Origin of the sequence: Comamonas kerstersii (genome assembly GCF_008801935.1) — a bacterium.
In the GTDB taxonomy this organism is placed as follows: Bacteria; Pseudomonadota; Gammaproteobacteria; order Burkholderiales; family Burkholderiaceae_C; genus Comamonas; species Comamonas kerstersii.
In genome coordinates this window covers 55470-110971 of record NZ_VZOT01000001.1, presented here as the reverse complement: position 1 = coordinate 110971, position 55502 = coordinate 55470, and the positions used below count along the sequence as shown (strand labels likewise).

The window sequence follows — 55502 nt, the reverse complement described above, 5'->3', positions numbered from 1 at the left end:
CTACTGGTACACCGTAGAGTTTGGCCTGGTGCAGCAGGCAGACGGGCTGCGCATCTATGGCGCAGGCATTGCTTCTTCGCCTGCAGAAACTGTTTTTTCAGTGGAAGACACTTCCCCCAACCGCATTCAGTTTGAACTGGAGCGCGTGATGCGCACCCACTACCGCATCGACGACTTTCAGGAAACCTACTTCGTGCTGCAGCACTTTGACGATTTGCTCAATCTTGCGAACATCGACTTTGCGCCGGTGTATGCGCGCGTAGCCCATGCACCCTGCTACGAGCCGGGCGATGTGCTGCCATCTGACAAGCTGCTGCACCGTGGCACAGGCCGCTATCACCAGCATCCAACGCACAAGGGAAAGCAATGACCACCAAAACCGTTTTGATTACAGGTGCCGCTGGCCAGCTAGGGCAGGCCGTTGCCGCACGTTTTCGGCAGGATGGCCTGCGTCTGATTCTGGCTGACCGCAATGAACAGGCACTCGAACAAGTGTTTGGCGAGCGCGACAATGAAATACTGCTGCCTGTAGACCTGCTCAAGCGCGAACAGGTGGCCAGCGAAATCGCCTGGGCACAGTCACGCTTTGGCAGCATCGATGTGTGCTGCCATATCGCCGGCGGCTTTCGCATGGGCGAGGCGGTGCACACCACGTCTGACGCCACCTGGCATTTTCTGATGGACCTTAACGCCAAAGCCCTGCTGCACGTGGCAGCCGCCGTCATCCCCGGCATGTGCCAGCAACAGCGCGGCAGCTTTGTCACCGTGGGTGCAGGGGCGGCCCTGAAGGGCGGTGCCCACATGGGCGCCTACAGCGCCTCCAAGAGCGCCCTGATCCGGCTGACCGAAGCCATGTCCGCCGAACTCAAGCACCAGGGCATCAACGTGAACTGCGTGCTGCCCTCCATCATCGACACCCCCGACAACCGCGCCGCCATGCCCGATGCCGACCCCGCGCAGTGGGTCAAGCCCCAGGCGCTGGCCGAGGTGATCGCCTTCCTCACTTCGGACGGCGCAAGCGCCGTCCACGGCGCGGCGATTCCGGTGTGTGGGTTGGTGTGAGGGGAGATGCCCACTTTCCTCTGTTGGGTAAGGTGGGGGCACAGGCTTCCTGTGCAGGAGTCATGGTCGCAAAGTCTGCAGACGTTGGACTCGGTGTTTGGCAATCAGGCACTGCAAACTGCCGATGGCTGGAGATTGGATTGGGTAGGGCAGATTACTGTCGCTCGCACATTCCAAGTGCAGCCACAAGCTTGTCTCTGAGTGCAGGCATGTCCTTCTGGATGACGGCCAAGACAATCTCATATTGGATTCCGTCATAGCCATGGCTGATTTTTGAGCGCATACTCCACCAGCCAGAAGCATTCAGCGCATGCTGTTCCACCAACTCTGGGTTGGCTGTCTGTGCATTGTGAAGGCATTGCCCAACGACTTCTATGCAGCGAACCAATGCGTCGCGCAGCATGTTGACTTCGATGGCGTCATCGTCTTCATCGCAAAGCCTGTCTTGCATCTCTGGTGATGCGCTGCTCAGGTATTGGCTGGCCATATCGATGCGCTTGATGGCATCTTGCAGATAGTCAGACAGTCTCTCTGGCTTGACAGGATCCTTGCTCACAGTGCCACTGCCTTTTGCACCACGGAATCGCGCCATTTCTTGGGGAGGCTGCGAGGGGTGTTTACATCGAATTGAACGCCAATTTCCTGGCTGAGCTCTCTCTGCATATTGACCAAATCGAGCAAGCTGCCGCCAGGCATCATGTCGATCAAGAGATCCACATCACTGGCTTCACCTTGCGTGCCTGATGCAACTGATCCGAACACGCGCGGATTGGCACCCTTGTGGCGCGCCACGATTGCGCGTATACGCTCTCTTTGGCTGAGTAGTTGGCGGTAAGTTGTCATGCTCAACCTCCTTGTGGCCATTCTTGCAGTCTATGGATTCTCGGGCAATAGGACGTGGTTCATCAAACCAGCAGTCTTTGTACGGCGGAATTGCCGATGAAACGTTGGCAGAAATAAAAAAAGCCAAGTGAAATCAATCACTTGGCTTTTGTATTTGGCGGAGGCTGTGAGATTCGAACTCACGGAAGGATCACTCCTTCGGCAGTTTTCAAGTTTTGTGGGGGCTGATTTTACCTAGTTTGGCCCATCCCCGTCTAGCTTGCTGCACCTTTGTAATTCAACGACTTATCATCGTTGCATGTTTGGCGTAGCTTGTCCTACCCTTGCCTAGATTGCTAACAATACGCTAAAGAAGCGTCTAGGAGAAGGAAATGGGGAAGCTGACGAAGACGTTCATTGACAAGGTGCAACCGCCCGCCGAGGGCTACGCGATGCACTGGGACGATTCCCTCAAGGGCTACGGGCTGCGCGTCACCGCTGCGGGCAAGCGTGTGTTCGTTGCTCAAGGCCGGGTGCTGGGTAAGGCCGTCTGCTTCACGATTGGCCCCTTCGGTGAATGGACAGAGTTCGAGGCGCGCGAGAAGGCCCGGAAGGTGCTGCAAGGTATGCGCGAGGGGATCGATCCGCGCGACGTGAAGAAGGCCGACGAAGCAACTAAGGTGACGCTGCGGCAGGTCGCGGACGCTTATATGGGGCGACCGGGCAAGCTCAAGGACAGCAGCAAGAGCGAGATTGAACGGCATGTGACCACAACCTTTGAGGCATGGCAGCACAAGCCCATCACCGGCATCACCGAAGACGACTGCCGCAAGCGCTACAACGAGATTCTGACGAAGGGGCTACGCGGCAAAGCACCGGCACCCGGTCAAGCGGTGCAGGCGTTCAGCGTGTTGCGCGCCTTGATAAATTTCGCTGGTCGCAGGTACAAGCGCGCAGACGGCACCCCGCTGATCCTGCACAACCCCGTGGCAGTGCTCAAAGACGATTGGGTGACGCTGCCCGAGCGCAAGACCCGCATCCCTGAATCGAAGATTGGCCCCGTGTGGTCAGCCCTCCAGCAGTGGCGCGACCAAGCCTACAACCGTGACACGCTGGCAAGCATCGACCTTGTGATCTTCCTCGTGCTCACTGGTGCGCGCATTGGCGAAGCAGCGGCGCTGACATGGGACAGGATCAACCTTGATGAAGGCTGGTGGCACCTGCCTGATCCGAAGAACCGCAACCCCGTATGGCTGCCGCTATCCACGCAGGCGGTGCAGTTACTGACTACGCGCCAGCGTGTCGAGGGTAGCCCGTTCGTGTTCTCGTCCTGGGGCAAGGCTGGGCACATCAAAGACCCGCGCGACACCATGAAGAAGGTCAGCGAGGTTGCAGGGACGAAGATCACGCCGCACGACCTGCGCCGCACCTTCACAACGTTCGGTGTAGCGAACTGCGGAGTTGATCTGCACAAGATCGAACTGCTGACGAACCATGTGCCTCGCGGTGTGACCGCCAAGCACTACCTTGAGACTTCGCACCTGCAATATCTCAAGCCCGAAGTGCAGCGCATCGCAGACTGGATTGGGCAGCAGGCAGCGAAAGCGAACGGCGCGAACGTGGTGCCGTTGCGTGCTTGAGAAAATCGGGCAAGCCCAAAAATATCAACAGCAACAACAGCTTGCAAAGACTACGACAAGCGTTTTACAGTTACCACTAACACACCTCGCCTTTCCGTCACTTCGCGCAATGCGTCGGGACGCGATCAACGAAAAGTGCTGCATGGGCAGACGGCGGGCAACTAGCATCGGTAACGCGATGCGGTTCGCTCACCGACTGCCCTTTTTGCATCTGCGCATCGGTGGGCTTGCTGAGAGGCACTGCCCATGCAAACCGACAACATGTCCTTCGAGCAGCTTTGCGAGCTGTTCAACTACTCCCCCAAGAAGCGCCCACTGCGCACTGACGATCTGGTCGATCTGACCGGGCTTGCTCGCAACACTTGGGAGCAGCACCGTCACAAGGGCACCGGCCCCCGTTTCTTCACGCCTCCCGGCACCCGTTGCGTCTTCTACGCCGAGCGCGATGTTCTCGCATGGCTCGCGTCGGGCGCACGCACCAGCACCAGCCAGCAAATCGCGACCGCCTAAGTCCATAACAGGCGGTCGTCCATGCGCAAACAGAACAGCGCTATGGCTATTTCAGGTGGCACTGCACTGTCGCCTAGCCCATGCGCAGCCCATCAACAAAAAAGCGGCAGGGTCTGCACACCGCTGCCGCTTGGAGATGAACACGAATGAACCACATCAACGGCCCAAGTATGGGACTGCCTTCCACGGTCATACAAGATGAAATGCAGGGTGACTACATTTCCCCGGAATGGCTGGATTTCAAGATCACCTTCATCAATCCGCCAGACGTTTCGGCGGTCATGCAGCAGGCTGAGAACAAGTGGCTACGCGCTCAGGCTGCACAGTCGCTACAGCACGGCCAGCATGCGGGCCAAGGGGGTAGCACTGGCGCGGCCCCAGCCGCTGCGCAGTCGCCCACGCTTGCATGGCCGCCCGGTCGCGCTGGCAGGCTTGCCCAGTTTATTCACGACAGCAGCTATTCGCCTGTCCGTGAGGTGGCGATTACTGCCACGCTGGGGCTGCTGGCTGGGGTCTGCGGACGTGCTTACCGTACCCACACCGGCAAGGACTTGGCGCTCTATATGATCCTCGTGGCGCGGAGTGGCATCGGCAAGGACGGCATTCACGAGGGTATTCCGAAGCTGATCGAACTGGCGGCGGTGCCGACAGCGCGGCGCTTCGTGCGGAGCCAGGACTATGTGAGTGGTGAGGCACTGCATAAGGAGCTTCTGCAAGACCCCGGATTCCTCAACCTGCAAGGGGAGTTCGGGCGGAAGCTCAAGCGCATGTCGAACCCGACGGATACACCGATGCAGCAGTTCCGCACGGTGATGACGAACGCCTATGGCAAGCGTCACCTTGAGGGGAAGACCTACAGCAACGCCGACAAGAACATGATCGGCGTGGAGTGGCCCGCGCTGTCCTTCCTTGGAGAGACGACCCCCGGCACCTTCTTTGAATGCTTGACCCCGGACATGATGGAGGACGGCTTTATGTCGCGCTTCCTCGTCGTCTCATACGATGGCGAACGCCCCTTGCCGAACAAGGAGCCGCCGCCCGCGCTATCGCCCGAAGACTTGGCGCAATGGGCAGACCTTGTGAGACAGGCAATCAAGTATCAGACCCCTATCGACACGCCGCCCCCGTGCATCGTAGAGGTGTCAGCGGACGCATACGAGAAACTTGAGCGGTTTGAACTGCATTGCATCGACAGCGTGAATGCGACCGACGACGAGGCGGAGCGGCAGGTCTGGAATCGTGCGCACCTCAAGGCATTGAAAGTGGCGTCCTTACTGGCCGTTGCCGATCACTATCTGTACCCACAAATCCAGATGGAACATGCAGCGTGGGCGCTGACCCTCGTCAGGCAGGACATAGCGGTATTCCAGTCGCGGAAGCGGAACGGCGACATTGGCACCGATGACAGCGCTCGGGAGCGCAAGCTGGTGGCATTCATGCGGGACTATCTGGTGAAGGCTCCCCCGGCAAGCTACAAAATTCCAGATGCGATGCAGCGAGCCAATATCGTGCCGCGTGCCTACTTACAGATTCGAGCCTCCACGTTGCCAGCCTTCACTAACCACAAAGCCGGGAAGAACAGCGCCCTTGACCTGACCCTGCGCAGCCTGCAAGACGACGGTGTAATTGAAGAGATGAAGAAGCTGGTATTGGTCGAGTCCTACGGCTTTCACGGCAAGGCGTACCGCATCCTTCGACTACCGGGCTGAACGGACTGACGACCGCGCTCTTAGCTTAAGGGCGCGGTCTTTATGCGAGTCAGCGGCAAGTGCTTGCTGCGTAAGGGGTAAGGGTAAAAATTAAGAAATTAAGACATTAACTTACCCATCCCCTGTTTGCTGTTTTGCTACATGGGTGGGCGGCACTTTCTTTCTTAATGCCTTAATCGTCAGTTAATTCCGCTGACTTGGTAGCTTCAAGCTCCGCGTCGTGATCTTCAATCCACTTTTCTAAGCGCCGAGTCTCGCTAACAGAAACCTCGTTGTATTCATGCTCGAAGGTCTCCATGCAAAGCTGCATCGCTGAAAGGTGTTTGTCAGCGTACATCTCGACCCACTTATTCCTGAAGACGGTAATGTGGTTATCAAAATCAATTGATGAGTAGCCGAAGCATGTGCCTTCGTAGCTTGGATGAGCAGCCTCACAGAGGTCTGCATATAACGCCATCAGGCCCGGATACCTCTTATCACACTTCTCCAGCACCGTGACGATGTTGATGGATTTGTGCTTCGTCGTGTCGTTTCGGGAGCCCAAGAGCAGCAGCGAAGTCTTGTCGCTGAACGTGCGGAAGTTCAGCGTGCCACCCACGACATTGGCTTTTAGTTGATTCAGATAAATCAACGTGGCCAAGGTCTCAAACCCGCTGCGCAATAAGATGCGAGCGCCCAATGCGTGCCCCTGCTGGTGAAGCAAAAACGACTGCTCAAGCAAGTCATGCAGTCGCCAGAAAACGACTTCCCGAAGAATGCGGGCGCGATATAGAGCCTTCCACTTATAAGCGATTGGACTGATGGAGATCAGTCCTGCCAAGGGCACCTCTTGCGGCAGCGAGTTCTTCCAGTTTGATAGCGCCTGCTCGACAACATTCATAGCGAGTCCTCCAGCCCGTCATTTTCGCGCATAGCGGGGCGACGAGCCAGCGCAACGGGCCGCACCGTACCGCACACACGCAACCCTGCCACCGCGCGGGGTTTTCTTTGCCTGCTGCACCGCGAAATCAGCGAACAACAAACATGAACTTAGTTGTTCCGCGCCTATTTCGGAACTGTAAGGCGTTGTTTTTGTTTTGTTTTTGCTTGCGGACCTTCGCTTGATAGTCCTACCGTTTTGCACATGCGCAGCCGCGCCGCAATTTATCAAGGAGTTTTCACCATGCCCACGCCAGTCGATTCAAGAATTACCCCCAGCTTGCACGCCGAAACCCTCAAGGCTATTGACGGATACGACGAGCAACTGACCGCCCCCATCCTCGCCCCCGCGCTCGAAGCGCTGGACGATGCCTATATCACCCTCGGCAGGCTGCACGACGGGCGCGACGCGGCGAAAAAGAATCAAGCCTGGTCGGAGGGGCAGCAGGTGCTGGCCGTATCCGATGCCGCCTACAAGCAACAGCAACGGCTCGCCAAGAAGTTCGACAACGTGCGCGCCACGCTGGACAAGCAGATTGCGCACTTCGAGCAGGAGCTGTCGCAGCCGCTTGAATCCCGCGCCAGTGTGGGTATCTCCGGCGAGATTCGGAAGTTTGTCAAAGACATGACGACCGAAGAACGCCACAAGTTCATTCAAGAGGCTATCGACGCGGGTGACCACACTACCGTCAGCGCGGTGCTGGGTGCCCCCAGCTACCTGTCGGGTCTCGATGCCAACTTCGCCAAGACCTACACCCGCTTCTGGCACGAGCGCGCTACCCCGGAAGTGGCGACGAAGCTCAAGGCGGTGCGTAACGCAAAGGCGGCTATCGAAGAACGCGGTGCGCTGCTGTTCAAAGAGGTCGAGAAAGCGATGGGCTCCACTTGGGGCAAGGTGCAGGAGCTTCGTCAAGGTAACGACAAAGCGCTGGCCGCCCTCAAGTTCGGCGAGTAACGCTGCTGATACCTGCAATCAACAGGAAACCATCAAATGACAGAGACAGTTCAGCCTGAATGGTTGCAGGGCTTCACTCCGCAACCCAACAAGCCGCCCAAGGGCTGGCAACCCGGCCAGAGCGGCAACCCGAAGGGGCGGCCAGTCGGCTCACGCAACAAGAAGAACGTCATCGCTGAGGAATTCGAGAAGGACGGCAGCGAGGTGGCCCGTGTGGTCATGAACGCTGCGCTCGAAGGTGACATGCAAGCCGCCAACATGGTGCTGCAACGCCTGTCCCCACCCCTCCGCGCCCGCGCTGAAAAGGTGACGTTTGAGCTAACCCCGGACGCTCCGCTGACCACACAGGCGCAGCAGATTATGACCGCCGTTGCAGAGGGGAGCATCGACCCGGAGACGGGCCAGCTTCTTATCAACTGCATCACGGCATTCGCTGGGCTGAAACAGGTTGATGAACTGGAAGCGCGCCTCATCGCGCTGGAGGAGAAACAAGCATGAGCATCTACGACACCGACAGCATTCCCTTTTACGGCTGGGGTCGGCCAAAGATCGAACGCCCGATAGACACGCCTCAGGGGCAAGCCGACCTCAAGCTGATCGTCAATGTCTGCTACGAGGCAATTTTGAAGTGCGACGACCCTGCATGGCGCTATCAGGCCGCGCGCCTGCTTCAAGCAATCGGACCGATGAAAGGAACCCTGCAATGAAGAACGACAACCTCGACCACGAGAACCACCCGGTCAAGTACGGCATCACGCCCGACGACCTGCAACAGATGCAGCAGCGCCGAATCGAGGCGCACGCGGCCCGCGAGACTAGCGACGCGCTGAACCTGCTCCGCGCGGTCAAGCTGGGCGAGGCGCTGCGCGAGTTGCGGGAGTAACCACATGAGCATCAGCAGCGCCAAGGGCATGCTCGCCCGCCTCAAGCACTTGGAGCGCTCGCAAGGTGCCAGCGACGAGATGCGCGGCTGGGTCAGCGACACGCTCAGCGCTGCCATTGCGGACGGTCGCATGTGCCCGGTTGATGGCCCTGTGGTGCTGCACTGCCTGATGAAGTGGATCGACGACGGCACCGCACGCGCCGGGACTGCTGGCTGGGGGTTGCTGCGATGAAGCCGAACTTCCAAGGCTTCGTAGAGCCTCGCATGTGGCCGCAGGACGACGGAGCGCGGCGCGAACCCGTCCTTGATGCTGACCACAAGCCGCCGCGCGTGGTGCGCTATGTCGGCTGGCGGAAGTGCATGCGGTGTGGTCAGCTCTTTTGGTCGGAGGATGTGCAGCGCTTGCGCCTATGCACCCCACAACCGAACCGGCAAGGATGCAGGAGCAGGCAAGACGACGACGGCATCTGAAAAACCCTGCACCGCCCTTATCGTCGTCAGCGGTGCAGTGGCGCGCAGTCCCGGAGAAGCTGCGCTGTCCCATCGGGAACCGTTGGACGTTAATCAAACGGACTCAGTCAGGAACGGGGCCACTCCTACCCGTGCGACCTGACCTTCAACGGGTGCCGCTGGCACCCGTTGTCGTTTGTGCGGCTGCGCGAGCGTAGCGGGCGGCAGGGGCGACGATCACCACACTGCCGCCGCTAGGGTACTGGCGAGCACGGCACGCGGCCTGTAGCGGCGCGCTTGCCCGCGAAGGTCGAACAACAAACACAGAGTTAGGCGGTCGTGGTTTGCGGCAGCCAACAAAAAAGCCCGCTGGGCGGGCTTTTCGGTAAGCGGGCGGCGGTGCGTCTAGCAAGTTCTTAGCTCGTCACGGTTGCACGCCCGCTGATGCCATTGAACTTGCGCCACTGGTAAAGCTCGATCTGGACGTTGTTGATGTTCCACCCCTTCGCCTCCGCGACCGGCTGCAAGTCCTTCGGCTTCATGTTGCCGTGCTGGTCTAGGTACTCCCACACCTCCAAGCACTTGCCCGGGCCGGGGCGCTTGACCCCGTTCTGCTCGACGCGCTCAACCTTCGGGGCTGCTGCTTTCTTCGGCATGCCTGTGGTCACCACAGCGTCGGCGGGTGCAGCCTCGGCAGCGGGTGCGGGTGCCTCCATCGCCTTCCAGCCGAAGCGCACGCCCTCCGCAGACTTATGCACGGTGATTTCCACCAGTTCGGCGGGCACCCCTGCGGCAACACCAGCGCGGCGGGCGTTTTCGCGTTTCGTGTAGGTCTTGGCTTCCATGTCGTTGCTCCTGTGCGGGTTGTAGATGGGGCAACGCTAAGACGCATCTCCGAGACTCGGCAACGACTTTTTGGACTGACGCGGAAGTGCCGTTGATATGCAGCGCGACGACCGTATTGTTAGACCTTGATGGGGCCGAACATCCCCGTGAAGATCAGCGCATTCCAAATCTTCTTGATCGCCTGCCCGGTCTCTTGGCTCACAAACAGCGACGACCGGCTGCCGTGGGGTCGGCCAAGGAAGTAGGGGCGCATCGTCTCCCACGTCTCCGCAACCTCTGCCCAGTGCCAGCACGGAACCTCCTTCTCTAGGATCAGGGGCATGGCAATAGACAGCGGGATCATTCCGTCTGAATCAAGGGACTTGTGCCACTCGCACTTGACCAGTACCGGCGTCGCTTCGGGGTTGTATAGCTGCACATCCAGCTTCTCCGCCGTGATGCTGGCAGCGGGGTGATAAGGCAGTGCATTCACGGATTCGATGACCTTCTCGGCTTTTCCGCTCGCGGTGTAGGGACAGGTGATGAACCCGTTACGGAAGAATCGCGTGTGGTCGAGACCTTTGTACCCACATTGCTCGCTCGGTGTGGTCGTCGGGTGGCGGCTGTCGTGATTGCAGACCAGCGGGTGCCAAGTGGGATAGGCATCGACCACGGGGCCAAGCTCATCAAGGATGTCCAGGAGCGCTTCTTTACTCCGCGCCCGTTCCGCCTCATTAGCGTCTCGCGGCCGTGGCACAAGGTACGCCTCGACCTGCTCATATCCGATCCGTGCTGCTTCGTCTGCCCTGAATGCCATGTTGCGCTCCGCGTGTGATGATGTTTGCGCATGATACATCGCAACGACGCATAAAACAATCAACTCGTGCGCAGCACTGCTATTCTGCGCGTACTGTTGATCTGCTGCGCACGACTTTGCCGAGTCGGGAGGCAAAGAAAAAGCCCCGAAACCTTGCGGCTCGGGGCTCTCGTTTTGGCGGTGGGTCAGGGATTCGAACCCTGGAAGGACTTACATCCTTGCTAGTTTTCAAGACTAGTGCATTCAACCGCTCTGCCAACCCACCTAATTCTGTGACGTGCTAAGAATCTGCTAAACGGCGCTAAAGCTGTCGCCGGGAGTTTCTTTATAACACGTTGTTTTTGCTACACTTTCAGTCGTTCTCGTGTGGCCTGAACGTAAGTTTTCAAGACTGCTGGTTTAAACCACTCACCCAAACCTCCGGAAGCTGCGTATTCTACACAAGGATACGGGCTTTCATGGCAGATTTTGCGCGTTGAAAGCAGCGTGAAAAAACCGCCTTCGGAGGAAGGCGGTGTGCAAGGGGCGCTTAGTCTGCGGTTGCGCCGGAGGCCTTGACGGCTTCGCCCCAGCGGTTGATGTCAGCATCGATCAGGGTGCGGAACTCTTCGGTGCTCAGGCTGTAGGCTTCAGCGCCGAGGTTGGAGATCTTCTGCTTGACTTCATCCTGTGCCAGGATGTCTTGCACATAGCCGTTCATGCGTTCGGCCAGTTCCTTGGGCAGGCCCTTGGAGCCGATCATGCCGTACCAGGGCTCGACCTCGAAGTCGGTGTAGCCCAGCTCATGCAGGCTCTTGACGCCGGGGAACTTGGGCGAAGCGTGCTTGCTGGTAATGGCCAGGGCCTTGATCTTGCCGCCGTCGATCTGGGGCTTCAGGGGCACGGGGTTGTCAATGCCGTACTGCACTTCATTGGCCATCAGCGCAATGATCAGCGGGGCCGAGCCCTTGTAGGGGATGTGGGGGGCCTTGGCCTTGACCTGCATGTGGAACATCTCGGCAATCATGTGCTGGGGCGAGCCTGCACCGGCAGAGCCGAAGTTCACCTTGTCAGCCTTGATCTGCTCCACCAGCTCTTCCACGGAGTTGATGCCGGAGGTCGCACCTGTCACCAGCAGGAAGGGGGCCTTGGCGATGGGGGTGATGGGGGTCAGGTCAGTGCGTGGGTTGTAGGGCACGCTCTTGTACAGCGTGGGCGAGATGACCACGGGGCTGCTGGAGCCGACCAGGAAGGTGCCACCATCGGGCTTGGCGCGGCTGACGAAGGCGGTGGCGATATTGCCGTTGGCACCGGGCTTGCTTTCAACGATGACGCTGGCGTCGATGCGTTTTTCCAGCTCGAGGGCCACGATGCGCGCCAGCATGTCGCTGGTGCCGCCAGGAGCATAGGGCTGCACCAAGGTGATGGTCTTGGTAGGCCATGGATCTTTCGCGTGGGCCAGGCTGGGCAGTCCTGCAGCCACTGCCAGTGCCGCGGTGGCAGCCAAAACGGTTCTTCTGAACATTTCCACTCCTCGTTGTTGGGGTTATGCCTTGTGGGCAAATCATTAGGCAACGCCTATCTGGATGAGATTCCATTTTGTGAATTGGCGTCTTCCCTTAAATACTAACCCCCAACTCTTTTATAAGAGTGGCTGAAAACTGTGCTTTATGGCAATAACTCATGTGGATATTACGTAGAAATCCACTGATTTTTCAGGCTGCGATTCTGGGTTTTGTTATGCGAAAAATGCTGCAATGCAGCAAGCTCTGATGGGTGTCAGCAACCTGCTGCCTTGTGCATCTGCATGCTGTAGCTTTTATGTGCCTGAGGAGTTGGTCTGGGCAATGAAAAAGACTTTTTTCACACGCTCATCGACCTCCCAGTGGCCGGTAAAGCCCTCAGGCAGCACGAAGCTGTCGCCTGCTGCGAAGCTGTGGCTGGTGCCGTCTGGGTCTACCACGCGGCAGCGGCCTTCGAGGATGTGGCAGAACTCCACATAGCCTGCGCAGTTGGAGCGAAACGATCCGGCAGTGGCTTCCCATACGCCGCTGCTCAGTTGCTCATTGCTGGCGGTAAAGCTCTCCAGCGTCAGGTAGGTGGTGTTGCCGCTGATGGGGCGGCTGGGCTTGCCGGACTTGGCGCGGGAGAGGTCTTGGGTTTCGATACGAACCAGTTTGGACATGAGTGCTCTGAAAAAAGAAGCTGCTTGTGCAGATAAATAAATGGTTTCAGATATAAAACTATCTGAAATCTATGGATATCAAGCGCAAGCAGCTCTTTTATTGAGAGCTTGGCTTAACGCTTGGGCAAAACATCCAATTCTGCAGCGCTGGGCAGGAAGCTGCCATTCCAGACCGCGTTGACGGGGATGGGGTTCTTCGTGGCGTAGGCCTGTGCGACCTGCTCAGCCATGAGCTGCAGGCGCTCGGGGTTGATCTGGCCAAAGCCTTCCTTGCGTGCACCTTCGCTGTCCACTGCGGTTTCCAGCGTCAACTGCAGGCGTTTGACTTCCAGCGGCACATTGACCAGACCATCTTTGGCCTTCAGCGAGGCAATGGCGGCTTCAGGCTGGGCCACGACTTCCTTGGCCCCCTTGGCAAAGGCCTTGAGGAATGCCCGCAGCGCCTCGGGCTTGTCGGCAATCAGCTGGGGGCTGGCAATGATGACGTTGCCGTACAGCTGCACGCCGTGCGTGGCATAGGGCAGCACCACCACGTCTTCACGCGGGATGCCGCGTGCTTCCAGATTGAGCAGGCTGGTGAAGGTGTAGCCGGTGACAGCATCCAGATCGCCGCGTACCAGCATGGTCTCGCGCAGCGGTGGGTCCATGGTGGTCCGCTGCACATCGCCTACGCCATTGGCCTGCGCAAAGATGGGGAAGGTGCGGCGGCCAGCGTCAAAAATCGGGGCACCCATCTTCTTGCCAGTCAGATCTGCCGCTTTGGTGATGCCGGACTTCTTCAGCGCCATCACTGAGGCCGGGGTGGTGTTGTAGATCACCATGACGGCCACGGGCTTGATAGGCGCGTCCGGGTTGTTGGCGTGGAACTCCATGAGCGCCGCCATGTCGGCAAAGCCCAGGTCATGCGTGCCGGAGGCTACGCGCTGGATAGCGCCTGCACCTGCGGCAGCTTCCACATTCACATCCAGACCCTCTTCCTTGAAGTAGCCCTTTTGCTCGGGGTGGACGAAGAAGGCGGCTGGGCCTTCAAAGCGCCAGTCCAGCTGGAACTTCAGCGGCGTGTTCTGCGCGGCGGCGTGAGAGAAAGCGGAGCAGGCCAGCAAGGCAGCTGCGGCGGTTTGCAGAAAGTGGCGTTTGCGCATGGGGCTTCACTCAAAGGGTTGGAGATGTCACCTTTGAGCAAGATCAATGCCCGTATTGCATACACACTTGGCATACAAGTTGCGGCACCTGACGCAACGCCAAGAACCGGAATGTTTGCCAATGACAGAAATCGACTTCTCTACCCTGGGTGCCTATGAGCGCTACAAGCTCATGGCCAGCCTGATCGTGCCGCGCCCGATTGCGCTGGTGACCACGCTGGGCGCAGACGGCACCGTCAACGCCGCGCCGTTCAGCATGTTCAACATGGTGGGGGAAGACCCGCCGGTGGTGATGCTGAGCATCAACAAGCTGCAGGACGGCCAGCTCAAGGACACGGCCGCACACATTCTGCGCAGCAAGGAGTTTGTGGTGCACCTGGCAGATGAACCCATTGCCGCCGCCATGCACCGTTGTGGGGACAGACTGCCTGTGCATGAGAGCGAGCTGGCCTACACGGGCCTGAGCATGACCCCCTCGCACAGCGTGCAGGTGCCGCGCATTGCCGAAGCGCCCGCGGCATTTGAGTGCGTGCTGCACGAGGTGATGGAAACGGACAGCCGCTATGTGTTTATTGGCCGCGTGCAATGGCTGGCCGTGCGCGATGGGCTGGTGGACACCGAAAAGTGGCGCGTGAAGTTGCAGGACTACTTTCCCGTTGGCCGGTTTGGAGCCAGCTTTTACGTGACCTGCCGTGAGCGTTTTGCCATCGAGGCCGAGGAAGGCAAGGCCCAGGTCAAGGCCGGCAGTGCCACGACCGCCATTGATGAAATGTGAGCGCCTTGCGCTGGTGTTATCTAGGTTTCAGGATGTTTTCTACCTGAAAACAAGCATTCATCAGCGCTGGCAGCTCTTTTTGTAAGAGCGCAATAAAAAAAGCCCTTGGCGCAATGCCAAGGGCTTTTTGCTGCAGCAGCAAAGGCTTAGGCCTTGCGTGCAATCGCCTGTGCGGCGGCCAGAGCCGTCATGTTCACCACGCGGCGCACGGTGGCAGAGGGTGTCAGCACGTGGGCCGAAGCGTTGGCGCCCATCAGCATGGGACCAATGGTCGTGCCGTGGCCCGAGGTGGTCTTGAGCACGTTGAACAGAATGTTGGCTGCGTCCAGGTTGGGGCAGATCAGGATGTTGGCTTCGCCGTGCAGCGTGCTGTCAAACACGGTGCGCTCGCGGACCTTCTCGTCCAGGGCTGCGTCGCCATGCATTTCGCCATCGCACTCGATACCGGGGTTGGCAGCAGCAAAGAGGTTGCGCGCTTCGCGCATCTTCAGCGCCGACTTGCGGGTCGAAGAGCCGTAGTTGCTGTGCGACAGGAAAGCCACCTTGGGTGGCAGACCAAAGCGCGCCACTTCGTCTGCAGCCAGCTTGGCGATCTGGGCCAGTTCTTCCGCGCTGGGGTCTTCGTTGATGTAGGTGTCGGCAATGAACAGGGTGCGGTCTTCCAGCATCACGGCGTTCACCGTCGCCATGCGGTCTACACCGGGCTGTACGCCAAACACTTCTTCGATGTGTGCCAGGTGGCGGTCAAAGCGGCCTACCAGGCCTGCCAGCATGGCGTCTGCATCGCCCAGGTGCACCATCAGCGCAGCGATGATGGTGTTGGAGCGGCGCACGGCGGCCTTGGCACCTTCGGTGGTGATGCCTTTGCGGCCCATCAGGCGGTGGTAAGCCTCCCAGTACTGGCGGAAGCGTGGGTCGTCTTCGGGGTTGCACACCTCGTAGTTCACACCGGCTTGCAGGCGCAGACCTGCCTTGGCAATGCGTGCTTCGATCACGGCAGGGCGGCCAATCAGGATGGGCTTGGCCAGTCCTTCTTCCACAGCCACCTGCACGGCGCGCAGCACGCGCTCGTCTTCACCTTCGGCATAGGCCACGCGCTGCAGGCTGGCCTTGGCCGCTGCAAACACGGGGCGCATGATCATGCTGGTCTGGTAGACAAAGCGCGACAGGCTCTCGCGGTAGGCCGCAATGTCTGCAATGGGGCGAGTGGCCACGCCAGACTCGGCAGCAGCCTGTGCCACAGCGGGGGCAATGCGCAGGATCAGGCGGGTGTCAAACGGTGTGGGGATCAGGTAGTCGGGGCCGAACTTCAGCTCCTTGCCCTGGTAGGCGGCGGCGACTTCGTCCGATACGTCCTGCTTGGCCAGTGCGGCGATTTCGCGCACGCAGGCCAGCTTCATGCTTTCCGTGATCTTGGTCGCGCCGCAGTCCAGTGCGCCACGGAAGATGTAGGGGAAGCACAGCACGTTGTTCACCTGGTTCGGATAGTCCGAACGGCCGGTGGCGATGATGCAGTCAGGGCGCACGGCCTTGGCCAGCTCGGGGCGGATTTCTGGCTCAGGATTGGCCAGCGCCAGGATGATGGGCTTGTCCGCCATGGTCTTGACCATCTCTGCGGTCAGCACGCCGGGGGCCGAGCAGCCCAGGAAGACGTCAGCGCCGTTGACGGCGTCTGCCAGCGTACGCAGGTCGGTGTCTTGCGCGTACTGGGCCTTGGAGGCGTCAAGGCCACCGGGGCGGCCGTTGTAGATCACGCCCTTGGAGTCGCACATGAACACGTTCTTGCGCTGCACGCCCAGGCCCACCATGACGTTCACGCAGGCAATGGCTGCTGCGCCGGCGCCGGAGACGGCCACCTTCACGTCTTCAATCTTCTTGCCTACCAGTTCCAGACCGTTGAGCAGGGCGGCGCTCGAGATGATGGCCGTACCGTGCTGGTCGTCGTGGAAGACGGGGATGTTCATGCGCTTGGAGAGTTCCTGCTCAATGTAGAAGCACTCGGGCGCCTTGATGTCTTCGAGGTTGATGCCGCCCAGCGTGGGCTCCAGCGAGGCGATGATCTCGATCAGCTTGTCAGGATCGCGCTCGTCCAGCTCGATGTCGAACACGTCCACGCCTGCAAACTTCTTGAAGAGACACCCCTTGCCTTCCATCACAGGCTTGCCAGCCAGAGGGCCGATGTCACCCAGACCCAGCACAGCCGTGCCGTTGGTGATCACGCCCACCAGATTGCCACGCGAGGTGTACTCGGCGGCCTTGCTGGGGTCTGCCTGAATGTCCAGGCAGGGGTAGGCCACGCCGGGGGAGTAGGCCAGCGACAGATCGCGCTGGTTGGATAGCGGCTTGGTGGGGGTCACCGAAATCTTGCCCTTGTTGGGGCTTGCGTGGTACTCGCGTGCAGCATCGCGCAGTGCTTGCTCAGCGGTGGACAGAGTTTGTGTCATAACAACAGCAGAGGTCTTATTGAAATTCAGCTAATCCCATTGCTGGGACTGATTGCCTAGAGCTTACCCTAGGTGTAGGTCGTTGCAGGGGTGAACGGTTTGTGCACTGCAATATCAGCATTGCCAGAGTTGCAAAACCCCTGCGGGGTAGGCAGGGGCTTGGCGGCAGGCCCAGGGTACAGGGCCTTTGTGGAGCAAGACGGGATCAGTGAGCGTCTGCTTGGCGAGCGGCCTGGATGACAGCTTCCGTGTCTCCGCGTGCGCCATTGAAAAACACGTTCAACAGCACAGCGGCCATCGAAGCCAACAGGATACCGGATTCAATCAGAGGATGGATAGCGTGTGGCATCCACTGTCGGAAATTGGGTGCCACCAGTGGAATCATGCCAACGCCGATGGAGACGGCAACGATCATGGCATTGTTGCGGTTCTTGATGAAGTCCACGGTTGAAAGGATGCGGATGCCGGTCGCAGCCACCATGCCGAACATCACCAGACCTGCGCCGCCCAGCACCACGGTGGGCAGGGATTCAATCAGCATGGCCATCTTGGGCAGCAGGCCCAGCAGCACCAGAATCACGCCACCGGCTACGCACACCCAGCGGCTCTTGACGCCGGTCACAGCCACCAGACCTACGTTCTGCGAGAAGCTGGTGTAGGGGAAAGTGTTGAAGATGCCGCCAATCAGCGTGCCCAGACCGTCGGTACGCAGACCTCGGGTCAGCTCTGCCTGGCTGATCTTCTTGCCGGTCATGTCAGACAGGGCCAGGAACATACCGGTGGACTCGATCATCACCACGATCATGACCAGCGTCATGGTCAGAATCAGAATGGGGTCAAACACGGGCGCGGCAATTTCAAAGGGCAGCACGATGTTGAACCACTGCGCTTCTGCCACTTTATGAAAGTCCATCAGACCCATGGCAGCCGTGATGACACCACCCACCACAATGCCCAGCAGCACCGAGATATTGGCGAGGAACCCCTTGCCAAAGCGGGCCACCAGCAAGATGGTCAGCAGCACGGCGGCGGAGATGCCCACGCCGGTCAGGTCTGCGTACTTGGGGTTAGGAATGGTGGGCACGACGGCAAAGCCAGCGGGCACAGGGGGCAGGGCAGAGCCAGGGGCGCCAGCCATGGCCTGGGCTTCGGACAGCCACTTCAGGTGCTCAGGGTTGGGAACCTGGGGCGCTGTAGGGCCTACGGGGTTGCCAAAAATCCAGTTGATGCCCACGCGCATCAGGCTGATGCCAATCACCGTGATGATGGTGCCGGTGACGACAGGTGGGAAAAAGCGCAGCAGGCGGCTGACGATGGGGGCAATCAGGATGGAGACAATGCCTGCTCCAATGACGGAGCCAAAAATCAGCCCCGCCCCGGCATGGCCACCTGTGGACTGCGCCATGGATACCATGGGGCCGACGGCCGCAAAGGTCACGCCCATCATCACGGGCAGTTTGATGCCAAACCACTGTGTGCAGCCCATGGCCTGAATCAGGGTGACGATGCCGCAGACAAACAGGTCGGCTGAAATCAGCATGGCCACCTGTTCGGGGGGCAGGTTCAGGGCGCGGCCCACAATCAGCGGAACGGCGACAGCACCGGCATACATCACGAGTACGTGCTGCAAACCAAGTGCGGTGACACGCCCCAGGGGCAGTTTTTCATCAACAGGATGCACGGTTGTTTGCATGGGAGTCTTCCTTGGAGTCCTGAGAGGTGTGTTTGACCTGGAGCGTTTTGCAGGCATATTGCGCACAAATATCCATACAAAAAGTGTATACAAAGCAATGTGTGGCGACTTCCCTTGGAAAACCCTGTTCAGCCTTGTTTTTCTAGGGGTTTGCCCCTGAAAACTGGCAAATTGGCCCTACAGGCTGGTTTGCAGTTTTGCGGAGCAAAAGCACTTTTTTTAATGCGAAAACTGATCAGGGTCCAAGTACGGGTCTTGCACTGCGGCAAGCAATACTCATGCCCACATGTTTTGCGTCTGTGGTAAAGATAGACCTCTGTCCCCTAAAGAGGCTGTGTGATGAATGCTGTTGCTGTGAGCTTGCGCCCGCTGGAGCGGGAAGATCTGCGCTTTGTGCATTCGCTGGACAACAACGCCAGCGTGATGCGTTACTGGTTTGAAGAGCCGTTCGAGACCTTTGATGAGCTCTCCAGCCTTTATGACCAGCACGTGCATGATCAGGGCGAGCGCCGCTTTATCGTCATGGAAGGCAGTGCGCGCGTGGGGCTGGTGGAACTGGTGGAAATCGACCTGATTCACCGCAGGGCAGAAATCCAGATCATCATCGACCCGAATTTTCAGGGCCGTGGGCTCGCCTCCAGAGCCATGCGGCTGGCGCTGGACTATGGCTTCAAGGTACTGAACTTGCACAAGGTCTATCTGTATGTAGACAAGGTCAATACCAAGGCCGTGCATATCTACAGCAAGCTGGGCTTTGTCACCGAGGGTGAGCTGGTGGATGAGTTCTTTGCCAATGGCGAATACCGCACGGCATTGCGCATGTACATGCTGCAGCCGCAGTACCTGCGGCTTGGCAGTGCAACATAAGAAAAGCCCCTGTGGCATGGGCCAGCAGGGGCAAGGAAACTGAATGGCAGCGCTGCTGCAAATATCAGGCCATCAGATCAACCAGGCTGCGTGCCACTACCTTGGTGGCGCGGCGCAGATCTTCCAGCACCAGTCGCTCGTCCGAACGCTTGGCGTGACTTTCCAGCACGGTGCGCGGGCCTGCGCCATAGATCACGCCGGGAATGCCGCGCTCTCCGTACAGGCGCACATCGGTGTACAGGGGCGTACCCACGGCGGCGGGCTTTTCACCAAACACGGCTTCACCATGCTTCTGGATGGCATCGACCAGCGGCTTGTTACCCGCTAAGGGCGTCATGGCATTGGCCAGTAGCAGGCGTTTGATGTCCGCGCGCACGGCATCGTCGCCCTGATAGCCGTGCTCGGTGTTGAAGTCTTCCACCGCCTTGGCAATGACGGCGCGAATCGAGGCTTCCACTTCTGCGGGGTTTTCTTCAGGAATCATGCGGCGGTCGAGCTTGAGCACCACCTTGCCGGGGATCACATTGGTGTTGGTGCCGCCTTCGATGCGGCCGATGTTGAGGTAGGGGTGCTTGATGCCGGGCACCTTGGACAGTACCTGCTTGTACTTCAGGTTCTCGGCATACAGCGCATTCATGATGGCGACCGCGCCTTGCAGGGCATCCACGCCGGTGTCAGGCACGGCAGCGTGGGCCATCTTGCCGTGCACCGTCACTTCCATCTGCAGGCAGCCGTTGTGTGCGGTCACGACTTCGTAGCTAAAGCCTGCGGCCATCATCAGATCGGGTTGGGTCAGGCCTTTTTTCAGCAGCCAGCCGGGGCCGAGTTCACCACCGAATTCTTCGTCGTAGGTGAAGTGCAGCTCAATATTGCCCCTGGTGGGTTTGGCTACGGCTTCCAGTGCACGCACGGCAAAGGTGAAGGTGGAAAAGTCGCTCTTGCTCACAGCGGCTGCGCGGCCATAGAGCTTGCCATCTTCAATTTCAGCGCCATAGGGGTCTTTGGTCCAGCCCTCGCCGGGGGGGACCACATCACCGTGGGCGTTCAGGGCAATGGTCTTGCCGCCGTCACCATATGGGCGGCGCACGATCAGGTTGGTGATGGACTGCATACCGTAGTCCTTCACCTCCTGCTCGGGCACGACGTGCTTTTCGGCGTCAAAGCCAAACTCAGCAATCAGATCGGCCGTGCGCTCTGCATGCGGGGCGTTGTTGCCGGGTGGGGTGTCGGTAGGTACCTGCACCAGAGCCTGCAGAAACTGCACCTGCTCGTCAAAGTGGGCGTCAATCCACGCATCCAGCGCGGCGTAGGTGGCTTGGCGGTCTTGGGTCATCTCGTGCTCTCGTAGGGATGGTGGATTATTCGGAAGCCAGCTGCTGCAGCACATGGGCAAAAGCATCCACGGCCAGCTGCATGTCGTCGCTGGTGGTGGACTCCAGCGGGTTGTGGCTGATGCCGCTGTTCAGGCCGCGCACGAACAGCATGGCCTGGGGCATGATGTCGTGCAGCTTCATGGCATCGTGCCCTGCGCCGCTGGGCATGCGGTAGACGGGCACACCGAGCGCATCGACGGCCTTTTCCCAGCGGGCCTGCCATGCGGGGGCACTTGGCGCGGCAGAGGCCTGCATGGCCAGCTCCAGCTTGGTTTGCAGACCACGGCGCTGGGCGATTTCCTCGAATTTGGCCAGTACGTCCTTGACCATGGCATCGCGCTGCACATCGGTAGGGGCGCGCAGATCCATGCTGAACTGGCAGCGGCCGGGCACCACGTTGACCGAACCACTGGGCACATGCAGCATGCCCATGGTGGCCACGCTGTCGCCATCCTGTGCGGCGCGTTGCTCCATGTAAAGCGCAAGTTCTGCTGCACCCAGTGCGGCATCGCGGCGGCGGTCCATGGGCGTGGTGCCTGCATGGCTGGCAGTGCCTATGTATTCGGCGATGTAGCGCACGCTGCCGTTGATGGAGGTGACGATGCCCAGCGGAATATCCAGCTCGTTGAGTACCGGGCCCTGCTCAATATGCACTTCGATAAAGCCTAGATACTTGGCTGCATCGCGCTGGAGCTTGGGGATGTCGTCAATGCACAGGCCTGCATGCTGCATGGCTTCGCGCAGGGTGATGCCGTCAGCGTCCTTCTGCTCCAGCCACTCGGGTTTGAAGTCGCCAATCAAGGCGCCAGAGCCCAGGAAGGTGGCCTTGTAGCGCTGGCCTTCTTCTTCCGAGAAGCCAACTACTTCAATGCCAAACGGCAGGCGTTTGCCCTGGCGGTGCAGCTCGCGCACACAGGCCATGGGCACAAAAATCCCTAAGCGCCCGTCGTACTTGCCGCCATTGCGCACGGTGTCGTAATGGCTGCCAGTCAGCAAATAACGTGGAGCCCCCACGCTTGCCACTTCGTGTGCTGCGCTGCCCCCCGAGGGGGCCGCAGCTTGCTTGGGGCGACCCGGCGCTGCGCTGTTGCCACCTTCTTGCGCAGGGTGATAGCGGCCTACCACGTTGCCTACGGCGTCAATTTCCACTTCATCAAAACCGCAGTCACGCATCCAGTGGCTGATGCGCTGGGCACAGGCACGGTGGGCATCAGTGAGATACGTGACAGTGAGCTGGCCTTTTTCGGCGTAGCCGGGCTCGCTGTGCTGGGCCAGCTTTTCCTGCCAGTCCCACACATCGTTGCCCAAGGTGGGCTCGTAGCCAAACTTGTCGTTCAGGCGTATTTCTGCAATGCGGTGGATGTTGCGAATCGCCTCGGCGCGCTCAAAGTCGGGGTGGTTGGAGAGGCGGCGTGCAAAGGTGGCAATGATTTCCTGCTTGCTCAGGCCCGTGCCACGGGGGCCGCGCACGGCCAGGATGAAGGGAAAGCCAAAGCGCGCGTTGTAGTCCGCATTGAGCTGCTGAATCTGCGCAAACTCCTCGGGGGTGCACTGGGTCAGGCCCGCCTTGTTTTGCTCATTGGTGGATTCGGCCGTCAGCGTCTTGGAGACCATGGCCTTGCCTGCCAGTTCCGGGTGGGCGCGGATCAGGTCCAGCTGGGCCTGCAGGCCCGCTTTTTCCAGTACTTGCACCATGGCGTATTTCAGATGTGCCAGCGACTTGAACGGGCGCTGGGCCATGGCGGCTTCGGCAATCCAGGGCGAGTGTTCGTACAGGCCGTCGAGCAGCTGCACAGCCGTGGCGGTATCGGCGGCGTTGAGTTGTTCCAAAGTCAGAGCCATGGTGTGTCCTATCTAAAAAGAGAGCTGCTAGCGCTTGTGCGGTAAGCGCTAGCAGCCAATTTCATTCACAGAGCTGGTGCGGGAAAGCGCTGTGCCCAGTGGCGAGCAATGTCGATGCGGCGTGCCACCCAGACCTGGTCGTGCTGCTGGATGTAGTCCAGAAAGCGCTGCAGCGCCGTGATGCGGCCGGGGCGGCCCAGCAGGCGGCAGTGCATGCCAATGCTCATCATCTTGGGGGCGTTGTCGCCGTCTTCTGCGCCTTCGGCATACAGGGCGTCGAACGTGTCCTTCATGTACTGGAAGAACGGGTCGGCGTGCGAGTAGCCCTGGGGCAGCGCAAAGCGCATGTCGTTCACATCCAGCGTATAGGGCACGATGAGTTGCTGGTGCTGGCTGCCGTCGGTCTTGCGCACAGTCATCCAGAAAGGCAGATCGTCACCGTAGTAGTCGCTGTCGTAGGTAAAGCGGCCGTTGTCGGCCACAAGACGGTGGGTGTTGGGACTGTCGCGGCCGGTGTACCAGCCCAGGCCATGGTCACCGTCATGGCCGTACAACTCACCAAAAATCTCCATGCACTGCGCCATGTGGGCGCGTTCCACTTCTTCTGGCACGCCCTGGTAGTGGATCCATTTCAGGCCATGGCAGGCCACTTCGTGACCCAGTTCATGGAAGGCCTGCGCCACTTCGCGGTGCTTTTGCAGGGCCGTGGCCACGCCAAATACGGTCAGCGGCAGGCCACGCTTTTCAAACTCACGCAGGATGCGCCACACGCCGGCGCGGCTGCCGTATTCGTAAATGCCTTCCATGCTCATGTGGCGCTCAGGGTAGGCGGCCGGGTTGAACATTTCAGACAGGAACTGCTCGCTGGCCGCATCGCCATGCAGCACGCAGTTTTCGCCACCTTCTTCGTAGTTCAGCACAAACTGCACGGCAATACGCGCCTTGCCGGGCCACTGGGGATGGGGCGTGTGGCGGCCATAGCCAATCAGGTCACGGGGGTAGGGAGCGCAGGCGTTATAGGTCATGGTGAGGCATCAGACTTTCAGAGGGTGACGCTGGACAGCGCCATCGACAAATCATTGGTGGGCAGTTCACGGTCAAAGGTCAGGCCTTCTTCCACGTGCTGCAGGTGGTCCTGCATCAGGCGTACGGCCAGTTCTTCATCTTTGGCCGCCAGGGCAGCGACGATGGCTTCGTGCTCTTCGTGCGAGTGTTCGGCGGCGCTGGTGCTCTGGTACATCAGCGTAATCAGCGCGCAGCGCGAGATCAGATCACCCAGCAGCTGGGCCAGCACGGTGTTGCCCATCTGCTCGGCCATGACGACGTGAAAGTCGCCCAGCAGTTCGGTGCGCTGGCCGACGTCATTGCGTTCCATGGCTTTTTTCTCGGCGCTGATGTGGGCCTTCAGCGCCTTGATCTGTCGGGGCGTGACCTGGCGCACAAAGGCGCGGGTCATTTCAGTCTCCAGCATGCGGCGCACGGCAAAGACCTGGCGTGCCTCGTCCGCAGAAGGCGTAGCCACAAAAGCGCCGCGTGCAGGGGCCAGCGTGACCAGGCGGTTTTGCGACAGCTGGAACAAAGCTTGCCTGACCAGGGTGCGCGAAACGCCAAAGTGGTCTGCGAGCTTTTGCTCCGCCAGCTTGGTGCCGGGCAGCAACTTGTGCTCGACGATGGCGCGAGTCAGGGCTTCGGCAATGGCACTGGTGGAGGAGGTTTCCATAGGGATCATCATAGATGCGTTTGAGCAAAAATTGTATACACTTTTGGTGAACAAGCGGTTGCGAGGCAGCTGCAGCACATTAAGGAGAAACCCCATGGGCTTGAGTACCCACGTTCTGGACACCATGCACGGCTGCCCTGCAGCAGGCATGGACGTAAAGCTCTATGCCACCGATGGTGAGCAGGCCACGCTCCTCAAGAGCTTGACGCTGAACCACGATGGCCGCACGGATGCGCCACTGTTTGACAACCACAGCCTCAAGACGGGCACGTACCGCCTGTCATTCAATGTCGCAGGCTACTTCAAAGCAAAAGGCGTGCAACTTCCCGAACCCAATTTCCTGAGCATCGTTCACCTGGATTTCGGTGTGGCCCATGCAGATCAGCACTACCACGTGCCGCTGCTGGTCAGCCCCTGGAGCTACTCTACCTACCGCGGCTCCTGAATCGCCATGCAATAGAAAAAAAGAGCAGCTTGCGCTTGTCACTGCTTGGTTTTATGGTGTTTTGTACCTTAAACCCAAGCAGATCAAGCGCAAGATGCTCTCTTATTTGTATCTTCGAAAAGGCTTAGTCGCTGAAGTCGAGCTGGCCTTCGGTCAAGGTGTCGAGCTGAAACTGCCCCGACTTGTGCCACAGCCAGGTGTCGGTATAGGTCACATAGCCCAGCTGCGTGGCGACCGGAAATGGTGCAGCGGCACGCACCATTTGTTCAATCTCTCTGACCACTTCTGGTGCATGGCTGGGTTTGCGCATCCAGTTAAAGCTGCGCACTTCGCCCTTGCGGCCCAGATTGACTTCCAGCGTACCCACGGCATACAGCAGTGGTGGCAGTTTGCCCTGGTAGATGTGCTGGGGGTAGCGCTCGTACAGGTGGCCTGCGGCATCCTTGCGGTAGGCGCGTGGCGAGCTGGCGGCAGAGGTCTTGCCTGGTACTGCAGGGCGGCCATCGGGCGTGCGGGGCCGGATGCCGCAGGCAGCCAGCACGGCTGCCATTGCGGTGGCAAGACCACCCCACAGCCAGTGGCGCTTGGTGTTGGTGGACGAAGATGGCGTGTGCTTGTCGGTCATGGTGCAAGCTTATCCTGATCTCAGGAGCCACAGAAGTGGCAAGACTTGTGCTTGCGAAATTGCTGTTTCAGAAGGCTGGTTCATGGTGGAAAACGATTGGGAAGGCCTGCGTGCCTGGGTAGTGCAGGGCCAGGTCTGTCTGGTGGAAGTAGCGGCCGTGCAGGGCTCTGCGCCCCGTGCCTGTGGGGCATGGATGGCGGTGTCTGCCCAGGGCGTGATGGGCACGATTGGTGGCGGCCATCTGGAGTGGGAGGCTACGCGTCTGGCGCAGCAGTGGCTGGCCCAAGGTTTGCAGGGTGTGCCACGCAGCCACCGGCTGGCGCTGGGCCCTTCGCTGGGCCAGTGCTGTGGTGGCGTGGTGCAGCTGCGCCTGAGCGCGGTGGATGCGGCGCAGCTGGATGCCACCCGCGAGCGCCTGCAGCCGCAGCGCATGCCCGTGGCGCTGTTTGGTGCCGGTCATGTGGGCCATGCCCTGGTGCACGCGCTGCAGCCGCTGCCGTTTAGCGTGCACTGGGTGGACAGCCGCGACGCTATGTTTCCCGCCGCGCCGCTGCCGCATGTCTGCTGCGAGCATTCCGAGCCTGTGCAGGACGCCGTGCGCGATCTGCCCGCGCAGTCGCTGGTGCTGGTCATGAGCTTCAGCCATGCCGAGGATCTGGACATCGTCTGCGCCTGCCTGCGCCGCCAGCGCGAGCGTGGAGATCTGCCCTTCATTGGCTTGATCGGCAGCGCCACCAAGTGGGCGGTGTTCCAGAAACGCCTGGCCGAGCGCGGCTTTGCGGAGTCAGAAATCGCGCAGATCACCTGCCCCATCGGGCTGCCCGGCATACCCGGCAAGGAGCCCGAGGTGATTGCCATTGCCGTTGCGGCACAGTTATTGCAGCTCAGAGCACAGCAGCTGGCAGTCAGCTGACAGGCAGTTGGTACTTGCCCTAGTCAGCACCAGATTGCTGATTTTTGGCGACAAAAATTGCATACACTTTTGTGCATATCGCCAGATAACAGGTCGCAGCGGTGCCCAGGATGGTTATTCAACCCAGGTGCGCGGCCTTATGTTTCTGCTCAGAGCGCCCGCAGTGGTGAGCAGGTTGATCTTTCTTGGCAGCCCCTGTGCTGCCGGAGTTGAGTGCTATGGAAAGCTATATCCTCGACTGGGCCAACCTGCTGTTGCGGTGGCTGCACGTCATTACCGCCATCGCCTGGGTGGGTTCCTCGTTCTACTTTGTCTTTCTGGACAGCAGCCTCACGCCGCCCAAGGACGAAGACCTGAAAAAACAAGGTGTCAGCGGCGAGCTGTGGGCCCTGCACGGCGGGGGCTTCTACCACCCCGTCAAATTTGCAGGCGCACCGCCCAAGTTGCCAGAGCACACGCACTGGTTCTACTGGGAAAGCTACACCACCTGGCTGTCTGGCTTTGCGCTGCTGACGGTGTCCTACCTGTGGAATGCCAATATCTATCTGGTCAATCCGGCGGACCCCATCATGTCCAGCAGCACCGCCATTGTGGTGGCGCTGGCTTTTCTGGTGGTGTTCTGGCTGCTGTACAACGGCATCTGCCGCATCTTTGGTGAAAAACAAGGTGGTGACGGCATCGTAGGTGCTCTGGTGCTGGTACTGGTGTGCCTTGCTTCTTATCTGGCTTGCCATCTCTTCCCCGGGCAGGCGGCTTTCTTGCTGATAGGCGCCATGCTGGCGACCTCCATGAGTGCCAACGTGTTCTTCTGGATCATTCCCGGCCAGAAGAAAATGGTGGCCGCCATCAAGGCCGGTGAGCCCGTGGACCCCATCCACGGTCAGCGCGGCAAGCAGCGCAGCGTGCACAACACTTACTTCACACTGCCCGTGCTGTTTGCCATGCTGTCCAACCACTACGGCTGGCTGTACAACCATGACCTGAACTGGCTGGTGTTGATTCTGATGATGTTTGCTGGTGCAGCCATTCGCCAGTTCTTCGTCATGCGTCATGGCTACAAGCTGGGCCGTAACCCCCATCCCTGGAAGTACGCTGCTGTCGGTGTAGCGGTACTGCTGGGTGTGATGGTCTGGCTCAAGCCCGCTGCCCCTGTGGCAACACCTGCAACACCTGCAGCATCTGCAGTACCTGCAAATTCCGCAGGCACAGAAACGCAGGCCAGCGCAGCGGCTGCAAGCGCTGGCAGCTATGAAAATGTGCGCATCATCATGCAGCAGCACTGTGTGGTCTGCCACAGCAGCGAGACGATTGCACAAAAGAATGTGAAGTTTGACTCGCCCGAAGAAGTCAAGAGCCATGCCCAGCAGATCTACCAGCAGGTGGTGCTGCTGCGCAAAATGCCGTTTGGCAATCCCGGCGCGCTCAGCGATACCGAGCGTGAAGCGATCAAGCAGTGGTTTGAAAATGGTGCTGCGCTGAACTGACAGTCCGGCATCCACACACGATGACACCCGCCGAGGGCTTGGCCCTGGCGGGTTTTTTGTTGTGGCCAGCCTGCATAAGCGGGGTGCATGCTCTCGCGCCAGCGCTCATGCTGTCTGGATGAGCGTGATGACGCCGAGAAAAATTTTTGACATGGCTCAACACCGGCAGCAGGGTGCTACGGCACAGTTGGCCGTCATGTTCCACATCCCATCTTTTGATCCATTGGCCAAGGCGGAAGTCATTCCCGCAGGGCAGGTGTTGCGCCAGCGTGGTGCACGGCCAGACTCTGTGCTGTATCTGGACAGTGGCTGTGTCGTGCTGGGTGTGCGTGAAGCCAACCAGCTGCGTCACCAGCTTGGCATGCTGGAAGGGCCTGCCTGGGTGGATGCAGCCTTTGTGCTGGCAGGCAAGGAGTTCAGCATAGACATGATCACGGACTCGCGGGTGCGGGTGCGGCGCATGTCGCTGCAGGCCTTTCACGATAATCTCAAAACCTTGCCAGACACCGTGCTGGCACTGATGCAGGACATGGCCAACGGCTACTGCCAGCAGACCGAAACCGCCGTCAGCCGCCTGGCCCAGGATGCGGAAACCCGCTGTGCCCAGTGGCTGCTGCGCCATGCCAAGCAGGATGACAACGGCAGCCTGCGCGTCACGCTCAACCAGCGCAAGCGCACCATTGCCGCCCAGCTGGGCATTGCGCCAGAGACCTTCTCGCGCGTGCTGCGCCATCTGCGCGAGCATGGGCTGATTGCAGGCAGCGGTAATGTGCTCAATCTGCCGCAGCCCAGCGCCCTGCAAAACGTGGCGCGTATCTAGCCACAGCACTTTCTGCACACCAAGAGGCCGCAAGGCCTCTTTGTCTTTGGTGTGCTTCCCGTGCAGCTGTCGGCGCATGTCTGGCAAGGTTTCCACCGATGTTGGTGTGCCGCTGCCCATGTCTATAGTGGAACGCGATGACAGCGCCTGCACCACCTTCTCCCGCCGTTCAGCTCGCGCTCTCTGTCAGGCAAGGGCAGAGGCGGGTGCTGTGCGTGCTGGTGGCACTGGCGCTGGCCGTGATGCTCTGGAGTGTCTACTGGCTCAGTCGTACTTTTGAAGCCCGTGCGCAGGAGCAGCTGCAGACGCAGCAGGCACTGGAGGCCGATCTGTGGGCGCGCATGCTGTCTGCGCGGCTGGAAGCTTCGCAGCGCCTTTTGAGCGCGATTGCACAGGGCATGCACACCAGCTTGCTGGATAAACCCGAAATTCTGGATGCCCTCATGCGTCAGGAAGGCTCAGTACTCAGCCTGTTTGAGAGCCTGCATGTGGCGCTGCCTTCTGGGGTAGTGAGCCAGCACAGCCTTGCCGCACAGAGTGCAGCGCTGGGGCCCGACGGACTCAGCGCATTGCGCCGCACCATGGCTGAGGGCAAGCCCACGGTGAGTGCAATGCCGTATCAGCAGGAGGAGCCCCAGTACCTGTATGTGCTGCTGACCGTGCCCATTCGGCAGGTAGACGGGCAGGTTTCTGCCGCGCTGGCGGCCATGGTCAAGTACCCGGTGGCTCTGCTGCTGCCCGATGTGCTGACGCAGCCTGAGGCATCGCAGTATTACCTGCTGGACCGCACTGGCGTAGTACTGGCACATGCAGACAGCACGCAGCGCGGAAGCAGCATTCAGCAGGCATGGCCTGATCGGCAGCTGGTGCAGCGTTTGCTGGAGCAGCCAGCCAGCCATCACGCTGAAAACCTGCAGACCGCAACGCAGCTGCTCACCCGTGTGGGCCTGCCGCTGCCCCAGTGGCAGGTGGTGCTGCTCAGTGATGCAGCACCCACGATGTCTGCATGGCGGCCGGGTTTGCCGTGGCAGAGCTGGCTGTGGTTGCTGGGCGGCACGCTGGGGCTGGCCGGGCTGAGCAGTTGGTGGTGGCGCCGCCAGTGCGCTGGCTGCAGCCATACGCAGCAGATGCTTGCTGGCAGTGTGCAGTCAGCGGCTGTGGAGCATGTGCCTGAAGCTGCGCTGGTGCAGCCGCCCAGAAAATCTGCACTGGATCAGGCCAGAGCTGCCTTGGGGGCCATGCCATGCGCATTGCTGCTGCACATGCAGGGCAAGGTGCTGCTGATGACCAGTCAGGCATCCGTTCTGCTGGGTTACTGCAAGCCTGAAGCGGAATCCATGACTTTGCAGCAGCTGGTGGTTCACCCCTCAAGCTGCACACAGGTGCAGCGTGCCTTGCAGGAGATGACGCGCTTTGAGGGGGTGGTCGCAATGCGCAAAAAAGATGGTGATGTGCTGCAGGTGCTGTTGTCTGCCTGGACTGCTGATGAGGATGCGCGCGCCTGTGTCTGGCAATTGCAGCTGCCGTGGCGACACAGACTGGCAGTGGTGATGCCGGATGCGGCACATGCAGCGCGCGATAGCTTGACAGGCCTGTCCGGGCGTGAAGCTTTTCTGTGGAATATGCAGTCCTGGGTGGTGGCATCCATGCCGGTGCATGCGGGCAATGGGCAGGCGCAGGAGCAGATGCCAGCGCAGGGCTGTGTGCTGTTTGCAGACCTGGACCATCTGGGCATGCTCAACGAATCCACCAGCCGTGACATGGGCAACCAGGTGCTGGCCCATGTGGCGCGTTTGCTGTCCAGCTATCTACAGCCGCTGGGCGATGTAGCCCGACTGGGGGGCGATGAGTTTGTGGTGCTGCTACCCGGGGTGAGCCTGGCCCATGCCCAGTGCATTGGGCAGGCACTGTGTGATGCCGTCTGGCAATGGCAGCCGAGCTGGCATGGTGAGCGCTACTGGATCAGCATCAGCGTGGGCGTGGTGGCTGTCGATGCACAGCGCCATGCGCCGGAAGAGGCGCTGCGCGCTGCCGACATGGCCTGCTATGAGGCCAAGCGGCGCGGCCGCTGCCAGGTGGCAGTGGGGCAGATTTCGGCGCAGCACCACTCCACGGCGGCAGATGATTAGCGCTGCAGCGCCTGCAGGATGTGCTCTGCAGTGGCAGGCGCCCGCAGCTGCACCACCCCATGCTTGCCTTGCTTGTCACGCGCGCAGCCAATGGCATGGCGCAGTGCCTCATACACGCTGATGGCCAGCATGAAAGGGGGCTCTCCCACGGCCTTGCTGCCTCCCACGTTGTCCTCAAAGTTGGGCTCCTCATACAGCGTCACCTTGAAGTGCGCAGGAATATCGCCTGTGGCCGGAATCTTGTAGGTGCTGGGGGCATGCGTGGTCAGCACGCCCTTGTCGCTCCACACCAGCTGCTCGGTGGTCAGCCAGCCCATGCCCTGCACAAAGCCGCCTTCGACCTGGCCAATGTCAATCGCCGGGTTGATGCTCTTGCCTGCGTCGTACAGCACATCCACGGCCAGCACCCTGGCTTCGCCTGTGAGGGTGTCAATCGCCACTTCCGTACAGGCCATACCGTAGGCAAAGTAGTAAAACGGGCGGCCGGTAAGCGTGGTCTTGTCGTAGTGGATCTTGGGCGTGCGGTAAAAGCCATCGCTCCACAGCTGGATGCGGTTGGCATAGGCCTCCTTGACCACGGTGTTGAAGTCGCGTGCGCCCTTGGGGGTGTGTACCCTGCCACCCGAAAACGTCACTGCCCCCGCGCCACAGCCATCCAGCCCTGCCACAAAGGCCGCCAGATTCTGGCGCACGGTGCGCGCAGCGTATTGCGCTGCGCGGCCGTTCAGGTCGGTACCGCTGCTGGCAGCGGTGGCACTGGCATTGGGTACTTTGCTGGTGTCGCTGGCGGTGATTTGCACTTGGTGCAGCGGCACGCCCAGCTCATCGGCCACGATTTGCGCGACCTTGGTGTTCAAGCCCTGACCCATTTCCGTGCCACCGTGGTTCACCTGCACCGAGCCATCGGTGTAGACATGCACCAGTGCACCTGCCTGGTTGAACAGCGTGGCCGTAAAGCTGATGCCGAACTTCACCGGCGTAAGGGCAATGCCGCGCTGCAGGATGTCGTTGTTCGCATTCCAGGCCTCAATGGCCTGCAGGCGTTTCTGGTACTGCGCAGACTGCTCCAGTTTTTGCGTCATGGGGCGCAGAAGATTGTCTTCCACGCGCATCTGGTAGTGCGTGACTGCGCGTGGCGATGTGGCATCTGCATCGTAGTAATTGCGGCGGCGAACCTCCAGCGCGTCCAGCCCCAGCGTGCGTGCAATATCGCCCATGATGGCCTCAATCACGATCACGCCCTGCGGGCCGCCAAAGCCGCGAAAGGCCGTGTGGCTCTGGGTGTTGAGCTTGCAGCGGTACGAGGTAATGCTCACATCCGAGAGGAAATAGGCATTGTCCGCATGGAAGATGGCACGGTCGGCCACGGGGCCGGACAGGTCGGCGCTAAAGCCGCAGTGGGCGGCCATCTCCAGCTTCAGACCGGTGATGAGGCCCTGATCGTCAAAGCCCACATCCCACTGGTAATCAAAGGGGTGGCGCTTGCCGGTGACCATGAAATCATCATCACGGTCCAGGCGCAGCTTGATGGGGCAGCCAAACTTGCGCGCCGCAAGGGCTGACCACACGGCCAGGTGCCCGGCCTGGGTTTCCTTGCCGCCAAAGCCACCGCCCATGCGGCGGCACTGCACGGTGACGGCATGTGCACCAATGCCCAGTGCGTGGGCGACCCACTCCTGCACCTCGCCGGGGTGCTGGGTGCTGGAGTGCACGATCCACTGGTTCTGCTCGGCCGGAATCACATAGGCAATCTGGCCTTCCAGATAAAAGTGTTCCTGCCCCTCGACTTCCATGCTGCCTTGCAGGCGGTGGGTGGCGCGGGCCAGGCCTGCATCGGCATCGCCACGCTGCACATGCACGGGCGGCAGCACAAAGCTTTGCTGGGCAATGGCGGTACGTGTGTCGAGGATGGCGGGCAGCGGCGTGATGTCCAGCTGCACCTTGCGCGCGGCGCGGCGTGCGCCCATCACGCTGTCGGCCACGACCAGGCCAATCACCTGGCCTACATGCCAGACCTTGTCCAGCGCAAAAATGGGTTCGTCATGCCCAAAGGCGGCGAGTATGGGGTCACCCGGAATGTCGGCCGCCAGCACCACGCCGCGCACGCCGGGCATGTTCAGCGCTGCGCTGGCGTCCACACCATGCAGCGTGCCGTGCGCGACGGTGGAAAGAATGGGCGCTGCATACAGCGTGCCTTGCAGCTCGGGCAGATCGTCCAGATAGGGCGCTGCGCCCATGACCTGTGCAACGGCACTTTCGTGGATATTGGATTGGCCCACCACACCGGTGGCCGCTACGGGGGCAATGGGCGCGCTCATGCCTGCACCTCCAAGGAAATATCGTCCAAAGTCACACCGGTTTTGCCTTGGCTCTCCAGCCAGAAGCGCTGCATCAGGCTGCCCAGCACATGCTTGCGGTAATCGCTGCTGGCGCGCATATCAGAGATGGGGCTGAACTCGGCTTGCAAAGCCGCTGCTGCAGCTTGCACGGTGGCTGCATTCCATGGCTGGCCGCGCAGGGCAGCTTCGGTCTGTGTGGCGCGTGCAGGGGTAGCGGCTACGCCACCTGCGCCTATGCTGGCGGCTGTCACCATGCCGTTTTCCACATGCACGTTGATCACCAGGCAGACGGCGGAAATGTCATCGTCCTGGCGCTTGCTGATCTTGTAGGCACGCAGGTATTGGGTGGCGCTGCCCGGCTGGGGCAGGGGAATGTCGATGCGCGTGACCAGCTCGTCCTTGGCCATGACGTTCTGGCGGTAGCCGGTATACAAAGCTTCCAGCGGCAGGCTGCGCTCGCCGTGGATGCTGGCCAGAACGACCTTTGCATTCAGTGCCATCAGCAGGGGCATGGAGTCGCCAATCGGCGAGCCATTGGCCACATTGCCACCCAGCGTGCCGCTGTTGCGCACGGGCAGGCCGGCAAAGCGGGCAGCGAACTTGTGCAGCTGCGGCCACTGCGCCTTGAGCGCGGCAAAGGCCTCTTCCAGCGTGACAGCTGCTCCAATGCGCAGCTGGCCGTCTGCATGCTCGATGCATTTGAGTTCCTGGGCAGCGGTGACGTCCAGCACCATGTCAAAGCGTCGGTGGTGTTTCGTGACCCACAGACCTACATCTGTGCAGCCAGCCACGATCTGTGCCTGCGGGTGATCTGCACGAAGTTGTAGCAGCTCGCGCAGGCTGGATGGGCGTTTGTAATTAGTTTCTGCCGCAAGTGCTGAATTTTCCTGCGCTAGCAGCTCTAGTTTTTGTAGAACTGCAGGTGCATTGACGGTTGCCGGGGGCAGGCTGGCCATGTGCTGTGCCGCATCCAGAATCGGGCGGTAGCCCGTGCAGCGGCACAGATTGCCGGACAGCGCCTCCTGCATGCCCTGGCGGTCCAGCTGGCTGCCACGGTCGTGGTTCTGGTAGATGCCAAACATGCTCATCACAAAACCCGGGGTGCAAAAGCCACACTGCGTGCCGTGGCACTGCACCAGCGCTTCCTGCACGGGGTGCAGCTGCTTGCCCGCGGGGCGGTGGATGTCAGGGTCCTGGCTCAGGTCTTCCACCGTCCACAGCGCCATGCCGTCAATGGAATGGGCCAGACGGATGCAGCTGTTGATGGCCTTGTAGTGCAGCTGGGGCTGGCCCTGGCTGTCGGTCACGCGCTCGCCCAGCACCACGGTGCAGGCACCGCAGTCGCCTTCGCCGCAGCCTTCCTTGGTGCCGGTACAGCGCAAATCTTCGCGCAGCACCTCCAGCAGGGTGCGGTCAGGGGGAATGTTGTGCAGCGTCACCGGCTGGCCGCGACGCAGAAATCGGATGGGGCGAGAAGACATAGTCGTGCGTTTTGGCGGTGTTTTATGCATTAAGCCATCCGAAGTTTGGGATGACATATAGACTTCCATATGCAGTTCATGTGTTTAAAGCAATAAAGCTGTCGCCTGTGTAGGCGCCAGTCGCGTTGCTGCGATCTGTGACAAGTGCTGTCAAGCAATTTCTGTGCAGGGCCGCTTCCCCGGGAGCGGCCTTGTGGTTGTTAAACTCACTGACCCATTTCTTTCTGGACTTTTGCCGCACCATGAGCTTTTCCAACTTCTTGCGTCGCGCCAAAAGTTCTCTCAAGTTCTGGTCAGCAACAGCGCCATCTGCATCCGAAGTTCCCGAATTTCGCATTGACGAAGTTTCCGAGCGGATTGCCAAGCTCCAGGCTCCACAAGCCAAAGAGCCGCAGCAGTTCCACTCCTTGGTCAAGCTGGCTCCCATTCCCGTGCCGCGTGAGGTGCGCTGGGAGAGCCAGGCGATTTATCTGGGAGCATGGGCAGGGACTGCCGCACTGGCTTGGGGGAGCTTTTATGTGCCTACAGACTGGCTGCTGTGGTATGGCGTGGCGTCCGTCGTGATCTTTGCGGTGCTGTTTCGCATCGAGGGGCCGCGCACCCGTGCCGAGCGTCTGCAGCGTGAGGCCGAAGTGCAGCGCTGCCATGAAGCCTATCTGCAGGCCGAAGCCCATCTGCGGGCCGTGCTCAGCGAAGGCTTCAACGAGCGGATGGAAGAGTTCAACAGCCTGCGCACGGAATATGACCAGCTGTGCCGTGCCATGGGGACCACCGACCCCGGCAAGAGCAGCAAGCTGCTGGCCGCGCTGGCCAACCCTCTGCGGACGGGAAAGACCGAAGAGGAAGAGCTGATGGAGCAGATGTCGCAGATGGAACGCAAGATGCTGCAACTGGTGGATGAGCTGGAGGACTACTCCGACATCCACAAAGAAGCGATTGATGCTGCCATCATGGCGCGCCACAACGCGCGTCTGGCGTACTGGCAGGCCAAGCTGGACGAAGCAGCCCTGACCGGGGAAGCCGTGCAGCAGCATTGATCTCCGAACAATCCCTGCCCTTGAGGTCATGTTGCCTTGGCATACTGGGTCGCAATCGCGGCCCATATTTCTTTCATGCGAGACGCCACGCCTTTCGAAAAAATCGATCTGCACCTGATACGCGTGCTGCACACGGTGATTGCCGAGCGCAGCGTATCGCGTGCAGCCGTGCGTCTGGGCATGCACCAGCCTGCGGTGTCAACTGCGCTCAAGCGTCTGCGTGAACTCTCGGGCGACCCCATTCTGGTGCGATCGGGCAGCGGCATGCAGCCCACGGATGCAGCGCTGCGCATGCTTGAGCCCTCCGCCGACATCCTGCGCGCGGCCGAAAACCTGTTTACCGAAGCGCGTGCCTTTGATCCGCGCAGTGCCGAACGCACCTTCCGCATTGCGGCCAGTGACTATCTGGACCCGCTGTTCCTGCCCAAGCTGGTGGCCTATCTGAAAAAGCACGCGCCGCTGTGTGCCGTGGAAATCATGGCGCTCAGTCATGACGTGGACTACAGCGGCCAGCTGGCACAGGGTGAAGTCGATGTGGTGATTGGCAACTGGCCCCAGCCACCGGCCGAGCTGCGCATGGCCCAGCTGTTTGCTGATGACACCGTGTGCCTGGTCAGCCAGAACCACCCCGCCGTGCGCCGGGGCTGGACGGCCGAGGACTGGCTGCAGGCCGAACACATCGCTCCCATGCCCACACACCCCGGCGCCAAGGGCGTGATTGATGATGCGCTGCATGCCCAGGGGCTGCACCGCCACATTGCGGTGCGCTGTGCCCATTTTGGACTGATGCCGCAGATGGTGGCCTCAAGCTTGCTAGTGCTGACCACCGGCCGCCAGTTCTGCGAGCGCTATGCCGCACAGCTGCCGCTGGCGATTCTGGAGCCGCCCGTTCCTTTGCCACAGATGCGTTACTACCAGCTGTGGCATGACCGTACGCACCATTCAAGTGCCGCAACCTGGTTGCGTGATGCGGTGAGACATATCGCCATGAAGCTATGAAAACTGTAGCTTCAGGCGCTCGTGAAACCTGCGGCAACGCAGGTTTTGCATCCAAACTTTCATTGAATTGAGAAAATCTCGCGCATGAACACCCCTCAACCAACCCCCATGCCCGGTGAAGCGCCACCGCGATTGCAGCTGGTGGGCATTACCAAGCGGTATCCCGCCGTCGTGGCCAACGACAAGGTGTCGCTGACCGTGCAGCCTGGCGAGGTACATGCCCTGCTGGGCGAAAACGGTGCTGGCAAGTCCACGCTGATGAAAATCATCTACGGCACCGTCAAGCCCGATGAAGGCCAGGTGCTGTTCAACGGCAAGCCCGTGCACATCCGCAACCCGCAGGAAGCACGTGCCCTGGGCATTGCCATGGTGTTCCAGCACTTCAGCCTGTTTGACACGCTGACCGTGGCGGAAAACGTCTGGCTGGGGTTGGACAAGAGCATGTCGCTGGCCGAGGTGACACGCCGCATCGAGGAAAAGGGCTCCGAGTACGGCATGGACATTGATCCCAGCCGTCCGGTACACACCCTGTCCGTGGGCGAAATGCAGCGCGTGGAAATCATCCGTGCGCTGCTGACCGACCCCAAAGTGCTGATTCTGGATGAGCCCACGTCCGTGCTGACACCGCAGGCGGTCGAGAAGCTGTTTGTGGTGCTGAACAAGCTGGCCTCTGAAGGCTGCTCCATCATCTATATCAGCCACAAGCTGCACGAAATCCGCGAGCTGTGCACGGCCTGTACGGTGCTGCGTGGCGGCAAGGTGACGGGTTACTGCAACCCCCGTGAAGAGTCGAACGCCTCGCTGTCGCGCCTGATGATTGGTGCCGAGCCACCTGCACTGCAGTACCGCGATGTGAAGACGGGTGACACCGTGCTCAAGGTCAACGGTCTGACGCTCAAGAAGCAGGACCAGTTTGGCGTAGACCTGATGGACATGCAGTTTGAAGTGCGTGCCGGTGAGGTGGTCGGTATTGCCGGTGTATCCGGCAACGGCCAGCAGGAACTGCTGTATGTGCTCTCGGGGGAAGACACCCGTGCCGAAGCCGACATGATTCATGTGGCAGGCAAGCCTGCCGGTCGCCTGAACCCCAGTCAGCGCCGTGCGCTGGGTCTGCACTTCGTGCCCGAGGAACGCCTGGGCCGTGGTGCCGTGCCCACCATGGGGCTGGCGCACAACATGCTGCTCACACGCGATGACGCCGTGGGCAAGGGCGGTTGGCTGAATATCAAAAAGCTGGAAGCCCATGCGGCTGACATCATCCGCCGCTTTGGCGTGAAGGCGGGCGGCCCTCATGCTGCCGCCAAGTCGCTGTCTGGCGGCAATCTGCAGAAGTTCATCGTGGGCCGGGAAATTGATGCCAAGCCCAGGCTGCTCATCGTTTCGCAACCCACATGGGGTGTGGACGTGGGCGCTGCTGCACAGATTCGCGGCGAAATTCTGGCACTGCGTGATGCGGGCTGCGCCGTGCTGGTGCTCAGCGAAGAACTGGACGAATTGTTTGAAATCAGCGACCGACTGCACGTGGTGGCCAAGGGGCAGCTCAGCCCCTCGCTGCCACGCAAAGAGGCGACGCTGCAACTGGTGGGTGAGTGGATGAGTGGTTTGTGGAACGCCGACGTGCAGCAGCACCTGGCCAAGGTGGAACAAAGCGGAGGTGCCCAGCATGTTTAAGCTTGAACCGCGCCCACAGGTCTCCAAATTCTGGACCTATGGTGCCCCCATTCTGGCTCTGCTGATCACGGTGGCCGTGGGCATGTGTCTGTTCGTCATGCTGGGCAAGGACCCAGTGCGTGGCCTGCAGGCCTTCTTCTGGGAACCCATCAAGACCAGCTACGCCCTGGGTGAGCTGGTGATGAAGGCCACGCCGCTGCTGCTGATCGCGCTGGGCCTGTCCGTGTGTTTCCGCTCCAACATCTGGAACATTGGTGCCGAAGGCCAGTTTGTGATTGGTGCCGTCACGGCCGGTGGTGTGGCGCTGCTGGCAGACCAGAACACAGGCCCCTGGATTGTTCCTGCCATCTTGCTCGCCGGTGTGCTGGGCGGCATGTTCTGGGCGGGCATCGTGGCCTTTCTGCGTGACAAGTTCAACGCGAATGAGATTCTGGTCAGCCTGATGCTGGTCTATATCGGCACGCTGGTGCTGGGCTATCTGGTCTACGGTCCCTGGAAGGACCCCATGGGCTACAACTTCCCCCAGTCCAAGACCTTTGAGTCTGTCACGCAGATTCCCAAGCTGATTGCAGGTACCCGCGTTCACATCGGCACGCTGCTGGCACTGCTGGGTGTGGTGGCACTGTGGATCTTCCTGTTCCGCACCAAGGCAGGCTTTGCACAGCAGGTGGGTGGCATTGCCCCCGCTGCGGCACGCTATGCAGGTTTCTCTTCGCGCCGCGCGCTGTGGACGGCACTGCTGATCTCCGGTGGCGCCGCCGGTCTGGCAGGTGCGCTGGAAGTGGCGGGCCCCATTGGCCAGCTGACCCCTTATGTTCCCGCAGGCTACGGCTTTGCGGCCATCATCGTTGCCTTTGTGGGGCGTCTGCACCCCGTGGGCATGATCTTCTCGGCCATTTTGATGAGCATGTTCTATATCGGCGGTGAACTGGCGCAGTCGCGCCTGGGCCTGCCCAAGTCTCTGACTGGCGTGTTCCAGGGTCTGCTGCTGTTTACGCTGCTGGCCTGTGACACCCTGATCGCGTACCGCGTGCGCTGGATTGCAGGCAAGCCTGCCGTGAAGGGAGCAAAGTAATGGATGCATACGCATTGCTCTTTGCCTCGACCCTGAGTGCAGGTACGGTGCTGGCGCTGGCTGCGCTGGGGCTGCTGATCAATGAACGCGCAGGTGTCATCAACCTGGGTGCTGAAGGCATGATGCTGTGCGCTGCGCTGGCGGGCTTTGCCGCCACCGTACACACAGGCAGCACCTGGATCGGCTTTCTGGCGGGCATGGGGGCCGGTGCGCTGCTGGCCGCCATCTTTGGCGTGCTGGTGATCTGGCTCAACACCAACCAGTCGGCCACGGGCCTGGCGCTGAGTCTGTTTGGCGCAGGTTTCTCGGCCTTTGCGGGGCTGAACTATGTGCAGGCCAAGCTGCCTGAGTCGCCCAAGTACGACATTCCTTTCCTCGCAGATCTGCCCGTGGTGGGCCCTGCGCTGTTCCGTCTGCACCCGCTGGTGTACGGCACCATCATCATTGCTGTGCTGCTGGTGTACTTCCTGTACCGCACACGCGCGGGCTTGATTCTGCGCTCCGTGGGTGAGTCGCCGGAATCCGCCCACGCCCTGGGCTACAACGTGCGCATGATTCGCCTTGGGGCCGTCATGGCCGGTGGTGCGCTGTGCGGTCTGGCCGGTGCCTATGTGTCTACCGTCTACACCCCGCTGTGGGTGGAAGGCATGGTCGCTGGCCGTGGCTGGATTGCGCTGGCGCTGACCACGTTTGCAACGTGGAGGCCCGCACGCATTTTGCTGGGTGCCTACCTGTTTGGCGGCGTTACCATGCTGCAGTTTCACCTGCAGGCAACGGGCGTGCACATCGCCAGCCAGTTGCTCAGCATGTTGCCTTATGTGGCGACCATCGTGGTGCTGGTGCTGATTTCTCGCAATCCCGCATGGATTCGCGCCAATATGCCGGCATCCTTAGGAAAGCCTTTTTATCCAGGCTCGTAAGAGCCATGACCCAAGAAGCAGCTACCCTGTCGCCGTGGGGTAGCGAAGCGTAAGGCGAGCCAAGGTGGCACGCCTTTTTTTTACCCTGTCGAGGAACTACGCATGTCCAAACTGCATAAACGCACTGTGCTGAAGATGGTCGCTTTGTCGGCCATCTCGATCGCTACTTTGTCCGCCTGTGGCAAGAAAGAAGAAGCTGCCCCTGCGCCTGCAGCCGTCCCAGCCGCTGAAGCACCAGCCGCTGCAGATCCCCTGAAGATTGGTTTTGTGTATGTGAGCCCCATCGGTGATGGCGGCTGGACCTACCAGCACGATCTGGGCCGCAAGGCGGTGCAGGACAAGTTTGGCGATAAGGTGGAAACCACATTCGTGGAGAGCGTGGCCGAGGGCCCCGATGCAGAGCGTGTGATGCGCGACCTGGCCGCTCAGGGCAACAAGCTGCTGTTTGCCACCAGCTTCGGCTATCAGGAGTTTGTGCAAAAGGCTGCGGCTGACCTGCCTGAGGTGAATTTCCAGCACGCTACGGGCTACAAGCAGGCACCTAACAGCGCGACCTACGACACCAAGACCTTCGAAGGCGCCTACCTGGCCGGTATCGTGGCTGGTGGCATGACCAAGACCAAGACCATTGGTGTCGTGGCTTCCGTGCCAATCCCTGAAGTGGTGCGCAACATCAACTCCTTTGTGCTGGGTGCGCAAAGCGTGGACCCTGACATCAAGGCCAAGGTGGTCTGGGTGAACGAATGGTTCAGCCCCCCCAAGGAAGCTGAAGCTGCCACCAGCCTGATCAACGGCGGCGTGGACGTGCTCTATCAGAACACCAACTCGCCTGCGGTGATGAAGACGGCCGAAGAGCGCGGTGTGTATGCCTTTGGCAAGGATGGCGACATGAGCGCCTTCGGCCCCAAGGCACACCTGGGCTCGGCCGTGATCGACTGGTCGCCTTACTACATCAAGGTGACCGAGGACGCACTGAACGGCAAGGTGGAGAACGGCCAGAACTTCTGGTGGGGCGTGAAGGAAGGCGCGATTGATCTGGTCAAGATCAGCGAAGAAGTGCCTCAGGAAATCAAGGACAAGGTTGCCCAGGTGCGCCAGGGCCTGAAGGACGGCACCTTCCAGATCTGGAAGGGCCCCATCAAGGACAACAAGGGCAATGAACTTCTGGCCGACGGTCAGGTGGCTGATCTGCCTTTCATCACCAGCATCAAGTTCTATGTGGATGGCGTTGAAGGCAACGTGCCAGGCACTGGTAACTAATTACGCATGACCACCTGCAGGCGCATGACGCGCCTGCACGTCAGTCAAAGGCCTCTGACCACCGGAGGCCTTTTTGCTGCATGCGATCTGGTGTATACACGCGGTGCTTGCGCAGCCCGTACCGCGTGCAGCCGGATGGCCCCGGGGTCATCTCCACCGATAGTTTTTGTGGCAGCAGCGCCTGACGATGCCAGCTTGATGTTTCGGATCTCCAAAGTGTGCAACCATTGATGTAAGCGGTTGCTGCGATCCGGCACAAACTGGCGCGGGTATTGCTGCAGTGGTTTGCTTTTCCCTGATTCCCTTTAAAGGAAGAACTATGACCGATCTGAACAAACGTTCCATGTTCAAACTGGCTGCCATCTCGGCGCTGACCGTAACGGCTCTGGCTGCTTGCGGCAAAAAAGATGAACCCGCACCTGCGCCTGCCGCAGCACCTGTGGCGGATGCGCCTGCTGCTGCAGAGCCGCTGAAGGTGGCCTTTGCCTACGTGGGCCCTGTGGGTGACGGCGGCTGGTCGTTTGCGCACGACACCGCACGCAAGAAGATCCAGGATGAGTTTGGCGACAAGATCGTCACCACCTATGTGGAAGGCGTGCCTGCAGGCCCTGACGCCGAGCGCGTGCTGCGTGATCTGGCCTCTCAGGGCAACAAGCTGATCTTCGGCACCACCTTTGGCTATATGGACACCATCCAGAAGCTCGCTCCCGACTTCAAGGATGTGAAGTTCGAGCACGCCACAGGCTACAAGAACGGTGACAACGTGCGTACCTATGACGCACGTACTTACGAAGGTGCCTACCTGGCCGGTATCCTGGCGGGCGGCATGACCAAGTCCAACGTGCTGGGCGTGGTCGGCTCGGTGCCCATTCCTGAAGTGCTGCGCAACATCAACTCCTTCACGCTGGGTGCTCAGTCCGTGAACCCCGATGTGAAGACCAAGGTAGTGTGGGTGAACGACTGGTTCAGCCCTCCCAAGGAAACCGAAGCAGCAACCAGCCTGATCAATGGCGGCGCTGACGTGCTGTTCCAGAACACAGACTCCCCCGCCGTGCTCAAGACTGCGGAAGAAAAGGGCATTCGCGCCTTTGGCTGGGACTCTGACATGACTGCCTACGGTCCCAAGGCCCACCTGGGCTCGGCCATCATCGACTGGCAGCCTTACTACTCCAAGGCTGTGAACGATGTGCTCAACGGCACATGGACAGCCGGTGGCAGCTGGCTGGGTGTGAAGGACGGCGCGATTGACCTGGTTTCCGTGGCAGAAGACATTCCTGCTGATCTGAAGGCCAAGATGGAAGAGGCCAAGGCTGGCCTGCAGAATGGCACGCTGCAGATCTGGAAGGGCCCCCTCAAGACCAATGACGGCAAGGATGCCCTGGCCGAAGGTGCTGTGGCGGACGACGCTTTCCTGACCGGTATCGACTTCTACATCGAAGGTGTGGAAGGCAAGGTGCCCGGCAAGTAAGCCCTGCTGCTATCCTAGGCTGCCTGCGGGCAGCCTTTTTTGCGCCTATGTCTGCTTGGCAACAGAGCGCGGTACCGGCTATGGTGAAAGGGCATCCGCAAGCATTTGGGAGCCAGCCAACGCCATGACCACCACCATCCCTGCCACCACACTTGCCGCTATGGCGCACATTCCTGCCGAGCGTCTGCCTGCGCTGCTGCGCAGCATGCCCAAGGCCGAACTGCATATCCACATTGAAGGTTCACTGGAACCCGAACTGATCTTTGCACTGGCCGAGCGCAATGGCCTGCAGCTGCCATATCCCAGCGTAGAGGCCTTGCGCAGCGCCTATGCCTTCACCAATCTGCAGAGCTTTCTGGACATCTATTACGCCGGTGCCAGCGTGCTGCTGCAGGAGCAGGACTTCTACGACATGGCCATGGCCTATCTGGAGCGTGCAGCTGCTGACCATGTGGTGCGTGCCGAAATCTTTTTTGACCCGCAGACCCACACCGAGCGCGGCGTGCCCATGGGCACTGTCATTCAGGGTCTGGCGCGTGCCTGCAAGGATGCGCAGGCACGGAGGGGCATCAGCGCCGCGCTGATCCTGAGCTTTTTGCGCCACCTGAGCGAGGAAGCCGCGTTTGAGACGCTGGAGGCCGCGCTGCCGTACCGGGAGCATTTCATAGGCATCGGGCTGGACAGCTCTGAGTTGGGCAACCCGCCCGAGAAATTCCAGAGCGTGTTTGAGCGCTGCCGTGAACTGGGCTTTCATCTGGTGGCCCATGCCGGTGAAGAGGGGCCGCCCGACTATGTGTGGAGTGCTCTGAATGTGCTCAAAGTGGAGCGCATAGACCACGGCGTGCAATCAGAAAAAGACTGGGGGCTGATGCAGCGGCTGGCGCAGACGCGCATGCCGCTGACCGTCTGCCCGCTCTCCAACCTGAAGCTGTGCGTCTTCCCTGACCTGCGCGAGCACAACCTGCCGCGCTTGCTTGCTGCCGGACTGCATGTGACGGTGAACTCGGACGACCCTGCCTACTTTGGCGGCTACGTCAACGACAACTATCTGCAGCTGTTTGCCGCCACCGGCATGGGGGTGCAGGAAGCCTACCAGCTGGCCCGCAACAGCCTGGAGGCCAGCTTTGCCACGCCTGCCCAAAAGGCGGCATGGGGGCAGCAGCTGGATGCGCACTTTGCATCGTTTGCGGCGTAGTTATAAAAAATAGAGCTGCCAGCGCTTGTATTTGCTGGATTTCAGATACTTATCTATCTGAAATCCTTATTTTTCTAGCGCTAGCCGCTTTTTTATTGATAGCTATACCAAGGTTGACAGTGCGGCACGCAGCTTGTCCGCATAGCCTTGCAGCAACTGCACGGCAGGCTCCTTGCGGGGCCAGGCCAGCTCCACACCATCACCCTCATGGCGCGGCAGCACATGCATGTGAAAGTGGAACACCGTCTGCCCACCCGCAGCGCCATTGGCCTGAAACAGCGTGATCCCATCGGGCGCGAAGGCCTGCTGCGCCGCCTGCGCAATGCGCTGTGCGGTCTGCATCACGGCGGCCGCTTCTTCAGGCGTGAGCTCCAGCACCGTGATTGCATGGCGCTTGCTGGCTACCAGTACATGACCGGGATTGACCTGACCAATGTCCATAAAGGCAATGGTCAGTTCATCTTCATAGACCTTGGCGGCAGGGATTTCACCTGCCACGATCTTGCAGAAGATGCAGTGGCCGGGCGGGGAGGTGTCAACAAACATGGGCATGGGCATGGGCCGCATGTTCTGCGATATGGCGCAAGGTGTCACTAGGGCTTTGCCTTGTTGGGGGTGGCGGCTTCCTGGGGGCACGTAGGCCACAAGGCGTTAGAGGAGGGTGAACATGGTGCGCTTGGTGTTGGTGAAGTGAGGGCGTACGCGGCTGCTCCATGCCGTGCCTCTGACCGCAAGCCAGGCAGGGCAACCTAAAACGGCTTCCGAGCTGAGGTGGTAGCACGCCAGTGAAAGCGGGCCGTGGTCGTGGTTCAGATAACGCCAGGCTTGCTGGGTGCCCGGCACCGATGCCAGGCCTGGCAGGTGCTCTGTGTCATACCAGTCAAACAACTCCTGCTTCCAGCCTGTTTCGGGGTCCATTTCAACCACGTAATGGGCTTGGGGTGGGGTGCTCGTCGGGCTTTGTAGGTGCATCACTTGTTCAAGGCGTGACACAGCGGCATCGGCCTGAATTTCGCAAGCCATTTTTTGCAGCTGATCGTGCTGTGCAGTATCCAGGCGCTGTGGCTGAGGGAGTGTGATGTAGGCGTACACCATGCCCTCGGCGCTTCGTGCCACAGGCCCCAAGGTGGATGCAGGCAAGAGGGTTTGCAGCTGGCGGTGCAGTGTCTTGGCCATGTGCTTGGCGCTGGCAGCTTCGGCGACAAATTGCAACAAGAGCGCATCGGTTGAAAAATCTGAGTCTGGCATGCTTTCAGTGTCCAATCTGGAAGGCATTCAAGAAACGAGAGACCATGTTGTAGGCGCCAATCGTGGCAAAAAGCTCCACCTGCTCTTGCGCAGAAAAGTGCACCTGAAGCTGTGCAAAAGCTTCGTCACGGATGTGAAGTTCGCGCGTGAGGGCATCGGTCGCCTCCAGGGCCAGTCGCTCCCGCAGGCTCCAGGGGGCGCCCGCAGGGAGGGGACAGATCCGTGTTGCCTTGATCGCTGCTTGTGTGATGCCTGCTTTGAGCGCATGCGGAATATGTGCCTCAAACTCGTAATTGGCATGGTTGAGAACAGCCACGCGCAGGATGACCAGCTCTCTGAGTCCGGCTTCCAAACTGCTGTGGTTGCGAACCGCTGACAGCATCTGCTCCCAGCCGTGGGCGATGGCTGGGCTGTGCAGCAACACTTGGTAAAGCGGGGAGATACGGCCTCTGGCGGCTTGAATGGCTGCTTCAAGCGTCACAAGCTCGGGTTGTGTGCCAGGGGTGATGGGCTGAATGCGCATGATGAGGAAAGCATTGGAGGGGTGGTCGGGCGACCAAGGCCAGTCCCGCGGCGAGGGTGCTGAAAGGCGAGCCTTGGTCAATCCAAACATAGCGGGTGCAGTGGCACCAGCGGTGTCTGCGTGGAGGGTGAATTAATTGGCCGTGATGTTGTTCTTTTTAATCACAGCACTCCACTTTTTCGTGTCGGCTTCCAGCACCTTGCGCAGCTCATCGGGCGCGCTGCCAGCGACTTCTGCGCCCGAAGCTTCCAGTCGCTCCTTGACGGTGGGGTGATGCAAGGCCCGGTGCAAAGCCTGGCTCAGACGGGAAACGTCTTCAGGGGCGGTGCCTTTGGCAGCGAAAAAGCCATACCAGTTGTCGGAGTCGACACCGGGATAACCCAGTTCGGTATAGGTGGGCACTTCCGGAAAGCGCGGGTGGCGCTTGGGGGCAGCGATTGCAATAGGTTTGAGCTTGCCCGCTTGAATGTGACCAATCAGGCCAGGGATATCACCAAAAAATCCATCGACGTGACCAGCAATCACGTCCGTAATGGCTGGCGCTGCACCTTTGTAGGGAATGTGCATCATTTGAATATTGGCGCTTTCATTGAGCAGCTCCATGGCTAAATGTGGGACGCTGCCTGTTCCGGACGATGCCATGGTGATGGGGCGACCAGGGTTTTTGCGTGCTGCTTCAACCAGGTCTCGACCGTTGCTGAAAGGCGATTTGCTGTTGACGACCAGCATTTCCACATTGTTAACGGCCAAAGAAACGGGTACCAAGTCTGTCAAGGGCTGGTAGGGCAGCTTAGGGTACAGGGCAGGGTTGATCGCGACAGCTCCCACGCTGGTGATCCACAGCGTTTTGCCATCGGCGGGAGAGCGTAGCAGGGTGTCCGCAGCGATGGCGCCGTTGGCACCCGGCTTGTTTTCAATCAGGACGGTATGTCCCAGTTCTTTGCCCAGTTGCTCCGAGACAGTGCGGGCGACAAAATCTACAGGGCCCCCAGGAGGGAAGGCGACGATGATCTTGGTAATGTCTTGCTGTGCCCAGCCGCTTGACGCTGCGGTCAGCAGGGCGGCGGCAACCGAGATTTTTTGCAGATGGCGGGTAGCGAAGCGTTGAAATTTTTTGCCTGACATGTTGTCTCCTTGTTGTGTAAGTTAGGCGCAGCGGGCGGTCATGCCACCGTCGACGACCAAGTCGGCGCCGGTGACAAATCGAGATTCATCGGAAGCAAAAAAAAGTGCTGCGTTGGCCGTGTCGCGGCCATCACCCATGAAGGGCATGGGAATGCGCGCTTGGCGCTGCTTGAGCAAAGCATCCACATCCCCGTCGGCTCTTTGGGCCGCAAGGCGTACGGAAACCATTGGGGTGTGCAGCTGGCCGGGAATGACGGTGTTGACGCGAATGTTGTCGTGGGCGTACTGAACGGCCAGCACTTTGGAAAAATGGATCACTCCTGCTTTGGAGGAGGCATAGGCAATTTGTGCTGCACCGGTCCACCGTGTTCCAGAAGTGGACGCAATATTGACAATGCTTCCGCCTTGCTGGGCTTGCATGATGGGCAGCACATGTTTGCAAGTTAAAAATACGCTTTTGAGGTTGTAGTCAATTTGGGTGTCCCACACCGATTCATCCATGTCGACTGGACCACCTTTGGCGGAGCCGCCGACGTTGTTGACCAAAATGTCGATGCGCCCCAGTTTTTGCTGGCATTCGAGAATGGATGCGGCAACCGATGGTGCCTCCATGACGTTGCAATACCCTGCGTGGAAGAGTCCGCCTGCACGGGCAATCAGATCCGCTGTGTTTGGCAGCGCCTCCTGGTTGATATCGACACCCCAGACTACAGCGCCTTCTTGGGCAAAACGCAGGGCTGTAGCGCGGCCATTGCCCCAGCCATCGCCGACAGAGCCAGCCCCGGTGATGAAGGCAACTTTGCCAGCCAGACGGCCCTGGGGGTTCACAGGTGTGTGTTCATTGAAGATGGGCATATGTGGATACCTACGTTAAAAGCGATAGAGGCGTTCTGGATTGGTGACCAGTAAGCGCTGGAGTGCGGTGTCGGTGGGGGCAATGGCAGCAATTTGACTGACCAAAACCCCGTCGTCCGGGATGTGGGTGTGGTTGGGGTGTGGCCAGTCCGAGCCCCACAGGCATCGATCCGGGAAGTGCTGCACCAGGGTGCGGGCGAGTTCAACGCCTTGCAGGTATGGAGCGTGCGGGTCAACTCGGTCAATGCCGCTGACTTTGACAAAGAGCTTCGGACTCTCGAGCAAGCGCAGCAGGCCTTGAAAGTCTTCACCTTGGATGCCTTGGCTGGCATCTACACGGCCCATGTGGTCGACGACGACATCACAAGCGGCTTGCTGCAGCACAGGTGCCAACGCATGGACTAAACGGCTTTCAAAGTGCACCTGCAGGTGCATGCCGAGATCAGCCAGCCTCGGTGTAAGAGCCACAACGTCCTCAATCGTCACACCGGTATCAAGGTGCCGCATGAAGTTGAAGCGGATGCCGCGAAACCCTGTATCAGCCAGTTGCTTCAAGTCTTGGACTGAGACTGTAGGAGGCACCAGCGCAATCCCAAGGTAGTTGCCTTGGCCTGCAGCGATGGCATCGGCTACCACCGTGTTGTCAAAACCATGGCAAGCCGATTGCACGATCACGCAGCGCGTAATCCCCAGATGTTTGTGCAATGCGAACAGCTGTTCTTTGCTCGCATCGGCCGGCGTAAAGCTGCGGTTGGCGGCAAACGGAAATGTGGATTGTGGACCGAAGACATGCACATGGCTGTCGCAGGCGTTCACAGGCAGCTGAATCGCTGGGCGCGAGGGGTGTAGCGTATAGGTCAGTTGAGGGCTTGGCATCACATCATTTCTCAGCAGGGATGGATGCAATTCTTAGATAGAAAGTCAGATAATCAGTCGAAGATAAATGGATAGCAGATATTTGAAAATTGAATATGGAAATTGCAAATATGCAGGCGTTTGTGGCAGTGGCCGATGCGATGAGCTATACCAAGGCCGCTGCTGCCCTCAATAGTTCACAGCCCACACTGAGTCGACATGTACAGCTGTTGGAGAAAGAGTTGGGGCAGCGTCTGCTGGAGCGGCATGGGCGCGGAGTACGGGTTACGGATTCGGGCGCCGCGCTGTTGGTGCATGTGCGAGGCATTCTGGAAGCTGTGGACCATGCCAAGGCGGAGATGAGCGAGCGCCTGCAAAGCCCCCGAGGAAAGATCCGCATAGGGTTGCCGCCGCGTGTGGCCCAGAGCATTGCACCAGATTTGGTACAGCAATTTTTGCGGGCCTGTCCAGATGCCTCCATCACTGTAGAAGAAGGCTTGAGCATTCGACTGCGAGAGTGGTTGATTGCCGGACGTTTGGATATGGCGATTCTTTTTGATCCGCCATCTTCCCAGCAGTTGCAGATTGAAGGGTTGGAGCGGGAGCTGCTGCTGCTGGTGGGCATTGAGCCTTTGCCCAGCAAGGTGAAAGTCAGTGCGGTGGGCGAATTTCCGCTTATTTTGCCCAGTGAGCCCCAGGCACTTCGGCGGATTTTTCAAGCCGTGGCTGAGCGCAAGGATGTGCGGCTCCATGTGGTGGCCGAAGTCGACTCCATGCAGACCGTGCTCAGTCTAGTGGAGCGCAAAGTGGGCTACACCGTGATTCCGTCAAGTGTTGCCAAGATGTGGAATGCAACGGTGCCTTTGCACACGGCTTTGCTGACCATGCCGCAAATACGCAATCGCATCACGCTGGCGGTGCCTTGCGCCAGACCCAGTACACGGCTGCATGTGGAGGCCGCCAAAATTTTGAAACGTTTGATTCACCAAACCTTTTCCATATAGATGAAGATGACGGCATAGATTGGCTGGATTAGGGGCGGTGGATATGCTCAACCAAGCGCTTGGTTAAACGACTGTACTTATCGAGCCAGGGCACATGCTGCAGGCATTTGCCGCAATCGGGGCAGACCAGCCTGTGCAGCTTGACCTTCAAACGCAGCTGCCTGTCCACCAGTGGCATATCTCGCACTGTGCGCTGCACGTATTCATGCACCTGAGCCAAGGGCTTGAGACAAGCACTGCACTTGCTACTGCCCTGTAGCGGCTCAAGCGCTAAAACTGCTTGGCCTGGTGTTTGAAGGTCAGCATCAATAACCCGGAAACCCTCCCAAAGGTCCAGCCATGTAGTATCTTTGTGCATGCAGCGGTGCTTTCTTGCATGTTGATTGGTCGCACAACCATCATGCTTGAAATGTCACCGCTGTTTCTGTTTGAGGGGCAACTACCCCGACATTCCGTGATGAACCTTATTTTTCTAGCGCTAGCCGCTTTTTTATTGATAGCTATACCAAGGTTGACAGTGCGGCACGCAGCTTGTCCGCATAGCCTTGCAGCAACTGCACGGCAGGCTCCTTGCGGGGCCAGGCCAGCTCCACACCATCACCTTCATGGCGCGGCAGCACATGCATGTGAAAGTGGAACACCGTCTGCCCACCCGCAGCGCCATTGGCCTGAAACAGCGTGATCCCATCGGGCGCGAAGGCCTGCTGCGCCGCCTGCGCAATGCGCTGTGCGGACTGCATCACGGCGGCCGCTTCTTCAGGCGTGAGCTCCAGCACCGTGACTGCATGGCGCTTGCTGGCTACCAGTACATGACCGGGATTGACCTGACCAATGTCCATAAAGGCAATGGTCAGTTCATCTTCATAGACCTTGGCGGCAGGGATTTCACCTGCCACGATCTTGCAGAAGATGCAGTGGCCGGGCGGGGAGGTGTCAACAAACATGGGCATGGCAGGTCTCCGGAAATAAGGGATGCAATATCGGGCTCCATCGTAGAAAAGCAGGCCTGCTGCCGCCAGTGTGGTTAGTCCGCAAACGCAGGTCCTCGGGTTTACCCGCTAGAATCGCCCGCTTCGCCATGCCGCATTGCTCCAGCGGCCGGTGATTGTTCAATCTGGAGCCATGTAGAGGAACACCATGTACAAAAACCTCGCAGCCACGCTCGTGGCCGCCTGCGTTGTCGCACCATCTTTCGCGCAAACCGAGACAACGCTGAACTCCCCCCCCTCAGCATCAGCCCCCACCAAAGTCGGCTTTGTGTATGTCACGCCCGTTCTGCCCGCAGGATGGACGCGCCAGCACGAAGAAGGCCGCTTGGCGCTGGAGCGTGCCATGCCCGGTCAAGTGACGACCACGGCAGTGGACAACGTGCCCGAAGGCGCGGATGCGGAGCGCGTGCTGCGCGATTTGGTCGCTCAGGGCAATCAGCTCATCTTCACCACCAGCTTTGGCTATATGGAGCCGACGCTGCGCGTCGCCAAGGACTTTCCGCAGGTGAAGTTTGAAAACATCACCGGCTACAAACAGACCGCAAACGTGGCCACGGCGAATGCGCGCCATTACGAAGGGCGCTATCTGTCGGGCATTGCAGCGGCACGCATGAGCAAGACCGGCGTGGCAGGTTTTGTGGGCGGTATGCCAATTCCGGAGGTGATTCAGGGCATCAATGCCTTTGCCCTGGGCATGCGCAGCGTGAATCCCCAGGCCCAGGTCAAAGTGGTGTGGCTGAATGCGTGGTTTGACCCTGCGCGGGAGCGCGAAGCCGCCATGACGTTGATGGACCAGGGCGCGGATGTGCTGTCCTTCCAAGTGGCCAGCACGGCGGTGATCGCTGCTGCCCAGGAGCGCGGCAAGATGGCCATTGCCTTTCACTCTGATATGCGCAAAGACGGCCCGGATGCACAGCTGCTGGCTGTGACCCACCACTGGGGTGGCTACTACGCACAGCGCGCGCAGGCGGTGCGCAATGGCACGTGGCAATCGGGCGATTTCTGGGGCGGCGTGAAGGACGGCATGATCAAGGTGGAACACTTTGGTCCCAAGCTACCCCAAGCGGTGCGTGATGAAGTGCTGGCCCGCCAGCAGGACATGGCGCAAGGCAGGCTGCAGCCTTTCCAGGCAGGCAAGCAGCCGATCCGTGACAACCAGGGCAATGTCCGTATTCCTGCTGGCAGCAGCTTGAGTGATGCGGAAAAGAACCAGATGAACTGGTTGGTAGAAGGCGTGATCGGTAGCGTGCAGTAAGACCCGCTCACACGACCCTTGATACGTCGTTGCGAAGCCTTGTCGTACGACTTGTACTGCCTGCGGCTTCGCGCCTGCGCGGCCCGGCCTCGTCTCAACCGCAAACCTGTGGTTTGCTGGGTTGTGTGATCGGCCCTCAGCCCGATCACACCGTGCCATTGCTGATTGGGCGGTAAGTACGTACACCACAAATGTGCTTTTCGCTGGAAAATTCAGGAGCGCCTGGCGCAGGTATTTGCTGGTTTTTGGCATGCTTTGTGCGTAAAAGCCGCGTAATACCAGCGCTAGCTGCTCCTGTTTTTATTTCTGGAAATTTGCCATGGCCATGAAGATCTACCGCAGTGCCTTGCTCCGTTTTGCCCCCGATGGCAGCCCCTTGTATGACAGTGATGGCCTGCTGGCCGTCGCACCGGATGACAAGGGGCAGGAGCGTGTGGTCGCTGCTGGCAGCTGGCAGGCATTGCAGGCGCAATATGTGCAGCAGCCCAGTGTGCAAGTCGTGCACCTGCCCGGCAAGCTGATTGCGCCGGGTTTTGTGGATATGCACATCCACTACCCTCAGACCGATGTGATTGGTGCGCCAGCGGATGGCCTGCTGCCCTGGCTGGAGAACTACACCTTCCCGCACGAGTCACGCTTTCATGATCGTGCCTATGCCGATGGCGTGGCGGAGTTCTTTCTGGACGAGCTGCTGCGCAATGGCGTGACTACGGCGCTGACCTTTGCCACCTCGCACCCTGAGTCTGTCGATGCCATCATGGCCGCCTCGCAGGCGCGCGGCATGCGCATGATGGCGGGCAAGGTGCTGCAAGACCGCCACAGCCCTGATGGTGTGCGCGACGACACCGAGCAGGGCCTGATCGATACCGAAACATTGATCCAGCGCTGGCATGGCGTGGACCGTCTGGGCTATGCCATCACCCCGCGCTTTGCTCCCACCAGCACGCCTGAGCAGCTCCAAGGCGCAGGGGAGTTGGCCGCCAAGTATGGCGATGTATGGATTCATTCCCACGTTTCGGAAAACCTTGACGAAATCCAGTGGGTGCGTGAGCTCTACCCCGCAGCACGCAGCTATCTGGATGTGTACCAGCGCTTTGGCTTGATGCGCGAGCGGGCCGTGTACGCCCACTGTATCTGGCTGGACGACACCGACCGTGCATTGATGCGCGAAACCAGGACGGCAGCGGCCATCAGTCCTACCAGCAATCTGTTCCTGTCCAGTGGCTACTTTGATTACATCGAAGCGGATAAGGCCGGGTTTATGTACGGCCTGGCCAGCGATGTAGGCGGCGGCATGAGCTTTTCGCCCTTCCGCACCATGCAGGCGGCCTACATGGTGGGGCGTGAGCACCACAGCAAGCAAGGTCTGAGTCTGAAGCCTGCCCACCTGTGGTGGCAGCACACCGCAGGCGCTGCCAAGGCGCTGGGGCTGGAGGGTGTGATTGGCAATCTGCAGCCCGGCTGCGAGGCAGACTTTGTGCTCATCAACCCTGCTTGCACACCACTGCTGGCACGCAAAACGGCGCAGTCACAGTCGCTGGATGAACTGCTTTTTGCGATGATCATTCTGGGAGATGACCGCTTGATTGAGCAAACCTTTGTCTCTCAAGCAAAATAACGCCATTGCAGGCAATAAATTGCCGCGCCCAGCTATAAAAAATTCAGCGAACAGGACACCTCCATGAGCATCATGAGCGACAAGTGGATCCGCAAGATGGCGGAAGAGCACGGCATGATCGAGCCGTTTGAACCCGGCCAGATCCGCGAAGCCAACGGCAAGAAAATCATCAGCTATGGCACCTCCAGCTACGGCTACGACATTCGCTGTGCACGCGAGTTCAAGGTGTTCACCAACATCCACAGCACCGTGGTGGACCCCAAGAACTTCGACGAAAAAAGCTTTGTCGACTTTGAGGGCGACTACTGCATCATCCCGCCCAACAGCTTTGCATTGGCCCGTACTGTGGAGTACTTCCGCATTCCGCGTGACGTGCTGACCGTATGTTTGGGCAAGAGCACTTACGCGCGCTGCGGCATCATCGTGAATGTGACGCCGTTCGAGCCCGAGTGGGAAGGCTATGTGACGCTGGAGTTCTCCAACACCACACCGCTGCCCGCCAAGATCTATGCCGGTGAAGGCTGCGCACAGGTGTTGTTCCTGCAGGGCAATGAACCTTGCGAGACCAGCTACAAGGACCGTGGCGGCAAGTACCAGGGGCAGCACGGTGTGACCCTGCCACGCACCTGAGCGGGTGGTGCTGATGCGTGATCCTGCGGCTGGGATCACGCAAATCTGCAGGCTTTTCAGCCAAACAGCCGCGCAAAAAAGCCTTTGCGCTTGTATTTTTTCTCCAGCTTGTGCATCACCTGCTGCTTGGTGTGCTCAATGTCTTGCTTGCTGCCCTTGCCGGTCATGCGCTGGTAGGTCTTGACTGCATCCACATAGCCGTGGTCTTCGTTGCGGATATGGCTGAACAGCCAGCGCGACAGCATGGTGTGCAGCTCCTGCGCTACATCTTCACCCGCTTCAAAGCGGGTCTGCATTTCGCCCACACGGCGTGTGAACAATTCATGCACGCGCTTGTGCAAGTCTGTAAATGCGTAGCCGGAGTCTTCCAGCATGCGCTCTTCGTAGGCGAAGTGCGAGATGGTGTAGTCCACGGTTTCTGCAATCACTTCACTCAGCGCTGCACGGTCTGGAGACTCACGCAGCTCGTGCAGGCGGTTGATGTAATCCACGATGCGACGATGCTGAATATCAATTTCTTCAATGCCCGTATTCAGATCTTCTACCCATTGCAAAACAGCCATCGCACAACCCTCTGTCATTTTTGAAGCACGCCAATGCCCGGATGCTTCAATCATTTGCTTTTAGGAAAACCCTTAAGGGATTATGAGTGGCTGCTATTTGAAAATGCAAGGTTTGGGGTAGCTGAGTGCATGCAATTTTGTATCAAATTTTTGCATACAAATAGATCATTTGATATCAATGACTTGCACTGATTGTTGGCGTAAGTTTATATAAATTTTTTAACAAAATACTTGGTCTTTTTATTAATGGTAATAAATTTGCGGATGAAAATTGATAATTTGAAAAATAATAAAGAATTGTACTTATTTCTATAATTTTATAATTGCTTTGATGAATATCAAAAAAAATAGCTTGACAAAAAATG

Annotated in this window: 55 protein-coding genes and 1 tRNA gene (1 of these 56 only partly in view); 29 read left to right on the top strand and 27 right to left on the bottom strand. The window is 59.6% G+C overall.

All coding sequences use genetic code 11. The annotated features are described in order from the left end of the window. Both phhA and F7P80_RS00540 read left to right on the top strand, forming a co-directional pair. Positions 1-370, top strand: the 3' end of a protein-coding gene (gene phhA, locus F7P80_RS00545; protein WP_058880336.1) for a phenylalanine 4-monooxygenase. 530 nt of this gene lie to the left of the window's left edge; 370 of the gene's 900 nt are visible here — the last part of the coding sequence; its start codon lies beyond the left edge, outside the window; its stop codon occupies positions 368-370. Beyond that, on the top strand, positions 367-1062 hold the full coding sequence (locus F7P80_RS00540; RefSeq protein ID WP_077345266.1) for an SDR family oxidoreductase: 696 nt from the start codon (positions 367-369) through the stop codon (positions 1060-1062). Before phhA ends, F7P80_RS00540 begins: the two co-directional genes overlap by 4 nt. Positions 1063-1216: 154 nt before the next feature. Here the strand turns inward: F7P80_RS00540 and F7P80_RS00535 are convergent, their stop codons facing one another. Both F7P80_RS00535 and F7P80_RS00530 read right to left on the bottom strand, forming a co-directional pair. Then, complete coding sequence (locus tag F7P80_RS00535) at positions 1217-1618, bottom strand: HepT-like ribonuclease domain-containing protein (protein WP_054066130.1); 402 nt, start codon at positions 1616-1618, stop codon at positions 1217-1219. Beyond that, positions 1615-1905, bottom strand: a complete 291-nt coding sequence (locus tag F7P80_RS00530) for a nucleotidyltransferase family protein (RefSeq protein WP_054066141.1) — start codon at positions 1903-1905, stop codon at positions 1615-1617. The genes F7P80_RS00535 and F7P80_RS00530 overlap by 4 nt, the downstream gene beginning before the upstream one ends. A gap of 371 nt (positions 1906-2276) precedes the next feature. Between F7P80_RS00530 and F7P80_RS00525 the strand changes: the two genes are divergently transcribed. The 3 genes from F7P80_RS00525 to F7P80_RS00515 all read left to right on the top strand — a co-directional run bounded on the left by F7P80_RS00525 (position 2277) and on the right by F7P80_RS00515 (position 5743). Then, positions 2277-3524, top strand: a complete 1248-nt coding sequence (locus tag F7P80_RS00525; protein ID WP_151042047.1) for a tyrosine-type recombinase/integrase — start codon at positions 2277-2279, stop codon at positions 3522-3524. A 246-nt stretch (positions 3525-3770) separates the two neighbouring features. After that, entirely contained in the window at positions 3771-4034 is a 264-nt protein-coding gene (locus F7P80_RS00520) for a helix-turn-helix transcriptional regulator (protein ID WP_023121545.1), read from the top strand. Between the two features lie 146 nt (positions 4035-4180). Next, positions 4181-5743, top strand: a complete 1563-nt coding sequence (locus F7P80_RS00515; RefSeq protein ID WP_151042045.1) for a DUF3987 domain-containing protein — start codon at positions 4181-4183, stop codon at positions 5741-5743. A gap of 172 nt (positions 5744-5915) precedes the next feature. Here the strand turns inward: F7P80_RS00515 and F7P80_RS00510 are convergent, their stop codons facing one another. Continuing rightward, positions 5916-6623: a hypothetical protein gene (locus F7P80_RS00510; RefSeq protein WP_151042043.1), complete on the bottom strand. Its 708-nt coding sequence runs from the start codon at positions 6621-6623 to the stop codon at positions 5916-5918. Between the two features lie 282 nt (positions 6624-6905). Between F7P80_RS00510 and F7P80_RS00505 the strand changes: the two genes are divergently transcribed. The 5 genes from F7P80_RS00505 to F7P80_RS00485 are packed head-to-tail and all read left to right on the top strand — an operon-like array spanning position 6906 to position 8731. Further along, positions 6906-7616 carry a hypothetical protein gene (locus F7P80_RS00505; RefSeq protein WP_023121542.1) on the top strand — a complete coding sequence of 237 codons (711 nt, stop codon included), beginning with the start codon at positions 6906-6908 and terminating at the stop codon, positions 7614-7616. A 36-nt stretch (positions 7617-7652) separates the two neighbouring features. Next, positions 7653-8114, top strand: coding sequence for a DUF5681 domain-containing protein (locus tag F7P80_RS00500; RefSeq protein ID WP_151042041.1), 462 nt, complete (start codon positions 7653-7655; stop codon positions 8112-8114). Then, complete coding sequence (locus F7P80_RS00495) at positions 8111-8323, top strand: hypothetical protein (RefSeq protein WP_151042039.1); 213 nt, start codon at positions 8111-8113, stop codon at positions 8321-8323. The genes F7P80_RS00500 and F7P80_RS00495 overlap by 4 nt, the downstream gene beginning before the upstream one ends. Beyond that, positions 8320-8499 (top strand): hypothetical protein, encoded by a 180-nt coding sequence (locus F7P80_RS00490; RefSeq protein WP_151042037.1) that lies wholly within the window; start codon positions 8320-8322, stop codon positions 8497-8499. Before F7P80_RS00495 ends, F7P80_RS00490 begins: the two co-directional genes overlap by 4 nt. A 4-nt stretch (positions 8500-8503) precedes the next feature. Continuing rightward, positions 8504-8731 (top strand): hypothetical protein, encoded by a 228-nt coding sequence (locus F7P80_RS00485; RefSeq protein ID WP_023121538.1) that lies wholly within the window; start codon positions 8504-8506, stop codon positions 8729-8731. A gap of 634 nt (positions 8732-9365) precedes the next feature. On the opposite strand, the gene F7P80_RS00480 is transcribed toward F7P80_RS00485, so the two are convergent. The 6 genes from F7P80_RS00480 to F7P80_RS00455 form a co-directional block, all read right to left on the bottom strand. Continuing rightward, the gene (locus F7P80_RS00480; protein ID WP_151042035.1) at positions 9366-9794 is read right to left on the bottom strand and encodes a hypothetical protein; all 429 of its coding nucleotides are present in this window, start codon (positions 9792-9794) and stop codon (positions 9366-9368) included. A gap of 119 nt (positions 9795-9913) precedes the next feature. Then, the gene (locus tag F7P80_RS00475) at positions 9914-10591 is read right to left on the bottom strand and encodes a hypothetical protein (protein ID WP_151042033.1); all 678 of its coding nucleotides are present in this window, start codon (positions 10589-10591) and stop codon (positions 9914-9916) included. Positions 10592-10766: 175 nt separating this feature from the next. Further along, positions 10767-10856, bottom strand: a tRNA-Ser gene (locus tag F7P80_RS00470). 264 nt (positions 10857-11120) lie between these two features. Next, positions 11121-12095 carry a Bug family tripartite tricarboxylate transporter substrate binding protein gene (locus F7P80_RS00465; protein WP_151042031.1) on the bottom strand — a complete coding sequence of 325 codons (975 nt, stop codon included), beginning with the start codon at positions 12093-12095 and terminating at the stop codon, positions 11121-11123. 294 nt (positions 12096-12389) lie between these two features. After that, positions 12390-12755: a cupin domain-containing protein gene (locus tag F7P80_RS00460; protein WP_151042029.1), complete on the bottom strand. Its 366-nt coding sequence runs from the start codon at positions 12753-12755 to the stop codon at positions 12390-12392. A gap of 113 nt (positions 12756-12868) precedes the next feature. After that, entirely contained in the window at positions 12869-13897 is a 1029-nt protein-coding gene (locus F7P80_RS00455) for an ABC transporter substrate-binding protein (RefSeq protein ID WP_151042027.1), read from the bottom strand. A 121-nt stretch (positions 13898-14018) separates the two neighbouring features. Between F7P80_RS00455 and F7P80_RS00450 the strand changes: the two genes are divergently transcribed. Then, positions 14019-14672, top strand: a complete 654-nt coding sequence (locus F7P80_RS00450; protein WP_054066127.1) for a flavin reductase family protein — start codon at positions 14019-14021, stop codon at positions 14670-14672. 146 nt (positions 14673-14818) lie between these two features. Here F7P80_RS00450 and F7P80_RS00445 read toward each other — a convergent pair whose 3' ends face one another. Continuing rightward, entirely contained in the window at positions 14819-17116 is a 2298-nt protein-coding gene (locus F7P80_RS00445) for an NADP-dependent malic enzyme (protein ID WP_054066126.1), read from the bottom strand. Positions 17117-17321: 205 nt separating this feature from the next. Next, the gene (locus F7P80_RS00440) at positions 17322-18809 is read right to left on the bottom strand and encodes a nucleobase:cation symporter-2 family protein (protein WP_054066125.1); all 1488 of its coding nucleotides are present in this window, start codon (positions 18807-18809) and stop codon (positions 17322-17324) included. Positions 18810-19148: 339 nt separating this feature from the next. Here F7P80_RS00440 and speG point away from each other — a divergent pair, with 339 nt between their 5' ends. Further along, positions 19149-19676, top strand: a complete 528-nt coding sequence (gene speG / locus F7P80_RS00435; protein WP_151042024.1) for a spermidine N1-acetyltransferase — start codon at positions 19149-19151, stop codon at positions 19674-19676. A 64-nt stretch (positions 19677-19740) separates the two neighbouring features. Here speG and F7P80_RS00430 read toward each other — a convergent pair whose 3' ends face one another. The 4 genes from F7P80_RS00430 to F7P80_RS00415 form a co-directional block, all read right to left on the bottom strand. After that, entirely contained in the window at positions 19741-21009 is a 1269-nt protein-coding gene (locus F7P80_RS00430) for a M20 family metallopeptidase (RefSeq protein ID WP_151042022.1), read from the bottom strand. A 25-nt stretch (positions 21010-21034) separates the two neighbouring features. Beyond that, positions 21035-22891, bottom strand: a complete 1857-nt coding sequence (uraD, locus tag F7P80_RS00425; RefSeq protein WP_151042020.1) for a 2-oxo-4-hydroxy-4-carboxy-5-ureidoimidazoline decarboxylase — start codon at positions 22889-22891, stop codon at positions 21035-21037. Positions 22892-22956: 65 nt separating this feature from the next. Beyond that, the gene (gene puuE, locus F7P80_RS00420) at positions 22957-23916 is read right to left on the bottom strand and encodes an allantoinase PuuE (RefSeq protein WP_054066121.1); all 960 of its coding nucleotides are present in this window, start codon (positions 23914-23916) and stop codon (positions 22957-22959) included. 17 nt (positions 23917-23933) lie between these two features. Beyond that, a complete protein-coding gene (locus F7P80_RS00415; protein ID WP_054066120.1) occupies positions 23934-24611 on the bottom strand; it encodes a GntR family transcriptional regulator in 678 nt (225 codons plus the stop codon). Between the two features lie 94 nt (positions 24612-24705). Here F7P80_RS00415 and uraH point away from each other — a divergent pair, with 94 nt between their 5' ends. Beyond that, positions 24706-25056: a hydroxyisourate hydrolase gene (gene uraH, locus F7P80_RS00410; RefSeq protein ID WP_151042018.1), complete on the top strand. Its 351-nt coding sequence runs from the start codon at positions 24706-24708 to the stop codon at positions 25054-25056. Positions 25057-25180: 124 nt separating this feature from the next. Here the strand turns inward: uraH and F7P80_RS00405 are convergent, their stop codons facing one another. After that, positions 25181-25681, bottom strand: coding sequence for a hypothetical protein (locus F7P80_RS00405; protein WP_054066118.1), 501 nt, complete (start codon positions 25679-25681; stop codon positions 25181-25183). An 82-nt stretch (positions 25682-25763) separates the two neighbouring features. Here F7P80_RS00405 and xdhC point away from each other — a divergent pair, with 82 nt between their 5' ends. The 4 genes from xdhC to F7P80_RS00385 all read left to right on the top strand — a co-directional run bounded on the left by xdhC (position 25764) and on the right by F7P80_RS00385 (position 31027). After that, on the top strand, positions 25764-26594 hold the full coding sequence (gene xdhC, locus F7P80_RS00400) for a xanthine dehydrogenase accessory protein XdhC (protein WP_151042015.1): 831 nt from the start codon (positions 25764-25766) through the stop codon (positions 26592-26594). Positions 26595-26812: 218 nt separating this feature from the next. Further along, positions 26813-28078: a urate hydroxylase PuuD gene (locus F7P80_RS00395; protein ID WP_151042012.1), complete on the top strand. Its 1266-nt coding sequence runs from the start codon at positions 26813-26815 to the stop codon at positions 28076-28078. A 196-nt stretch (positions 28079-28274) separates the two neighbouring features. Continuing rightward, positions 28275-28898, top strand: a complete 624-nt coding sequence (locus F7P80_RS00390; protein WP_151042640.1) for a Crp/Fnr family transcriptional regulator — start codon at positions 28275-28277, stop codon at positions 28896-28898. A gap of 137 nt (positions 28899-29035) precedes the next feature. Continuing rightward, the gene (locus F7P80_RS00385; RefSeq protein ID WP_077345271.1) at positions 29036-31027 is read left to right on the top strand and encodes a sensor domain-containing diguanylate cyclase; all 1992 of its coding nucleotides are present in this window, start codon (positions 29036-29038) and stop codon (positions 31025-31027) included. Here the strand turns inward: F7P80_RS00385 and xdhB are convergent. Next, a complete protein-coding gene (gene xdhB / locus F7P80_RS00380) occupies positions 31024-33345 on the bottom strand; it encodes a xanthine dehydrogenase molybdopterin binding subunit (protein ID WP_151042009.1) in 2322 nt (773 codons plus the stop codon). The genes F7P80_RS00385 and xdhB overlap by 4 nt on opposite strands. Further along, on the bottom strand, positions 33342-34847 hold the full coding sequence (gene xdhA, locus F7P80_RS00375; protein WP_054066112.1) for a xanthine dehydrogenase small subunit: 1506 nt from the start codon (positions 34845-34847) through the stop codon (positions 33342-33344). The genes xdhB and xdhA overlap by 4 nt, the downstream gene beginning before the upstream one ends. A gap of 242 nt (positions 34848-35089) precedes the next feature. Here xdhA and F7P80_RS00370 point away from each other — a divergent pair, with 242 nt between their 5' ends. The 8 genes from F7P80_RS00370 (at position 35090) to F7P80_RS00335 (ending at position 44472) form a co-directional block, all read left to right on the top strand. Next, positions 35090-35884 (top strand): hypothetical protein, encoded by a 795-nt coding sequence (locus F7P80_RS00370; protein WP_054066111.1) that lies wholly within the window; start codon positions 35090-35092, stop codon positions 35882-35884. A gap of 75 nt (positions 35885-35959) precedes the next feature. Next, complete coding sequence (locus tag F7P80_RS00365) at positions 35960-36883, top strand: LysR family transcriptional regulator (protein ID WP_151042007.1); 924 nt, start codon at positions 35960-35962, stop codon at positions 36881-36883. Between the two features lie 84 nt (positions 36884-36967). Then, positions 36968-38554, top strand: coding sequence for an ABC transporter ATP-binding protein (locus F7P80_RS00360; protein ID WP_058880342.1), 1587 nt, complete (start codon positions 36968-36970; stop codon positions 38552-38554). Further along, positions 38547-39629: an ABC transporter permease gene (locus tag F7P80_RS00355; protein ID WP_151042004.1), complete on the top strand. Its 1083-nt coding sequence runs from the start codon at positions 38547-38549 to the stop codon at positions 39627-39629. The genes F7P80_RS00360 and F7P80_RS00355 overlap by 8 nt, the downstream gene beginning before the upstream one ends. Beyond that, positions 39629-40549: an ABC transporter permease gene (locus F7P80_RS00350; protein WP_054066107.1), complete on the top strand. Its 921-nt coding sequence runs from the start codon at positions 39629-39631 to the stop codon at positions 40547-40549. The genes F7P80_RS00355 and F7P80_RS00350 overlap by 1 nt, the downstream gene beginning before the upstream one ends. A gap of 102 nt (positions 40550-40651) precedes the next feature. After that, positions 40652-41809 (top strand): BMP family ABC transporter substrate-binding protein, encoded by a 1158-nt coding sequence (locus tag F7P80_RS00345; RefSeq protein WP_054066106.1) that lies wholly within the window; start codon positions 40652-40654, stop codon positions 41807-41809. Between the two features lie 319 nt (positions 41810-42128). Then, entirely contained in the window at positions 42129-43277 is a 1149-nt protein-coding gene (locus F7P80_RS00340; RefSeq protein WP_151042002.1) for a BMP family ABC transporter substrate-binding protein, read from the top strand. Between the two features lie 124 nt (positions 43278-43401). Continuing rightward, a complete protein-coding gene (locus F7P80_RS00335) occupies positions 43402-44472 on the top strand; it encodes an adenosine deaminase (protein ID WP_249041341.1) in 1071 nt (356 codons plus the stop codon). 102 nt (positions 44473-44574) lie between these two features. Here the strand turns inward: F7P80_RS00335 and F7P80_RS00330 are convergent, their stop codons facing one another. The 6 genes from F7P80_RS00330 to F7P80_RS00305 all read right to left on the bottom strand — a co-directional run bounded on the left by F7P80_RS00330 (position 44575) and on the right by F7P80_RS00305 (position 49099). Then, positions 44575-45024 carry an HIT family protein gene (locus tag F7P80_RS00330; RefSeq protein WP_151041999.1) on the bottom strand — a complete coding sequence of 150 codons (450 nt, stop codon included), beginning with the start codon at positions 45022-45024 and terminating at the stop codon, positions 44575-44577. 99 nt (positions 45025-45123) lie between these two features. After that, entirely contained in the window at positions 45124-45687 is a 564-nt protein-coding gene (locus tag F7P80_RS00325; RefSeq protein WP_249041340.1) for a hypothetical protein, read from the bottom strand. A gap of 37 nt (positions 45688-45724) precedes the next feature. After that, a complete protein-coding gene (locus tag F7P80_RS00320; protein ID WP_151042634.1) occupies positions 45725-46243 on the bottom strand; it encodes a carboxymuconolactone decarboxylase family protein in 519 nt (172 codons plus the stop codon). 132 nt (positions 46244-46375) lie between these two features. Continuing rightward, positions 46376-47368: a Bug family tripartite tricarboxylate transporter substrate binding protein gene (locus F7P80_RS00315; protein ID WP_151041994.1), complete on the bottom strand. Its 993-nt coding sequence runs from the start codon at positions 47366-47368 to the stop codon at positions 46376-46378. A gap of 21 nt (positions 47369-47389) precedes the next feature. Beyond that, positions 47390-48223: an SDR family NAD(P)-dependent oxidoreductase gene (locus F7P80_RS00310; protein WP_151041991.1), complete on the bottom strand. Its 834-nt coding sequence runs from the start codon at positions 48221-48223 to the stop codon at positions 47390-47392. Between the two features lie 15 nt (positions 48224-48238). Then, a complete protein-coding gene (locus F7P80_RS00305) occupies positions 48239-49099 on the bottom strand; it encodes an amidohydrolase family protein (RefSeq protein WP_151042631.1) in 861 nt (286 codons plus the stop codon). 95 nt (positions 49100-49194) lie between these two features. On the opposite strand from F7P80_RS00305, the gene F7P80_RS00300 reads away from it, so the two are divergent. Next, positions 49195-50082 (top strand): LysR family transcriptional regulator, encoded by an 888-nt coding sequence (locus F7P80_RS00300; RefSeq protein WP_151041989.1) that lies wholly within the window; start codon positions 49195-49197, stop codon positions 50080-50082. A 28-nt stretch (positions 50083-50110) separates the two neighbouring features. Here the strand turns inward: F7P80_RS00300 and F7P80_RS00295 are convergent, their stop codons facing one another. After that, positions 50111-50440 (bottom strand): transposase family protein, encoded by a 330-nt coding sequence (locus F7P80_RS00295; RefSeq protein WP_151041986.1) that lies wholly within the window; start codon positions 50438-50440, stop codon positions 50111-50113. Between the two features lie 142 nt (positions 50441-50582). Further along, entirely contained in the window at positions 50583-51032 is a 450-nt protein-coding gene (locus F7P80_RS00290; RefSeq protein WP_054066103.1) for an HIT family protein, read from the bottom strand. A gap of 187 nt (positions 51033-51219) precedes the next feature. Between F7P80_RS00290 and F7P80_RS00285 the strand changes: the two genes are divergently transcribed. The 3 genes from F7P80_RS00285 (at position 51220) to dcd (ending at position 54574) form a co-directional block, all read left to right on the top strand. Beyond that, the gene (locus tag F7P80_RS00285; protein WP_151041984.1) at positions 51220-52326 is read left to right on the top strand and encodes a BMP family ABC transporter substrate-binding protein; all 1107 of its coding nucleotides are present in this window, start codon (positions 51220-51222) and stop codon (positions 52324-52326) included. Positions 52327-52651: 325 nt separating this feature from the next. Then, positions 52652-53944: a guanine deaminase gene (gene guaD / locus F7P80_RS00280; RefSeq protein WP_151042629.1), complete on the top strand. Its 1293-nt coding sequence runs from the start codon at positions 52652-52654 to the stop codon at positions 53942-53944. Positions 53945-54007: 63 nt separating this feature from the next. After that, positions 54008-54574 carry a dCTP deaminase gene (gene dcd, locus F7P80_RS00275; RefSeq protein ID WP_151041981.1) on the top strand — a complete coding sequence of 189 codons (567 nt, stop codon included), beginning with the start codon at positions 54008-54010 and terminating at the stop codon, positions 54572-54574. Positions 54575-54630: 56 nt separating this feature from the next. Here dcd and F7P80_RS00270 read toward each other — a convergent pair whose 3' ends face one another. Beyond that, positions 54631-55137: a bacteriohemerythrin gene (locus tag F7P80_RS00270; RefSeq protein ID WP_151041979.1), complete on the bottom strand. Its 507-nt coding sequence runs from the start codon at positions 55135-55137 to the stop codon at positions 54631-54633. Positions 55138-55502 lie beyond the last annotated feature (365 nt).

Excerpts from the sequence above, each read along its gene's own strand:
- F7P80_RS00315 (WP_151041994.1), bottom strand. The coding sequence starts at position 47,368 with ATGTCAGGCAAAAAATTTCAACGCTTCGCTACCCGCCATCTGCAAAAA.
- uraH (WP_151042018.1), top strand. The coding sequence starts at position 24,706 with ATGGGCTTGAGTACCCACGTTCTGGACACCATGCACGGCTGCCCTGCA.
- F7P80_RS00445 (WP_054066126.1), bottom strand. The coding sequence starts at position 17,116 with ATGACACAAACTCTGTCCACCGCTGAGCAAGCACTGCGCGATGCTGCA.
- F7P80_RS00430 (WP_151042022.1), bottom strand. The coding sequence starts at position 21,009 with ATGACCCAAGACCGCCAAGCCACCTACGCCGCGCTGGATGCGTGGATT.
- F7P80_RS00540 (WP_077345266.1), top strand. The coding sequence starts at position 367 with ATGACCACCAAAACCGTTTTGATTACAGGTGCCGCTGGCCAGCTAGGG.
- F7P80_RS00330 (WP_151041999.1), bottom strand. The coding sequence starts at position 45,024 with ATGCCCATGTTTGTTGACACCTCCCCGCCCGGCCACTGCATCTTCTGC.
- xdhA (WP_054066112.1), bottom strand. The coding sequence starts at position 34,847 with ATGTCTTCTCGCCCCATCCGATTTCTGCGTCGCGGCCAGCCGGTGACG.
- F7P80_RS00520 (WP_023121545.1), top strand. The coding sequence starts at position 3,771 with ATGCAAACCGACAACATGTCCTTCGAGCAGCTTTGCGAGCTGTTCAAC.
- F7P80_RS00370 (WP_054066111.1), top strand. The coding sequence starts at position 35,090 with ATGAGCTTTTCCAACTTCTTGCGTCGCGCCAAAAGTTCTCTCAAGTTC.
- F7P80_RS00480 (WP_151042035.1), bottom strand. The coding sequence starts at position 9,794 with ATGGAAGCCAAGACCTACACGAAACGCGAAAACGCCCGCCGCGCTGGT.
- F7P80_RS00490 (WP_151042037.1), top strand. The coding sequence starts at position 8,320 with ATGAAGAACGACAACCTCGACCACGAGAACCACCCGGTCAAGTACGGC.
- xdhB (WP_151042009.1), bottom strand. The coding sequence starts at position 33,345 with ATGAGCGCGCCCATTGCCCCCGTAGCGGCCACCGGTGTGGTGGGCCAA.
- F7P80_RS00305 (WP_151042631.1), bottom strand. The coding sequence starts at position 49,099 with ATGCCAAGCCCTCAACTGACCTATACGCTACACCCCTCGCGCCCAGCG.
- F7P80_RS00360 (WP_058880342.1), top strand. The coding sequence starts at position 36,968 with ATGAACACCCCTCAACCAACCCCCATGCCCGGTGAAGCGCCACCGCGA.
- guaD (WP_151042629.1), top strand. The coding sequence starts at position 52,652 with ATGAAGATCTACCGCAGTGCCTTGCTCCGTTTTGCCCCCGATGGCAGC.
- F7P80_RS00465 (WP_151042031.1), bottom strand. The coding sequence starts at position 12,095 with ATGTTCAGAAGAACCGTTTTGGCTGCCACCGCGGCACTGGCAGTGGCT.
- F7P80_RS00530 (WP_054066141.1), bottom strand. The coding sequence starts at position 1,905 with ATGACAACTTACCGCCAACTACTCAGCCAAAGAGAGCGTATACGCGCA.
- F7P80_RS00395 (WP_151042012.1), top strand. The coding sequence starts at position 26,813 with ATGGAAAGCTATATCCTCGACTGGGCCAACCTGCTGTTGCGGTGGCTG.
- F7P80_RS00485 (WP_023121538.1), top strand. The coding sequence starts at position 8,504 with ATGAGCATCAGCAGCGCCAAGGGCATGCTCGCCCGCCTCAAGCACTTG.
- F7P80_RS00495 (WP_151042039.1), top strand. The coding sequence starts at position 8,111 with ATGAGCATCTACGACACCGACAGCATTCCCTTTTACGGCTGGGGTCGG.
- F7P80_RS00355 (WP_151042004.1), top strand. The coding sequence starts at position 38,547 with ATGTTTAAGCTTGAACCGCGCCCACAGGTCTCCAAATTCTGGACCTAT.
- F7P80_RS00390 (WP_151042640.1), top strand. The coding sequence starts at position 28,275 with ATGTTCCACATCCCATCTTTTGATCCATTGGCCAAGGCGGAAGTCATT.
- F7P80_RS00310 (WP_151041991.1), bottom strand. The coding sequence starts at position 48,223 with ATGCCCATCTTCAATGAACACACACCTGTGAACCCCCAGGGCCGTCTG.
- F7P80_RS00455 (WP_151042027.1), bottom strand. The coding sequence starts at position 13,897 with ATGCGCAAACGCCACTTTCTGCAAACCGCCGCAGCTGCCTTGCTGGCC.
- F7P80_RS00350 (WP_054066107.1), top strand. The coding sequence starts at position 39,629 with ATGGATGCATACGCATTGCTCTTTGCCTCGACCCTGAGTGCAGGTACG.
- F7P80_RS00300 (WP_151041989.1), top strand. The coding sequence starts at position 49,195 with ATGGAAATTGCAAATATGCAGGCGTTTGTGGCAGTGGCCGATGCGATG.
- F7P80_RS00460 (WP_151042029.1), bottom strand. The coding sequence starts at position 12,755 with ATGTCCAAACTGGTTCGTATCGAAACCCAAGACCTCTCCCGCGCCAAG.
- speG (WP_151042024.1), top strand. The coding sequence starts at position 19,149 with ATGAATGCTGTTGCTGTGAGCTTGCGCCCGCTGGAGCGGGAAGATCTG.
- F7P80_RS00510 (WP_151042043.1), bottom strand. The coding sequence starts at position 6,623 with ATGAATGTTGTCGAGCAGGCGCTATCAAACTGGAAGAACTCGCTGCCG.
- F7P80_RS00270 (WP_151041979.1), bottom strand. The coding sequence starts at position 55,137 with ATGGCTGTTTTGCAATGGGTAGAAGATCTGAATACGGGCATTGAAGAA.
- F7P80_RS00515 (WP_151042045.1), top strand. The coding sequence starts at position 4,181 with ATGAACCACATCAACGGCCCAAGTATGGGACTGCCTTCCACGGTCATA.
- F7P80_RS00405 (WP_054066118.1), bottom strand. The coding sequence starts at position 25,681 with ATGACCGACAAGCACACGCCATCTTCGTCCACCAACACCAAGCGCCAC.
- F7P80_RS00500 (WP_151042041.1), top strand. The coding sequence starts at position 7,653 with ATGACAGAGACAGTTCAGCCTGAATGGTTGCAGGGCTTCACTCCGCAA.
- F7P80_RS00365 (WP_151042007.1), top strand. The coding sequence starts at position 35,960 with ATGCGAGACGCCACGCCTTTCGAAAAAATCGATCTGCACCTGATACGC.
- F7P80_RS00335 (WP_249041341.1), top strand. The coding sequence starts at position 43,402 with ATGACCACCACCATCCCTGCCACCACACTTGCCGCTATGGCGCACATT.
- F7P80_RS00285 (WP_151041984.1), top strand. The coding sequence starts at position 51,220 with ATGTACAAAAACCTCGCAGCCACGCTCGTGGCCGCCTGCGTTGTCGCA.
- F7P80_RS00525 (WP_151042047.1), top strand. The coding sequence starts at position 2,277 with ATGGGGAAGCTGACGAAGACGTTCATTGACAAGGTGCAACCGCCCGCC.
- puuE (WP_054066121.1), bottom strand. The coding sequence starts at position 23,916 with ATGACCTATAACGCCTGCGCTCCCTACCCCCGTGACCTGATTGGCTAT.
- F7P80_RS00295 (WP_151041986.1), bottom strand. The coding sequence starts at position 50,440 with ATGCACAAAGATACTACATGGCTGGACCTTTGGGAGGGTTTCCGGGTT.
- F7P80_RS00440 (WP_054066125.1), bottom strand. The coding sequence starts at position 18,809 with ATGCAAACAACCGTGCATCCTGTTGATGAAAAACTGCCCCTGGGGCGT.
- F7P80_RS00345 (WP_054066106.1), top strand. The coding sequence starts at position 40,652 with ATGTCCAAACTGCATAAACGCACTGTGCTGAAGATGGTCGCTTTGTCG.
- xdhC (WP_151042015.1), top strand. The coding sequence starts at position 25,764 with ATGGTGGAAAACGATTGGGAAGGCCTGCGTGCCTGGGTAGTGCAGGGC.
- F7P80_RS00505 (WP_023121542.1), top strand. The coding sequence starts at position 6,906 with ATGCCCACGCCAGTCGATTCAAGAATTACCCCCAGCTTGCACGCCGAA.
- F7P80_RS00450 (WP_054066127.1), top strand. The coding sequence starts at position 14,019 with ATGACAGAAATCGACTTCTCTACCCTGGGTGCCTATGAGCGCTACAAG.
- F7P80_RS00415 (WP_054066120.1), bottom strand. The coding sequence starts at position 24,611 with ATGGAAACCTCCTCCACCAGTGCCATTGCCGAAGCCCTGACTCGCGCC.
- uraD (WP_151042020.1), bottom strand. The coding sequence starts at position 22,891 with ATGGCTCTGACTTTGGAACAACTCAACGCCGCCGATACCGCCACGGCT.
- F7P80_RS00290 (WP_054066103.1), bottom strand. The coding sequence starts at position 51,032 with ATGCCCATGTTTGTTGACACCTCCCCGCCCGGCCACTGCATCTTCTGC.
- F7P80_RS00475 (WP_151042033.1), bottom strand. The coding sequence starts at position 10,591 with ATGGCATTCAGGGCAGACGAAGCAGCACGGATCGGATATGAGCAGGTC.
- dcd (WP_151041981.1), top strand. The coding sequence starts at position 54,008 with ATGAGCATCATGAGCGACAAGTGGATCCGCAAGATGGCGGAAGAGCAC.
- F7P80_RS00385 (WP_077345271.1), top strand. The coding sequence starts at position 29,036 with ATGACAGCGCCTGCACCACCTTCTCCCGCCGTTCAGCTCGCGCTCTCT.
- F7P80_RS00340 (WP_151042002.1), top strand. The coding sequence starts at position 42,129 with ATGACCGATCTGAACAAACGTTCCATGTTCAAACTGGCTGCCATCTCG.
- F7P80_RS00320 (WP_151042634.1), bottom strand. The coding sequence starts at position 46,243 with ATGCGCATTCAGCCCATCACCCCTGGCACACAACCCGAGCTTGTGACG.